This is a genomic window from Micromonospora sp. NPDC047527 (assembly GCF_040643015.1).
Lineage (GTDB): Bacteria > Actinomycetota > Actinomycetes > Mycobacteriales > Micromonosporaceae > Micromonospora.
Genome location: NZ_JBEYTK010000003.1, coordinates 56,658 through 113,339 on the forward strand (window position 1 = coordinate 56,658; position 56,682 = coordinate 113,339).

Below are 56,682 nucleotides of genomic sequence, written 5' to 3' on the forward strand. Positions count from 1 at the left end.
CCCCGACCTGATCGCGTACGGCGACTTCAGCGAGGAGAGCGGCGCGATCGGCATGCGCCGGCTGCTGGGTGCCTGCCCCGACCTGGACGCGGTCTTCGTCGCGTCCGACCTGATGGCGTTCGGCGCGCTGCGTACCCTGCGGGAGTTCGGCCGGCGGGTCCCCGAGGACGTCGCGGTGATCGGCTTCGACGACGCGCCGATCGCGCGGCAGGCTGACCCGCCGCTGTCCACGGTCTTCCAGCCGGTGGAGGAGATGGGTCGGCAGATGGCCCGCCTGCTGGTCGCCCGCATCCGCGGCGAGGACATCCCCGCCCCGCACATCCTCCTGGACACCCAGTTGATCCACCGCTCCTCCGCCTAACCCCCCCACCCAGGCCCCCACCCCAGGGCGCCTCCGTTGATCATGAAGTTATTGCCACCCGCATCGGCGAGCCGCAGCAATAACTTCATGATCAACGGGCGGGGCGGGGCGGGGGTTTAGGCGGGGGCGGGGGTGGGGGTCCAGCGGCGGAGTTCGCGTTTGGCCAGGGAGTTGCGGTGGACCTCGTCGGGGCCGTCGGCCAGGCGTAGCGTGCGGGACTGCGCCCAGAGGGCGGCCAGTGGGGTGTCCTGGCTGACGCCGGCGCCGCCGTACCCCTGGATGGCCTTGTCGATCACCCACTCCGCCATCGCTGGCGTGCCGATCTTGATGGCCTGGATCTCGGTGTGTGCGCCCTTGTTGCCGACGGTGTCCATCAGCCAGGCCGTCTTGAGCACCAGCAGGCGGGCCTGCTCGATGCGGACCCGCGACTCGGCGATCCACTCCCGGACGACGCCCTGCTCGGCGAGGGGCCGGCCGAACGCGATCCGCTCGTTGGCGCGGCGGCAGAGCAGCTCCAGAGCCCGTTCGGCCATGCCGATCAGCCGCATGCAGTGGTGGATGCGGCCCGGGCCGAGCCTGGCCTGGGCGATGGCGAAGCCGGTGCCCTCGGCGCCGATGAGGTTCTCCGCCGGCACCCGTACGTTCGTGAAGTCGATCTCGGCGTGCCCGCCGTGTGAACCGTCGGTGTAGCCGAAGACGGTCATGCCCCGGCGCACCGTCACGCCGGGGGTGTCCCGGGGGACGAGCACCATGCTCTGCTGGCGGTGCCGGTCGGCTGCGGGGTCGGTCTTGCCCATCACGATGAAGATCTCGCAGCGCGGGTCCATCGCGCCGGACGACCACCACTTGCGCCCGTTGATCACGTACTCGTCGCCGTCCCGGGTGATCCGGGTGGCGATGTTGGTGGCGTCGGAGGACGCGACGTCCGGTTCGGTCATGCAGAACGCGGAGCGGATCTCACCCTCCAACAGCGGCATGAGCCAGCGCTCCCGCTGCGCGTCCGAGCCGAACTCGGTGAGCAACTCCATGTTGCCGGTGTCCGGTGCGGCGCAGTTGACCGCCTCCGGTGCCAGGTGCGGGCTGCGCCCGGTCAGCTCGGCGAGCGGCGCGTACTGGAGGTTGGTCAGGCCGGCGCCGTAGCGCGGGTCGGGCAGGAACAGGTTCCACAGGCCGCGCTTACGGGCCTCCGCCTTCAGTTCGGCCAGCACCGGGGTACGCGACCACGGGTCACCGGCGGCCGCCTGCTCGGCGTGCACGGACTCGGCCGGGTAGACGTGCTCGGTCAGGAACCGGGTCAGCTCGTCGCGCAGCTCCTCGGTCCGGGTGTCGTAGGCGAAGTCCATCACCGCTCCCTGGCGGCGGTCAGCCCGTGCGCGACCAGCGGTGCCACCATGTCGCCGATCCGGTCGAAGCCCTCGCCGAGCGTCTGCCCGAGCGTGTGGCGGTAGTGGATGCCCTCGCAGATGACCGCGAGCTTGAAACAGCCCAGCGCCACGTGCCAGTGCAGCGGCCCGACGTCGACGTCGCTGCGCCCGGCGTACCTGTCGATCAGCTCGGCGCCGGTGGGGAAGCCGGCGTGCGGGCCGAGCCCGTCGGCGACCGGGTTGCCCTCGGTCTCGTCGCTGCCGCCCAGCACATCCCAGTACGTCAGCAGCAGCCCCAGGTCGGCGAGGGGGTCGCCGAGGGTGGCCATCTCCCAGTCGAGCACCGCGCGCACGGCCACCGGGTCGGCCGTGGCGAGGAGGTTGTCCAGCCGGTAGTCGCCGTGCACGATCCGACCGGCGTTCGCGCCCTCCGGCGCGGTCGCCGCGAGCAGGTCACGCAGCTCGTCGATGCCGGGCAGGTCGCGGCTGCGGGAGCGGTCGAGTTGCCCGGCCCAGCGGCGGACCTGCCGGGCCAGGTAACCCTCCGGGCGGCCGAAGTCGCTCAGCCCGACCGCCGCGGGCTCGACGGTGTGCAGGGCGGCGAGGGTGTCCATCATCGCCATGGCCAGTGCCCGGCGTCGCTCGTCGCCCAGCGGGTCGGTCTGCGCGCGGGTGCGGAACACCTCGCCGGGCACCCGCTCCATGAGGTAGAAGGGCGCGCCGATCACCTCCGGGTCGGTGCAGAGCAGCAGCGCGCCCGGCACCGGCACCTCGGTCGACGCCAGCGCCGAGATGACCCGGAACTCGCGGCCCATGTCGTGCGCGGTCGCCAGCACGTGGCCCAGCGGCGGGCGGCGCAGGACAACCTCGCGGTCGCCGAGGTGCAGCAGGTAGGTGAGGTTCGACTTGCCGCCCGCGATCAGGTGGGCGCGCAGCGGCCCGACGGCCAACTCGGGTCGGTGCTCGGCCAGATAGCTGGCGAGTCGGTCCAGGGCCAGCCCCGTGGGTGAGGCTGGGACGGCCTCCGGCCGCAACGCATCGACGGCCGGATCACTCATCCGACTAGTTCATGGCAGCCCGCTCACCTTGTCAAGGTCAGATTTTCCCCTCGGGACATGCCTCTGCAACAGGGACGAAATGGTCAACGACCAGGCTGTGACCAGCCTGCCGGCCGTCGCCGGCCCGCCGAGCGGAGGGACAGACATGTTGCTGCGAGTTCGGGTCACCCTGCCGGACCGTCCGGGCACCCTCGGCCAGGTCGCCCGCACGTTGGGCGTCTCCGGGGCGGACATCGTCCAGGTGGTGGTCCTCGAACGGCTCGGCGGGCGCGCGGTGGACGACTTCACGGTGGTCTGGCCGGGCGCGGCTCGCGTCGAGCGGCTGCTGGCCGGCCTCGCGGCGATCCCCGGCGTACGGGTGGACGGTGTGTGGCGGGCGATCGGCGCGCCCACCACCACCGGCCAGGACGCGGAGCTGCTGGCACAGGTCGCGGCCAACCCGGCGGATGGTGTCGCGACCCTGGTCGACGCGGTGCCGGGGCTGCTGGCGGCCGACTGGGCGGTAGCCGCCGTGGTGCCGGTGGACTGGGCCTCGCGGACCGGTGGCGGCGGCGCCACGGTGGGCCACGCGAGCTGGCGTGCACCCGTACCGCCGCGGTTGCCGGAGGTGACCCCGCTGCGCGGCCGGTCGGTGACCACGCCCGACGGCACCCACCACGCGATCACACCGTTCGGCCGGGCCGGCCTGGTGCTGGTGGTGGCCCGGGAGTACAACGACACGCTCTGCGCCGCCAACTTCCACAGCACGGAGGTCGACCGGCTCACCCAGTTGGTCCGGGCCAGCGCGGTGATCCTCGGCGACCGGCTGGATCTGGTCGGCGCGCCACCGGTGGTCGCCGGCCCCTGACCGGCCGGGGTTTTCCGGGCCTGACACCGCCGGGCAATCGGGCGGCAACAGCCGGGGGCGAGGCTCTGAGGTGGGGAAGGGAGCCAACCATGACGTTGTGGCGGATCCGAGCCACCGTGGACGACCGACCGGGTTACCTGTCGGTTCTCACGGCGAGCCTGGCGCTGCGTGGGGTCAACATCCTCACTGTGCAGGTCCAACCCACCGAACACGGTGCGGTGGACGATTTCCTGGTCGATGCCCCGGACACGCTCGACGAGGCAGGGCTGATCGCCGCCGTCGAGCGGGGTCGGGGCCGGGACTGCTGGGTGGCGCGCAGCGAGGCGCGTGGCCTGGCCGACCAGCCCACCCGGGTGCTCGGGCTGGCCACCCGGCTGGTCCGTGACCCGGACGCGACGGGCGAGGCGCTGCGGACCCTGCTCGGGGCCGACTCGGTCAGTTGGCGGCCGGCGTCGGCCGGGATCGACCGGGGGATCACCGGCGCGGGCATGCTGCTGGCCGATCCGGCGGGCGGCTCGTTCGCGCTGCGGCGGGCCGCGCCCGCCTTCACACCGGCGGAGTACGCCCGCGCGCAGGCGCTGGTCGAGTTGGCCGCCACCGTGGCGCGCCGGGCCGCCGAACAGGTCACCCTGGTCCTGCCGGACGGGGCCGAGGTGGCCGTCCGCCCAGCGACCGCGGATGACCTGTCGGGTGTGCTGGAGCTGCACGAGGGCTGTTCCCCGCGGAGCCGGCAGCGGCGCTACCTGGGCGGGGCGTCGCTGCCCCAACCGGCCCGGCTGCGCCGACTGTTGGAGCCGAGTCGGGGGGTGACACTGGTCGCCACGAGCGCGGCCTCCGACGGTGCGGCGGACTCGGTGGTCGCGATGGCCAACCTGCTCGGCGAGGGCGACGAGGCCGAGGTGGCCCTGCTGGTGCGTGACGACTGGCAGCGGCGAGGGCTCGGTTCGGCGCTGCTGCGTCGGCTGGTGCAGCACGCCGACCGGGCCGGGTACGCGGCGCTGGTGCTGCACATCCAGGCCGAGAACACCCCGATGCTGCGGACGCTGCACCGACTGGGCCGGTCCAGCACGGTCGAGCGCGACGGCGCGCTGGTCACCCTCACCGTGCCACTCGCCGTGCCGGTGCAGAGGACGGGCACCTTCCTGACGCCTGGGGCGTAGCAGGAGCCCTGGTCAAGGCCGGGGCGGTTCTCGGCGGCCCGAGACGCAGAACCGGTTGCCCTCCGGGTCGGCGAGCACCACGTACGGCGGCTCCGTCGGCAGTGGGTCCGTCGGGTAGTGCCGCCAGTCGACCGGCTGGGCACCGAGGGCGAGCAGCCGCTCGACCTCCTCGTCGAGGCTGCGCTCACCGGCGTCCAGGTCGAAGTGGACGCGGGGGAACTCCTCGACCGGGCTCTCGCTGAGGTCCATCGCGATGGGCGCGCCGGGTGTCCCGGGCGGCGGCTCCAGCACGATCCACTCGTCGCCGGGGTGGCGGGGCGGGCGGCGGCGGTAGCCGAGGGCGGCGGCCCAGAAAGCTCCGGCCCGCTCCGCATCGGACACTCCCAGCGAGAGCTGCGCGATCATCACCATCACTCGACGGTACGCCGCCGGTACGACGTCGAGAGGGCCCCCTGCCGTGCCAACAGAGGGCCCTTCCCGCACGCCTCGATCAGGTGGCGGGGTAGCTGTTGTAGTCGGGGAAGTTGCCGTAGAGCCGGCTGTCGCCGCCCACGGTGACCGCCTGCACCAGCAGGTCGCCACCGACGAACGCGCCCTTCCACGAGGCGCCCCGCCCGCCGAACGGCTCGTCCCGGTCGCCTCGCGAGCGCGGCTTGTTGATGCCCACCTTGAACGCCTGGAGGTCCACGGCGAGCTTGCCGGCCTCGTCGGTGTCGTCGCAGGCCAGCGACGCGACAAGCGCGCCGTTGGAGGCGTTCATCGCGGCCAGCAGCTCGTCGGTGGTGTCGACCACGACGATCGTGTCGACCGGCCCGAACGGTTCGGCGTGCATCAGCCGGGACCGGCCGGGCGGGGCGAGCAGCACCGACGGCGCGACGTACGCGGAGGTGTCCTGACCGGGTAGGAACGGCGCGCCGGTCAGCTTGCCCCGGTGCAGCGGCACCGCCCCGCCGCGTACCGCCTCCTCGACCTTGCGGTGCAGCTCGTCGGCCTTGGCGGCGCTGATCAGCGGCCCGAAGTCCAGCTCGGGCAGCGGGTCACCAGCGGCCCAGGTCTCCTCGACCGCGAGGGGATGCCCGAAGCGGACCGAGCGCACCACCGGCAGGTACATGTCGAGGAACTCGTCGACCAGGTCGCGCTGGACCACGAAGCGGGGGTACGCGGTGCAGCGCTGCTTGCCGTACTCGAAGCCCTTCTTGAGGTGCGTGGCGAGCAGGTCCCACTGCGAGAAGTTCCAGATGCCCCAGGCGTTGAGGCCCTCCTGCTCGATGAAGTGCCGCTTGTCGCTGTCGAGCAGCGCGGCGGCCACCTTGCCACCGTTGGAGCGCCCGCCGACGAACGCCACCGCGCCGATCTTGGGTGCGCGGACCAGCACTTCGGACAGCTCCTCGCCGCCGCCGGAGACGAGGGTGGCGGGCAGCCCGGCCCGGCGCATCAGCGCGTGCGCGACGGTCAGGCAGACCGCGCCGCCCTGGGACGGGGTCTTGGCGATGACGGCGTTGCCGGCCAGCAGCTGCACCAACTCGGCGTGCACCAGGACGCTCATCGGGTAGTTCCAGGAGGCGATGTTGCTGACCGGGCCGGGCAGCGGCTCGCGGCCGTCGGCGAGCATCCGGTCGATCTCGCCCGCGTACCAGCGGACGCCGTCGAGTGCCCGGTCGACGTCGGCGCAGGCCAGCCGCCACGGCTTGCCGATCTCCCAGACCAGCAGGAGGGCGAGCAGGTCGCGGTGTGCGGTGAGGGCCTCCAGCGCGTCGGCGACGCGTGCCTTGCGGTCGGCCAGGGGGGTCGCGGCCCAGGCGCGGTGGGCGCCCGCGGCGTGCGCGACGGCGGCGCAGGCGCTGTCGGCGTCGAGCCGGGGCAGGTTGATGATGACGGTGTTGTCCACCGGGGTGCGGACGGGGGCGGGTTGGCCGACCGCCCGCCAGTCGCCTTCGATCAGGTTGCGCAGTGTGGTGACGCCGTCCACGTCGGCGCCGAACGCCTCCGGAGTGGCGGCCACCGCCTGGGCGAGGACGTCGGACCAGGCGGTGCCCTCGGCGAGTCGTAGTGCCATCGCGTTCTCCTCAGGGTTTGGCCGGGGAGCGGCGGCGTCGACGGCACCGCTGATGATCGGTACTGTCTCGCGCCGGGTAGCGGGTCAGCAACAGTACGTTTGTCTGGTAGGAGGCCGGCGCGTCCGCCCGCCGGTGTCATCGAGGTGGACGGATGGCTCCGGAGCTGCGGGTATGTTCAACCATCAATCGAGTTGCGTCGATGGTGTGAGATGGCCCAGGGTGACTGCCTCCGATTACTCGTGGGTACGAAATTCGGGCCGGCTTCCCAACCGACGATGCGCGCATTACATTGTCGCTTATCCATGGGAGCGCTTCCACGACCGTCCCGTGGTCACACCGCAACCCCGCTGTCGCCGGTGGCCGTGCCGCCCCCACGCCGTCCCGCGTTGGTGCGACCACCGGCGGCGCCTCCGACAGGAGCTGCCATGCGCCACCTGACCCGGCCGTCCACCGGCCACCCCGGCCGGTCGGCGGTCGCCGACCAGCCCTGGCCCCGGCGGTTGCTGGCCGCCGGTGTCGCCCTGCTCACCGGGCTGTCCCTCGCGGTCGCCGCGCCACCGTCCGGGCCGGCGTCCGCCGCGCCGGCGTTCAACTACGCCGAGGCGTTGCAGAAGTCCCTGCTGTTCTACGAGGCACAGCAGTCGGGTCGGCTGCCGGACTGGAACCGGGTCTCCTGGCGCGGCGACAGCGCGCTCACCGACGGCGCCGACGCTGGGCTGGACCTCACCGGCGGCTGGTACGACGCCGGCGACCACGTCAAGTTCGGCTTCCCGATGGCGTTCAGCGCCACGATGCTCGCCTGGGGCGCGGTGGAGTACCGCAGCGGCTACACCGCCTCCGGGCAACTGCCGCACCTGCTCAACAACCTGCGCTTCGTCAACGACTACTTCATCAAGGCACATCCGTCGGCCAACGTCCTCTACGGGCAGGTCGGCAAGGGCGACGACGACCACAAGTGGTGGGGCCCGGCCGAGGTGATGCAGATGGCGCGGCCCGCGTACAAAATCGATGCGAGCTGTGGCGGCGCGGACCTGGCGGGGGAGACGGCGGCCGCGATGGCCGCCTCCTCGATGGTGTTCCGGCCCACCGACGCGACCTACGCCGACCGGCTGCTCACGCACGCCCGGCAGCTCTACACCTTCGCCGACACGGTGCGGAAGTCCTACCACGAGTGCATCACCGACGCGACAAGCTTCTACCGCTCGTGGAGCGGCTGGCAGGACGAGCTGGTCTGGGCCGCGATCTGGCTGCACCGGGCCACCGGCGAGGCCAGCTACCTGGCCAAGGCCGAGAGTGAGTACGACAAGCTCGGCACCGAGAACCAGACCACCACCCGCTCCTACAAGTGGACAATCGCCTGGGACAACAAGCAGTTCGGCGCGTACGTGCTGCTGGCCAACCTGACCGGCAAGCAGAAGTACGTCGACGACGCCAACCGCTGGCTGGACTACTGGACCGTCGGGGTGAACGGCCAGCGCGTGCCGTACTCGCCGGGCGGGATGGCCGTGCTCGACTCCTGGGGCGCGCTGCGCTACGCCGCCAACACGTCCTTCGCCGCGCTCGTCTACAGCGACAAGACCACCGACACCACCCGCAAGGCGCGCTACCACGACTTCGCCGTCCGGCAGATCAACTACGCGCTCGGCGACAACCCGCGCAGCTCCAGTTACGTCATCGGGTTCGGCGCCAACTCACCGCGCAACCCGCACCACCGCACCGCGCACGGCTCCTGGTGGGACAGCCAGACCGTGCCCGTCGAGACCCGGCACACCCTCTACGGCGCGCTGGTCGGCGGCCCGTCCTCGCCCAACGACGCGTACAGCGACAGCCGGTCGGACTACGTGATGAACGAGGTGGCCACCGACTACAACGCCGGCTTCACGTCCGCGCTGGTCCGGCTGACCTCCGAGTACGGCGGCACACCCCTGGCCAACTTCCCGGTCGCCGAGACGCCGGACATCGACCAGCTGACCGTGGAGACCACTGTCATGCAGGCCGAGCCCCGCGCCACCGGCCTCAAGGTGATGGTCTACAACAAGTCGGCGTTCCCGGCCCGCGCGCTCACCGACGGGAAGTTCCGGTACTACTTCCGGCCCGACGGCACCGGTCCGGTGCAGGTCACCGCCGGCTACACGCAGGGCTGCCCGTCGCCGACCACCGCAAAGCAGTTCAGCGGCGACATCTGGTACGTCGAGGTGGACTGCACCGGGCACACCATCGCACCGGCCGGGCAGTCCCAGCACCGGATGGAGGTCCAGTTCAAGATCGGCGTGCCCGAGGGCGGCACCTGGGACCCGACCAACGACCCGTCGTACCAGACCACCGCCGGGCCGAACCGGAAGGTGCCGCTCTACTCCGGCACCACCCGGGTGTGGGGCGACGAGCCGGGACCTGTCGTACCGGACACGACCGCGCCGAGCGTGCCCGGCACGCCCGTCGCGTCCGCCGTCACGTCGAGCGGGCTCACGCTGACCTGGGCCGCGTCCACCGACACGGGCGGCAGCGGCCTGGCCGGCTACGAGATCACCCAGTCGCAGACGGGCAGCGACGCGCTGGTGCTGCGTACCGCCACCACGAACACGCTCGCGGTGACCGGGCTGCTGCCGGAGCGGACGTACCAGTTCACCGTGCGGGCCCTCGACGGCGCCGGCAACCGGTCCGCGTCGTCGGCCGCCGTCAGCGTCGCCACGCCGGCCGGACCGGCACCGGACACCACCGCGCCCACCGCGCCCGGCACCCCGGTCGCCTCGGCGGTCACCGCCACCGGGCTCACCCTGACGTGGGCGGCGTCGACCGACAACGTGGGCGTCACCGGGTACCGGGTCTACCGCGAGGCCGGCGCCACCGACACGCTGGTCGGCTCACCGACCGGCACCACGGCGGCGGTGACCGGCCTGACCGCCTCGACGGCGTACCAGTTCTACGTGGTGGCCGTCGATGCGGCCGGCAACACCTCCGCGGCGTCCGCGCCGGTCGCGGTGACCACCGCGCCCCCGCCGGTCGGCGGCACCTGCACCGTGGGGTACGCCACCAACGACTGGAACACCGGCTTCACCGCCACGGTGTCGATCACGAACACCGGCACCACCGCGATCAACGGCTGGACGCTGCGGTTCAGCTTCCCCGGTGGGCAGACCGTCAGCCAGGGCTGGTCGGCGACGGTCAGCCAGAGCGGAGCGGCGGTCACCGCGACGAACCTCTCTTACAACGGCACGCTCGCCCCCGGAGCGTCGGTGAGCTTCGGCTTCAACGGCAACCACAACGGCAGCAACCCGAAACCGACGGCCTTCACCCTCAACAACACCCCCTGCACGATCGCCTGAGCTGAAGATCTTGGACAGTTACCGTTCGCGCGCGGAACGGTAACTGTCCAAGATCTCGCCGCGCCGACCAGGGATAACCCGCCGGGATTTCGGGCATCTCAGCGTTGTGGGGGAGTTGCTGACCGTCGGGCACGGCACAGCCGACCGGGTGCGGCTGGGGGAGTTGCTGACCGGGTCCGGGGTGGCCCTGCTCGTGGACGTACGGCGCTACCCCGCCAGCCGCACCAACCCGGACGTCCGGCGCGAGGAGTTGGAGCGGTGGCTGCCCGAGTACGGGATCGAGTACCGCTGGGAGCCGCGTCTGGGCGGACGCCGGCACGTCCCGGCCGGAGAGCCCGAGCCGGACACCTGGTGGAAGGTCGCGGCGTTCCGGGCGTACGCCGCGTACACCCGCACACCGGAGTTCGACGTGGCACTGACCGAGGTGCTGGCCGACGCGACCCGGCGGACCACCGCGGTGATGTGCAGCGAGAGCCTCTGGTGGCGCTGCCACCGCCGGCTGATCGCCGACGTCGCGGCGCTCGGCCACGGGACGCCGGTGGCACACCTGCTGCCGGACGGGCGGCTCAGCACCCACCAACCCGCCGAGGGTGCCCGCCGGCTCCCGGACGGGCACCTGTGCTGGGACGGCTGACCCGCCGGCTCACTCCACGAGGTCGTCGGCGAGCAGGTCCATCAGCAGGCCGTCGTGCCAGCGACCGTCCTCGCCCCGCTCGTGCCGGCGCAACACCCCCACCGGGCGGAAACCGGCCTTGGCGTACGCCCGGATCGCCGCGCTGTTCGCCGCCGCCGGGTCGATGGTGAACCGGTGGTGGCCGTACTCGTCGATCAGGTGCCGGGCCAGGGTGCGGATGGCGTCCACGCCGAGCCCCGCGCCGCGCACCGCCGGGTCGAGGAAGATGTCCATGCTGGCGTGCCGGTAGTCCGGGTCGGATTCGGCGTACCACTGGATCGCGCCGATCACCCGGCCGTCGTGCTCGATGGCGTACAGCGTCAGCTCGTCGTCGGCCAGGTCGGCGCGGACGGAGTCGGCCAGGTCGTCACCGCCGCGCCACCACCGGCGTACCTCCGGATCGGCCCGGATCGCCGCGAGGGCCGACACGTCGTCGTCGGTCACCGGCCGCAACGTCACCGCCCGCCCCCGCAGCACGCGTCAGCCCCGGATCTCGCCGTGCTCGACGCAGACCGCCGACCAACCGACCGGCAGCACCTGCACCTTCATCCGGCGGCGGCAGTGCGCGCAGTAGCGCGGCGGCTCCAGCGCCCGGGCCGCCGCGCACGGCTCGTGCCCACCAGCCGCCGCGTCCTCGCCACACCTGTCGCACCAGCGCTGCGCCGGTACGGTCTCGACAAGCTGGGTCACGTCGTCCTCACGGATCGTCTCTACAGGGTCGCCGACAGCGCCTTCACCGGCATCTTCAGCTCGTCGAGCAGCTCCAGGTCGGCGTTCGCCGGCCGACCCAGCGTGGTCAGGTAGTTGCCGACGATCACCGCGTTGATGCCGCCGAGCAGCCCGGCACGCGTGCCAAGGTCACCGAGGGTGATCTCTCGGCCGCCCGCGTACCGCAGGATGGTGCGGGGCATGGCCAGCCGGAACGCGGCGATGGCCCGCAGCGCGTCCTTGCCCTCGACCACCGCGCGGTCACCGAGCGGAGTGCCGGGGCGGGGGTTGAGGAAGTTCAGCGGCACCTCGTGCGGGTCGAGCTCGGCGAGCTGCGCGGCGAACTCCGCCCGCTGCTCGACCGTCTCGCCGAGGCCGAGGATGCCGCCGCAGCACACCTCCATGCCGGATTCCCGGACCATCCGCAGCGTCTCCCAGCGCTCCTCCCACGAGTGCGTGGTGACCACGTTCGGGAAGTAGGACCGGCAGGTCTCCAGGTTGTGGTTGTAGCGGTGCACGCCCATGTCGACCAGGTCGTCGACCTGCTCCTGGGAGAGCATGCCCAGCGACGCGGCGACCTGGATGTCGACCTCGGCCTTGATGGCGGCGACGCCCTCGCGCATCTGCTTCATCAGCCGGGCGTCCGGGCCACGCACCGCGGCCACGATGCAAAACTCCGTCGCACCGGTCTTCGCGGTCTGCTTCGCGGCCTCGACCAGCGACGGGATGTCCAGCAGGACCGAGCGCACCGGGGAGGTGAACAGGCCGGACTGGGAGCAGAAGTGGCAGTCTTCCGGGCAGCCGCCGGTCTTCAGCGAGACGATGCCCTCGACCTCGACCTCCGGGCCGCACCAGCGCATCCGCACCTCGTGGGCGAGCTGGAGGGCGGCGGGCAGGTGCTCGTCGGGCAGGTTCAGCACGGCGAGGACGCCGGCCTCGTCAAGACCGACGCCGTCACCCAGGACCTGGGTACGGGCCTGGTCGAGGATCTCTGGCATGGCTCGTACCCTACAAGGCGCCCCGGTCAGCCGGAATGGCCCGCCGGCCGGTTGATCGTTCGGCGGCAGTGTCCGCTCGGCGGGTGGCCGCGCCGGGCGGAGCCGTCGGTTTGGCGGTGGCGGGTGGTAATTTCGCCCGGCGGGTCTCGGCGCGGACGGCAGTGAAGGGGTGACGGTGGCGGACTGGCTGGCGGCGCTCGACCGCCGCGCGGAGTTGCGGGCCAAGGCCGGCCTGACCCGGCGACTGCATCCGCGCCCCGCCGACGACGGGATGACCGACCTCGCCGGCAACGACTACCTCGGCCTGGCCACCCACCCGGAGGTCACCGCCGCCGCCACGGCGGCTTTGTCGGCGTACGGGCTGGGGGCGACCGGGTCGCGTCTGGTCCGCGGGTCCACCGATGCGCACGAGGCGTTGGAGGACGAGCTGGCGCGGTGGTTGGGCACCGACCGGGCTCTCGTCTTCTCCTCCGGATACCTGGCCAACCTCGGTGCGCTGCGGGCCCTCGTCCAACCTCGCACGCTGCTCGTGTCCGACGCGCACAACCACGCGTCGCTGATCGACGGCTGCCGGATCTCCGGCGCGGAGACGGTGGTCACCGCGCACGCCGACGTGACGGCGGTCGCCGCCGCCCTCGCCGTGGCGCCGGGCCGCCCGGCGGTGGTGGTCACCGAGTCGGTCTTCTCGGTCGACGGTGACCTCGCCCCGCTGGCCGACCTGCACGCGGTGGCCCGTCGCTACGGCGCGTTGCTGCTGGTCGACGACGCGCACGCGCTCGGCGTGACCGGGCCGTCCGGGGCCGGTGCGGTCGCCGCCGCCGGGTTGACCGGGGAGCCGGACGTGGTGGTCACCGCCACCCTGTCCAAGGCGCTCGGCGGCGCGGGCGGGGTGGTCGCCGGGCCGGCCGAGTTCGTCCGGCACCTGGTCGAGACCGGCCGTACCTTCATCTTCGACACCGCGCTGCCGCCGGCGGTCGCCGCCGGTGTGCACGCGGCGCTGCGGCTGGCCCGCGACGGCGACGACCTGCGGGCCGAGTTGGCCGACCGGGTGGCGCTGGCGGTCGGCCGGTTGCGCGCCGCCGGGCTGACCGTCTCCACGCCGGACGCGGCGGTGATCTCGGTGACCGCCCCCGGCCCGGAGGCGGCGACCGCCTGGGCCGCCGACTGCCGCGACCGGGGTGTCGCGGTGGGCTGTTTCCGGCCGCCGTCCACCCCGGACAGCCGCTCCCGGCTACGGCTGACCGTCGGCGCCGGGGTGCCCCGGGCGGATTTCGAGCGGGCGCTGGGTGTCATCGTGGACTGCGCACCGTGAGCGCGAGGAGTGAGCCGGGTTTGCGAGCCCCGCAGTCGCGAACCGAGGTGACACCGTGAGCGCGAGGAGTGAGCCGGGTTTGCGAGCCCCGCAGTCGCGAGCAAGGGCCGCGCGGTGAGCGCGTGGGAGGGGCCGGTCCTGGTTACCGGCACCGACACCGAGGTGGGCAAGACCGTGGTGACCGCGGCGATCGCTGCGGCCGCGCAGGCCGCCGGGCTGCGGGTGGCGGTGGTCAAGCCGGGTCAGACGGGTACGGCCGGCGGGGAGCCGGGTGACGTGGACGTGGTCAACCGGTTGGCGGCCCCGCTGACCGGCCGCACCCTGGCGAGTTTTCCGGATCCGCTCGCCCCGTTGGCTGCCGCCCGGGTGGCGGACCTGCCGCCGCTGGAGTTGTACGCGGCGGTGGATGCCGTCCGGGACGAGGCGGACAAGCACGACCTGGTGCTGGTCGAGGGGGCTGGTGGCCTGCTGGTGCCGATGGGTCTGCGCCCGTCGGGGGAGCCGTGGACGATGGCTGACCTGGCGGTGTCGCTCGGTGCCCCGGCGGTGGTGGTGGCCCGTGCCGGTTTGGGCACTCTCAACCACACCGCCCTGACGATGGAGGCGTTGGACCGGCGGGCGGTGCCGGCTGGTGTGGTGATCGGCGCCTGGCCGTCGTCGCCGGAGCTGGTGCACTGGACGAACCTCACCGACCTGGTTCCGAATCTGTTGGGCGCGGTGCCCGACGGTGCCGGCGCGATGGATCCGGGCGTGTTCCGGCGGTCGGCTCCGGGCTGGCTCACTCCGGCCCTGCACGGGGTGCTCGACGACTGGCGGGTGTGGGCCGAGGAGAGCAGCTGAACACCTGACTTTAGTCGGTGTCCGCGCTGGTCGGGCGTGGGTAGCCTGGCCGCCGTGGGGATCCTGGGCCGGTTGGTGGCCGGTGCGCCGTCGTGGGCGTACCGGTGGCGGCGTCCGCTGGTGGACGTGCTGCTCTGGATGGTGGTGGCCGCTCCGATCGTGGTTGCCAGGCTGACTCCACCGGACCCGCGTTTCGGCGCGGTGCTGCTGCTCGGCTCGTTGGCGGTGCTGGCGGTGGCGGTGGCGTCGGCGCGGCGTTGGCCGCTGGTGGGGCTGCTGCTGGTGGTGCTCGGTTCGCTGGTCGACGGCAATTTCGTGTTCGCGATCCCGGTGTTCAGTTATCTGACCGGGCGGCGGAGCGGGGGCGCGGCACCGGCGGCGGTGCTGTTCAGCGTGATCGCGGTGGGTGGCACCGTGCTCAACCTGGGGTTGCTCGACACCGGTGCGGCGACCTGGTTCCTGCTGGCCTCGGTGTTGCTGTTCGCCGGGGTGTTTCCGTGGCTGGTGGGCCGGTACCGCCGGCAGCAGCAGGAGTTGGCCGATGCCGGTCGCCGGCACGTCGAGGCGCTGGCGCGCGAGCGGCGGGGCGCGGCCGAGCGGATCCGGCTGCGCGAGCGGGCACGCATCGCCGAGGAGATGCACGACTCGCTCGGCCACGATCTGAGCCTGATCGCCCTGCGGTCGGCCGCGTTGGAGCTGGCCAGCGATCTGGCCCCCGGGCACCGGGCGGCGGTGGGCGAGCTGCGGGCCAGCGTCGCGGCGGCGACCGAACGCCTGCACGACATCATCGGGGTGCTGCGGGAAGAGGACGGCTTCGCCGGTGTGCGGCCGGTGGGGGAGACCGTCGCGGACCTGGTGGCCGGTGCCCGGGAGGCGGGGATGGCGGTCGAGCTGGACGCCCCGCCGGGCGTCGTCGAGTTGCCCGGGATGACCGGGCCCGCCGCCCACCGGGTGGTCCGGGAGGCGCTGACGAACGCGGCGCGGTACGCCCCGGGCGCCCCGGTCGCCGTCACCATCGCCCTCGATGGGGACGGGATCGAGGTGCGGGTGCGCAACGGGCCGCCGCCGGCCGGTCCACTGCCCCGACTGGCGTCCTCGGGTAGCGGCCTCCTCGCCCTCGCCGAGCGGGTACGGCTGGCCGGCGGTGTCCTGGCCGCGGCGCCGTGTCCGGACGGCGGCTTCGCGGTGCGGGCGCGGCTGCCCGTCGACCCGGTTGCCGGTGTTCCCGTCAGCGGGTGGCCGGCCGGTCCCGTCGAGCCGGGCGCGGTGACCGACGGTCCGCTCATCGACGGGGCGTTCGGCGATGACGGCTCCGCCGGCGGTGGGTTCGAGCGGCCGGCCGATGCCGAGCGGCGGCTGCGCGAGGCCCGGCGTCGGGTCCGGCGGAGCCTGTTGACCGCGCTCGCCGCGCCGGCCGGTCTCGCGCTGGTCCTGTCGCTGGTCTACTACCCGTTCGCCACGGCCGGGACGGTGCTGGACGAGCCGACGTACGACCGGATGCGGCCCGGAACGGTACGCGCCGACCTGCCCGGGTTGCCCCGCCGGCAGCTCACCCCGCCGCTCGGTGCCTCGGAGCCGGGCTGCGAGTACTACACCGACGGCAACTTTCCCCTCGCCGAGCCGACGTGGCGGCTGTGTTTCGCCGACGGCCGACTGGCCAGCAAGGAGCGGATCGCGCAGTGAACACCGACACGGTCGGGGCGACGCCAGTGCGGGTGGTCCTCGCCGACGACGAGGCGATGATCCGGGCCGGTGTGCGGGCCATTCTCGCCGCCGACCCGGGCATCGAGGTGGTCGCCGAGGCCGGCGACGGGCGGGCGGCGGTGGAGTTGGTCCGGGCGCACCGACCCCGGGTGGCGTTGCTGGACATCCGGATGCCCCGGCTGGACGGGTTGGCCGCCGCCGCCGAGATCCACCGGCTGGCACCGGCCACGGCGACGATCATGCTGACCACCTTCGGTGAGGACGACCATGTGGCCCGTGCGCTGGGGCACGGCGCGAGCGGGTTCCTGCTCAAGGCCGGCGACCCGCGTGAGCTGCTCGCCGGGGTGCACGCGGTCGCTGACGGCGGTGCGTACCTGTCGCCTCGGGTGGCCCGACGGGTGATCGAGCTGGGTGCCGGGCGGTTGGCCCGCCGGCCCGCCGCGCGGGACCGGACCGCCGGGCTGACCGAGCGGGAGCGTGAGGTGCTGGCCCTGGTCGGGGCGGGGCTGTCCAACGCGGAGATCGCCCGCCGGCTGCATCTGGTGGAGGGGACCGTGAAGAGCTACCTGACCAGCATCTTCACCCGGCTGGACGTGCGCAACCGGGTGCAGGCGGCGATCATCGCCTACGAGGCGGGGCTGGTCGACGGGTGAGCGGGGGCCGGGTCGGCCCCCGCTCACCGGTCAGGCGTCGCGGCGGCGCAGCGCGGCCCGGCCCAGCAGCAGTGCTGCGCCGGCCCACCCGGCGAGCAGCAGCAGCCCGACCGCGCCCGGGTAGGGCTCGGTGTCGCCGGCCAGGAAGTGCCCGCCGGCCACGCCGGGGAAGACGTCGGCGACCCGGTTCAGCGCGGCGATGTCCGGCTCCTGGAGCGACAGCGGCACGATCATCAGGGTGGCGAACAGCACGGTGATCGTGAGCACCGCGCTGCGCAGTGCCGCGCCGAGGCCCAGCGCGAGCACGCCGACCAGCGCCAGGTAGGTCGCCACCGCCACGATGTCGCCGATCGTCTCGGCGACCGGGGCGCTGCCCCACTCGCCCAGCGTCGGCCGCGCGACAAGTGCGCCGACGCCGCCGAGCAACAGCCCGAGGGCGAAGGTGACCGTCCCGGCCACCACGGCCTTGGCCAGCAGTACGCGACCCCGTGCCGGGGTGCACTGCAGGGTGCTCCGGATGGTGCCGCTGGTGAACTCCGTGGTGATCGCCAGCAGGCCCAGCGCCAGCACCGCGTACTGGGTCAGCTCGACGGAACCGATCACCACGCTGCCGGCGGTGACGATTCCCCGGTCGTCGAGCGGGTCGTCGTTGGTGTTGTCGTTGGCCGCGTAGATGGCCAGTTGGAGGGCGCTCGCGGCCATCAGCAGCAGCCCGGCCAGCATCGTCCACCAGGTGCTGCGGACCGAGAACAACTTGGTCCACTCGGCGGCCACCGCACCGCCGAACGCGGCCGGAGCAGCCTGTGACGCGGCGGGGCGGGCACCCGCGACGGTGTTCGTGCTCATCGTGCTCCACCTCCGGTCCGGCCGCCGGCGTACTCGACGCTGTCGGCGGTCAACTCCATGAACGCCTGCTCCAGCGACGCGCCGTGCGAGCTCAGCTCGTGCAACCGCACCCCCAGCTCGTACGCCAGGTCACCGACGCGGTCCACGGTGGCCCCGGTGACGGTCAGCTCGTCGGTGCCGGCCGGCTCGACGGTGGCGCCGGTCGCGGTGAGACGCGCGGAGAGGGTGGCCAGCCCGTCGGGATGCGGGCTGCGGACCCGGACGGCGACCGCGCTGCCGGCGATCACGTCACCGATCGGGGCGTCGGCGAGCAGCCGTCCCCGGCCGATCACCACGAGCTGGTCGGCGGTGAGCTGCATCTCGCTCATCAGGTGGCTGGAGACGAAGACCGTACGTCCCTCGTCGGCCAGCGAACGCATGAGCTGCCGGACCCAGCGCACCCCGTCCGGGTCGAGGCCGTTGACCGGCTCGTCGAACATCAGCACCGGCGGGTCGCCGAGCAGCGCGCCAGCGATGCCGAGCCGCTGACCCATACCGAGGGAGAGGGTCCGGCCCGGTTTGCCGGCGGAGCGCCCGTCCAGCCCGACGGTGTCCAGCACCTCGTCCACCCGGTGGGCCGGGATGCCGTTGCTGCGGGCCATGGCGAGCAGGTGCGCCCGACCGGACCGGGCGGGGTGGATGGCTCGAGCGTCGAGCAGCGCGCCCACCTCGTGCAGCGGTCGGCGCAGCTCCCGGTACGACCGGCCGGCGACCAGCGCCTGCCCGGCGGTGGGCCGGTCCAGGCCGAGGACCATCCGCATGGTGGTGGACTTGCCGGCGCCGTTGGGGCCGAGGAAGCCGGTGACCCGGCCGGGCGCGATGTCGACGGTCAGGGCGTCGACCGCGGTGGTCTCCCCGAACCGTTTCGTCAACCCACGTAATGTGATCATGCGCTGACGCTAGGCGGCCGGCCGGCTGCCGCACCGCGCCCGAACGGCACCACCCGACCCTGACTTTGGTCATGCCGGCGGCGGCTCGGTCACCGTACGTACTGCGTCAACAGTGCCGGTGTGAGCCCGGCCCGGTGGATCGCCTTCAGCGCCGCGAGGAGGTCGTCCATGAGCGCCGGCCGGAAGTGCATGAGCAGCACATCGCCGGGTTGGACCACCTTCTCCGGGGTCTGGTAGCGCACCTTCCCCTCGTGGACGGTCTCGGTCCAGTGGAAGACCGCCTTCGCGCCACAGTCGTGCGCGGCCTTCAGGGTGCTGCTGTCGTGCTCGCCGAACGGGGGGCGGAACAGGGTCGGTCGCTTGCCGAACAGCGCCTCCAGATTGTCCGCCGCACCGCAGATCTCCTGCTTCTGGTAGGCGTACGACCGGCCGGCCAGCGAGGTATGCGTGATGGTGTGGTTCTCGATCATCCCGCCCACCGCCTCGATCTGCCGGAAGTAGTCGGTGTGCTCCTGCGCCGCCGGTGAGTTCAGGAACATCGTGACCGGGATCCGCGCCTCCCAGATGAAGTCGATCACCTCGGGCGGGCGGGCCAACCCGCCGTCGTCGATGGTGATGAAGGCGACCTTCTGCTCGGTCGGCACGCGGTGCCAGAACGGTGCCGTGTCGGTCGCGGGAAGCTGCACCGGTTGCGGCAGCGGCGCCTCGGGAAAGGTCGGCACCTGGGACACGTACCAGGCCAGGCTTCCGGGGGTGGGCTTCGCGGACGGCGAGGCCGACGGCGTGGGGAGCGGGGCGGACGGGGTCGGCTGATCCGTGGTGGTCCGTCGGGCGGCGTGCGACGCCGGGCTGCCTGTGCAGGCACTCAGCACCAGCAGGGCCAGAAGCGGTACGACGGCGAGGATCCGACGAGCAGGGGTCGCTGACACGCCCGGAAACCTACCGAGTTGATCAGGAGGCGGTCCGCCCGGTGGTCCCCGAAGAGCGCTGGACGACGAAGGCGTCCGGCATCCGGAAGGTCAGATTGTCCGGGCACCAGGGTGGGCGGACCACGGTCACCCCGTCCAGCAGTGGCGCGGCCTCGGCCACCACGACGGCCGCCTCCATCCGGGCCAGCACGTCGCCGACGCAGCGGTGCGCTCCCGCCCCGAACGCCAGGTGCCGGCGCGACCCGCGTTGGCCCGGGCGGAACTCGTCGGGCGTCTCGACGACCGCCGGGTCCCGGCCGGCGCGGGCCAGCCACAGCACGAGGCTGGTGCCCGCCGGCACGTGGTGCCCGCCCAGCGTGCTGTCCGTCGACGCCACGCGGCGCCAGGTCACGATCGGTGGCTCCAGCCGCAGGCCCTCCTCCACCACGTCGGCCACGGCGACCTCGCCGGTGCGCAGGCCGGCCCGCACGGCGGGCTCACCGGCCAGCCGGTGCAGCAGCAGGGTGAGGAACTGCGAGGTGGTCTCCTGGCCGGCGACCAGCAGGAAGAAGAGCGCGCCGACGACCACGTCGGGTGGGTGCCCGGCCGCGCGCAGTTCGGCGGCCAGGCCGCCGCCGGTGGTGGCGAAGTCCCGCAGCACGCCGTGGAACCGGCCCACCTCGGCGGTGAGCGCCAACTGCCGCTCGCCGTCCAGCGGCGCCCAGAACAGCTCCAGCGCCGCGCGGGCGAACTCCTTGACCGCGCCGACCGGCGCGTCCGGCAGCTCGACCAGCCGGGCCAGGACCAGCAGCGGCAGGTCGGCGGCGAGGTCCGCGTACAGGTCGACCGGCTGCCCGGCGTCCAGCGTGGCGGTCAGCCGGGCGACCCGGTCGCGGACCAGCGCGGTGAGCCACGGGCGTTGCGCGGCGACCCGGGCGGGGTGCAGCGCGTCGGCGACGATCGCCCGGATCTGCGGATGGCTGGCGCCGGAGTTGTTCGCCAGGGTCGGCGGCAGCCGGAACCGGTGCCCGGCGAGCACCCGCAGCGCGGTCACCGGCATCGGGGTCACCGCGTCAAGCGCGTTGTCCGGCCGGTAGGTCGCCGGGTCGGCGAGGACCTGACGGACCAGCGCGTGCCGGGTCACGACCAGATGGGGTACGCCGACGTGGTCGGTCACCGTGGCCACGTCCGGCCAGGGTGCCTCGACCTCGGACGCCCAGCTCCGGAACAGCACGCCGACACGCTAGCCGGCAGCCCCCGGCAGGCCGGCCCGCAACTGCCACACGGTGGTGCGCTTCACCCGGACGCTCTCCAGGGCCTCCGGCACCGGCACGTCGTAGCTCGCCAGCTCGTCGAAACGATCCCGGGGCAGGAACGCCCGCCCGGGGTCGCCGACCAGCGCCGGGGCGCCGGCACGGGCCGCGCGCAGCAGGAACCGCAGCACCCGACGGGCCATCGCCTCGCTGTAGAAGACGTCGCCGGCGAGCACAACCTCGGCGTCCCCGGCATCGCCGTCGAGGACGTCGCCGAACTCGGCGTCGACGCGTACCCCGTTGGCCTCGGCATTGAGCGCGACCGCCGCGACGGCCAACTCGTCGACCTCGACGGCCCGCACGGACGCCGCGCCGGCCCGGGCGGCGGCGATGGCCACCAGGCCGGAGCCGGAGGCGAGGTCGAGCACCCGGCGGCCGGCGACCAGCTCCGGGTGGTCGGTCACGTAGCGGGCGAGCGCCTGGCCGCCGGCCCAGGCGAAGGCCCAGAACGGCGGCGGCCGGTCGGTGCTGAACTCGCCCTCGGTCAGCTCCCAGAGGCCGATCGGCTCGTCCGCCTGGTGCAGCCGTACCTCGGGCACGAACGCCACCGGGGCGAGCCGGGCGTGCAGCCGGACGAAGGTGGTGGAGAGTTCGGACACGCTGGCGATTGTCCCAGCGACCAACCGCCGGGCGTGTCGCGGGGGCCGGTCACCGGTTCACCACACTCGGTGATAACAGGCCCTGTCCTTGCCGCCCGGTGCGAACACACCCGTCTGGCCCGGTCGACGGCGCGCTCCTAGCGTTGCGTGGTGGAGACAACCGAACGGAGGGCGGCGGTGGTGACGGTGTGGCGGAAGGCGCTACGGATCGGGGTGGTGCTGGCCTGCCTGAGCGGGGTGGAGCTGGCGATGGCCGCTCCGGCGCAGGCGGCGTTCGCCACCGAGTTGAGTGGGCTGCCGGCCCGGTTCACCGCCGGCGACCAGGTGCGGACGCTCTCTGCGGTGGTCTCGCGGACCGACCGGCGCGGCGGCTGCGTCAAGGTGCGCTGGTCGATGGTGCTGAGCGTGCAGGGCATCCGGCTCGATCAGGTGAAGATGGACCGGGTGGAGGAGACCGGAGTCTTTCCGCTGGAGATCCGGACCGACGGCGACGTGGCCCGGCTGACCGACCGGCAGCTCGACCCGGGCACGCTCTGCCCGGGCCGAACGGTCACCGCCCGCTACCGGGTGGCTTTCGCCGAGGACGTCACCCAGGGCCGCGTCACCCTCGCCGCCGAGGCGTACGACGCGAACCTGCGCCTGCTGGCCCGGCAGACCGCGACCCGTTCGGTGGTGGGGGCGGGCGGCACCCCGACCAGTACGCCGAAGCCCACCGCGACGCCGCCGGAGCCCAGCGAACCGGCGAGTGAGCCGGCCGAGGAGGAGAGCACCGAACCGGTCGCCGACCAGCCGATCGACGCCGCGCCACCGGCGGCCGGCGCGGGTCGCCCGGTCGCGCAGTCCGGCGGGTTCGGTGTGGTGCAGGCCGCCTTCCTGCTCGGTGCCCTGCTGCTCTCACTCGGGATGGGCCTGCTGCTGCGGCTGCGCCACCTCACCCGGGCCGCGCCGGCCGGGACCGAGGACCCGTCCGAGGACCGGCGCTGGGAGCGGCCCCCGCCGACCGGCCGCTGGCGACCGGCCCGCCGCTGACCCGGGGGCGTCGGGGCCGGCGGAGATCCGCCGGCCCCGACGGTGTCACTTCGAGAAGGCCTGGAACTCGGCGATCCTGACCTGGCCGCGGGCCGGGCTGGCGGTCGCGCAGTCCGTCGTCGTGGCCGGGTCGTCGTCCTGTTCACCCGCGTAGTGCGGGCCGCCGGTGCACTGGCTCGCCAGCACCTCCAGGCGCAGGTGCGTGGCGTGGGTGGTGGGTACCGCGAACGTCCGGAGGTTGATGTCCCGGGTGTACGCCCGGTACGTCCCGCCGGGGAACGCGTCGTCGGCACTGGTGTAGATGCGCTTCCAGCGCGTCGGGTCCGTGCAGTCGGTGGTCTTCGCGTTGCACGCCGACACCGCGAACGAGCGCAGCGCGCTGAGCGCGTTCTGGGCGCCGGTGTCGGCGTCTCCGGTGATCGCCGGGCGCAGCATGGCGCTGACGTTCACCCGCTTGATCAGCTGGGGTGCGGTGCCGGGCAGCGCCACGGTGACCTGCTTGCCGGCCACCCCGTCGAGGGACGCCCAGTTCGTGGCCTCGGTGTCGTCGCCGATCCGGTCCAGGTTGACCCCGTCGCCGGTGATCGTGGCCCCGGAGGCGGTGGACGCGAGATTGCGGCTCATCCGAAGGTCGATGTGCCCCTTCTTGCCGGCCTTGGCGACCACGCTGAGCTGCTGGTGCCCGAAGCCGGGCGCGACGGCGAGCAGGTCGTACGTGCCGGCCACCAGCTCGATCGTGTCCGGGATCGGCGTGGCCGGGTCGGTGTCGGCGATGGGCGTGGCCCGCGCCTCGTACGCGCCGACGTACACCCGGATGGGCGCGTCGGCGCTGTCCCCGCGCGGGCGCAGGGTGAGCGTCGCATTGCCGCCGCGCGGGGAGGCGAAGCTCGGCGTCGGGTCGGTGTCCGCGGCGCCGTTGGTGGCGGCGTCCCGGCCCATCCCGGAGCGGGCGAACTCGGCCCAGATCAGGTCCTGGTTCGCCCCGCCGAAGCGGAGCAGGTCGGCGGTGAGCATGTTGTCCCGCATGTCGAGCATGCTGACCTGGCTGACGGCCTGGAGCAGGAACGAGTCGAAGACGAGCTGCGACCAGCGCCGGTTGCCCGGGCACTTGTCGGCGGCGACCTTCCCCTGCGCGCATTCCAACTGCTGCTTCGGGGTGCCGAGGCCGTACCGCTTGACGAGTGCGGACCGGACCCGGAAGTTGGTGGCGCCCCAGATCTCGCCGTCGGCGTGCACGGCGGGACCACCGGTGTTGTAGCCGATGTCGGAGTAGTTGAGCGGGCTGCGGCTCAGGTCGTAGTTGCGGATGCCGCTCACCAGGTTGCCGGTGACGTAGCCGCCGGTGACGAAGGGCGTCTCGCCGGGGGCGCGCAGCCCGTGCTGGAACAGGTACTCGGCGGCGAGCAGGTCGCCCCACGACTCGCCCATGGCGCCGCCCTGGTGGCCGCTGATCCCGCTGTTCGGGCCGGCGATCATCCGGTTGGTGATGGCGTGGGCGTACTCGTGGCCGATCACCGTCATGTCGTAGTCGCCGTCCACGCACGGCGGGTACGGGCCGCCGGCCTGCGGCTGCCACAGGTACATGTTGGTGGTTGGCGGCAGCCCGTCGCGCGGGGTGCTCTGGTTGGCGTTGTTGCGGTTGCCGGTCAGCGCGCCCTGCTGCGCGCGGCCCTGCTCGGCGTCACCGCCCAGCCCGTCCGGGGTGAGGTTGACCGCCTGGAGGTTCCACGCCGACTCGGTGAAGCCCAACTGGTAGGACCAGTCGTGCATCCGGTTGTGCATGGCGAAGAGGTTGGCGATGGACGCGTCCGCGTCGTTGCGCTGGGCGGAGGTGAACACCTCCGGGTTGCACTTCGCCTGGTGCCACTGGTCGGTGAACGGGTACTCGTAGCGGCGGTCGGGGCTGGTGGGAGCCGGGACGGCCGGGGTGCCCGCACCCCAGGAGAGCACCGTGTTGGCGGAGTTGCCGCGCGAGGTGAAGGTGGGCGTGCCGGTGGCCGCGTCGACGTCCCACGGCTGACCGGTGGCCGGGTCGCGCCACGCCGCCTTGCAGCCGGGCGTCGGGTCGCCGCACCAGCGCACCCGGGGGTCCTTCCCCGGGCCGAGGTTGCGGGGCGGGGTGGCCGGGAAGACCGCCCAGCTCGGGTTGTCCGAGTCGTAGTCGACGAGATCCTCACGGACCAGCACCTGCCCGGTGATGCCGTCCACATAGGTGGTGAACGCGGCAGGGTGGTCGGTGTTCGCGCCGATGAGTGTCACCTCGTAGGCGGCACGGGGCCCGTCCAGCGGGGTGGGCACGGCCACCTCGTGCACGGTGTGGCTGGCCACCGCGTCGGGGGTCAGTTTGGCGTCGGCGAGCGCGTCGGCGTACGCCTGCTCGGCGGTGCGGGTGGCCGGCGCGGGCGGGCTCGTGTCGCGGGCCAGCGACGAGCTGACCGAGAGCACCGACCCGTCTCTGACCGCGAGGGTGACCAGGCCGTCCGGCCCGGCCGGCAGGTCGCCGAAGCGCTGCCGGAGGGTCACCACGGCGCCGGTGCCGATGGGCCGGACCAGCACCCGGTCCAGGTCGGCGACGGTGGCGGCGTCCATTCCGAACAGTTCGCGGTTGGCGGCCAGGTACGCGCGGGCGGTGGCCTCCGGGTCGGCGGGCAGCCCGGTGGCGAGTGGGGCGCTGCCGGGGCCGAGGGCGTGCGGCGTGCCGAGGCGGTTCCATCGCACGTCGGGGTCTGCGGCGCGGGCCAGGCCGCGTTGGCGGGCGTCGGGTGCCGCCGTACCGGGGCGGTTGTCGACGTCGGCGGGCTCGTGGTGGCCCTCGGCGAACGGCCCGGAGGAGCGCTCGGCGGCCGGTGCCCCGCCGGTGGGAGCGGCGGTGCTCGCGCCGGTGGGCAGCAGCGCGGCGGCGGTCGCCGTCGCCGCCAGGACGGCGACGAGCCGGCGTCGCCGCCGGCTCGTCGGGAGTGACCACTCGGATCGGGGCACGGGACCTCCTCGTGGGAGCGGATGGCCGGCCGCCGGCCGGCACAGCATGTGGTGAGGCATGCGCATCTGTAGATATCAGTCGGCAGGAGGTGCGGCAAGGCCCTGCGCTCGACTTTCCGCGAGGTCAGCACGGTGGAAGAGGTGGTGTCCGGTAAGGGTGCAATAGCCGCCGCGGTCGATACCGCGGCGGCTGCTGTCGGCTGAGGTGTGGCGGCGGCCCGCTGGCTGCGACCGGATCAGGGGCCGGCGTGGGGCGTGTTCAGTCGGCCGGGGCCCAGTCGGGGTCACGGCCGAAGGCGGCCAGCAGGCGGTCCTGCTCGTCGGCGTCGGCGGAGAGCCGCACCGCGTCGTGGACCAGGTTGTTGCTCCGATAGGTGTCGACCTGGCCGGCGAACCACCGGGCGCACACCCGCACCGCGTCCGGCTCCAGCCGTGGCTCAGCCCCGATCGCCACCGCCAGGTCCCAGCCGTGCACCAGGTGCTCGGCGAGGAGCTGCTGGATGTACTCGGTGGCCGGGGTCGCACCGCTGGAGAGGTGCACGGTGCGGTCGATCGTGCCGGGATGGGTGGCGGCGATCTCGGCCTGCGCGGTCGCCTCCCGCGCCGACGTGGCCGGGTCGGCGCCGAGCTGGTCGCCGTCGAAGCGGTCGCCGACCTCGTCGATGGTGCGGCCGGCGAGCAGGGGGACGCTCCACCGGTCCTCGCTCACCACGTGGTTGACAAGCGTGCGGACGTCCCAGTCCGCGCAGGGGGTCGGGTCGGACCACTGGCTGGGCCCGACCTGGTCCACCCGGTCGACGAACTCGGCCAGGCTCCGGCGGTACGCCTCCAGCAGATCCATGCTGCCGATTGTTCCGGTCGGCGGGGGTGCTTCGAGCCGTTTTGCCCGGCCCGGAGGTGGGGATCGTGCCGGCTCAGTCCAGGACGGCCGGCTCCAGACCCAGCTCCCGGGCGGTGACCAGCCGCACCCACTCCCCGAACTGGCGGCGGGAGATCACCCGCTCGTGCACGGCGAGCTGGACGGCGAGGCCGTCCATGACGGCGCTGATCCGCCAGGCGGCCCCGTCCGGGTCGGCGCACTGGAAGGTGCCGTCGGCGACACCGGCGGAGATCACCGCGGCGAGGTCCTCCCGCCAGCGCAGGTCCAACCGGCGGGAGGCCTTCTCCACCTCGGGGGTACGGAGCGACTCGGACCAACCGTCGATCCACATCGACCAGGAGGTCGGCCGTCCGGCCGGGGTGTAGAGCTTGAGGATCCGGCGGAGCTTGGTCAGCGGCGGGGCCGAGGAGCGGGTGACCGCGTCCAGTCGGGCCAGGTCCTGCTCGACCGCGTACGCGAATGCTTGCGCGAGCAGCCGCTCCTTCGTGGCGAAGTGGTAGAAAACCAGTGCTTGGCTGACCCCGGCGGCCTGTGCCACGTCCGCCGTTCGGGTGTTGGCCAGCCCGCGCTCCACGATCACGTCACAGGCCGTGCGCAGAAGGGCATCCAGGCGAATTTCGGCCGCACGTCTCGTCACGACCGTTACCGTAGCCCATCCAACCGAACACGAACAGTTACCATCGCCGCTTGATCCGCAGTGTGGCAGTCGGAAGCCGGACACTTTCGAATGTCGTTCCGGGTCGTTCTTTTGAGGGTGTTCGTCGAGGTCTGGCGACACCGGCCGGCCGGGCCGACCGTCCGCCGGCGGCCGATCGGCCCGACGGGAGCGGGCGACGCCGGAAGGTGACAGTCGGTGGCGGTGGCGGCACCAGGGCAGCCCCCTAGGAAGCCTGCCGGCCGTGGTTCCGGTCCCCCCGGGGCCGTCAGCCGACTGCCGTTCGGCACGAAAGGGGACGCGCCGACTTGACCCCCGATTTGGCAGTCGTTCACCGGCTCGGCTAAAGTTCTGATCCGTCACCCGGGAACGCCGGGGGGCGTGCGGACGTAGCGCAGCTGGTAGCGCATCACCTTGCCAAGGTGAGGGTCGCGGGTTCGAATCCCGTCGTCCGCTCGGAGCTGCCGCCACGCATGACGGGGGCAACCTCGGTGGGGTGGCCGAGAGGCGAGGCAACGGCCTGCAAAGCCGTGTACGCGGGTTCAAATCCCGTCCCCACCTCGGCAACAAGCTAGGGCGATTGGCGCAGTGGGAGCGCGCTTCCTTGACACGGAAGAGGTCACTGGTTCAAACCCAGTATCGCCCACACGATGCAGAAGGGCTCGCTACCGAAATCGGTAGCGAGCCCTTCTGCATGTGCGGCTCAGAACGTCAGCAACCGGAAGGTGCCGGCGGTGCGGAAGCCGAGGCGGTGGTAGACGGGCTCCGCGACAGGCGTCGACGTGAGAGCGACCGTGCGGATGCCCCGGTCGCCAGCCAGGTCGAGGGCGGCCCTGGTCATCGCGGCGCCTATGCCCCGCCGACGCTGCTCCGGCTGGGTGCCGACGAAGTAGAGCGTGAGCAGGTCGTGGCTCAGCCAGGCGACAGCCGTCCCGACGATCCGGCCGTCGAGGTGACCGGCCAACCTGAGCACGGTGCCGTTGCCGGCGAACGCCTTCTCCCGGTCGATCGCCGCCGCCACGCCGTCGGGCGGGATGCCGGACACGCGGGCGTAGGCCGGGACGAACGCGTCCAGGTCGGTGCTCAGACTGATCTGTAGCCCGGCCGGCGTCGGAGCATCGGCCGCGTCACCGATCTCCACCGTCATGATCGGCATTTGGGCCACCTCGACGGCACCGAGGGCCACCAGGCCGTCGGTGAGGCCGCCGTCGCTGTCCGGGCCGGCCCACCACATCCGGGGTACGCCGTCGAGACGGCGCCGCGCCTCGACGAGGGCTTCCCGCGGCGTACGTCCGGTCGCGCGCAGCACGCCGTTGAGGGGGGCGTGCGGCACGTCGCTGCGGTAGGTCACCAGGTCAGGGCCGCTGGGCTCGCCGACGTTCCAGCCCAGCAGGTAGGCACGGTGTGCGGCCAGCACGGTGTCGAGAGAGGCCATGATCCGGATCCTAACGCGGGCTCTGGCAGCGCCAGGCCGTGCCGCTGATGCGGGGGACGCGACGGGCCGGTCACCTCGTTCGAGGCGGCCGGCCCGGGGCGTGTGCTCCTGCGGGTGCACCGGCCACGGCCGGTGGCGGTGTCACAGCGGCGGGGCGATGTCCCGACGCTCCTCGACCCGGCGGTACTCCACCGGTTCCTCGACCCGCCGGTACTCGACCGGCTGTTCGGTGGCGGGGACCGCCGAGCGGCGACGACCCCAGATCAGCGTGGTCATGATCAGGCCGAGCACCCCGGCCGCCATCAGGATCCAGCCGACCACGTCGAGGTCGAGGCCGCCAATGTTCGCGTCCAGCGCGAAGGTGAGGATCGCGCCGAGCGCGATCAGGAAGATGCTGGTGCCGATACCCACGACAGCCTCCTTAGGGGGTGTGGTGCGCTGTCGAGGTTCATCAGTACCCCGACGCCCAGCAGTGCAATCGCCCATGCCCGAGGGGGCCGCGCTCGGCGATCTTGGCATCGGGTAGAGTTCACCCGTCGCCGGCGCTTGCCGGGGACGTGCGGACGTAGCGCAGCTGGTAGCGCATCACCTTGCCAAGGTGAGGGTCGCGGGTTCGAATCCCGTCGTCCGCTCGCGATCCGCCCCACGATCCTGGTTGTCGGATCGGGGGGACCACGGGCGATTGGCGCAGTGGGAGCGCGCTTCCTTGACACGGAAGAGGTCACTGGTTCAAACCCAGTATCGCCCACCATCAGTTGTCGTGATCAAGGGCTGGGCCTTCGAGGCCCGGCCCTTGATCGTTCTGCCAGGAGCAGATCCGCTGTCGGTGAACAGGGGTGTCGTCTGCCGCCCCGGGCGACCAGGGTGGGGCGCATGAGACTGCTGGTGCTGGGCGGGACGGGTTTCGTGGGCGGGGCGACCGTCACCGAGGCCGTGCGCCGTGGCTGGTCGGTGACGGTGTTCAACCGAGGGTTGCACGGCACGGTGCCGCCCGGCGTACACCGGTTGCGGGGTGATCGCACCGCGCCGGACGGCCTGGCGGCTCTGGCCGCCGGCGAGTGGGACCTGGCGGTGGACACCTGGGACGGCGCGCCACGCGCTGCCCGCGACGCCGCCCGCGCCCTGGTCGACGCGGTCGGTCACTTCGTGTACGTGTCCAGCGGGTCGGTCTACACCGACCCGGCCGCACTCGGGCTGAACGAGGACTCCCCGGTGGTGGACGCCGACCCGGACTCCGTCGACGGCGACTACCCGCAGCTCAAGTCCGGTGCCGAGCGTGCCGTGCGGGAGGTCTTCGGCCCGCGTGCGCTGGTCGCCCGGGCTGGCCTGATCCTCGGCCCGGGCGAGGACATCGGCCGGCTGCCGTGGTGGCTGCGGCGCATCGAACGGGGCGGTGACGTGCTCGCCCCCGGGCCGGCCGACCTGCCGGTGCAGTACATCGACGTCCGCGACCTGGCGGGGTGGATGCTGGACGCGGGCGCCCGGCGGGTGGGCGGCACGTTCAACGCGATCGGTCGCCCCGCCCAGACCACGATGGGCGAGCTGCTCGACGCGTGCGTGGCTGCCACCGGCGGCGACGCCCGACTGCGCTGGACCGATCCCGCGTCGATCCTCGCCGCCGGTGTGGAGCCCTGGAGCGACCTGCCGATCTGGCTGCCGGTCGGCCACCCGTACCGGGGGTTGCTGGAGCGGGACGTGACCCGCGCCCTCGCTGCCGGGCTGACCTGCCGACCGGTGGTCGAAACCGTCGACGACACCTGGCGGTGGCTACGCGACGTCGGTTCGGTTCCGCCGCGCGCCGGACGACCGCTCCGCAGCTCGATCGGCCTGGACCCGATCCGGGAGGCCGCCCTGCTCGCCGCCTGAGGGTGTCCGCCGTCGACGAGTTCAGGCCCGCACCACCGGCAGGTCCAGCACCTCGTCGATCCCACGGCGCGGGGTGGGCCGGCCCGGCTGGCCGTACCCGATGCGCAGCACCATCTGCGGCGCGCCGAACCGCCCCAGCGACAGCCGCAACTGCTCCCGCGCGGTGGGCACCTCGATCGGTTGGGACAGCATCGACACGCTCAGCCCGGAGTCGGTGGCGGTGAGCAGCACCCGTTGCAGGGCCTGGCCGGCGACCACCTGGTCGACGGCCGTGTTACCCACCGAGCCGAGCACCCCCACCAGGGGCTCCGGTTCGAAGTCCCGGCCCGGCGCACGGTCGCGTCCGCCGAAGCCCCGGGTCGGCAGCACGTCCTGTGGCTCGCTCTGCGGGCCGCCGGCCGAGGCGGGCACGCCGTCCGGTGCGGGTTCCCGGCGCAGCCACGCCTCGCGTTCCGTCCGGTAGGCGGGGTCGCGTTCCAGCACCCGGTGTGCGCTGCGCGCGACCTCACCGAAGGCGGTCACCGCGCTCACCCCGACCAGCAGTTCCAGCCAGCACTGCTCGGCGCGGGCCGCCTCGATGAGCCGCCAGCGGGCGTCGGACGGCACCGGGTCCGGCCAGAACGGCATCCGGTTGCTGAACCGGCGCGGGATGGCCGTGTGCAGGCTCTGCTCGGCGGGGGTGGGGCGGCGCGGCAGGTCCGGCACCAGCCGGGCCAGCAGGTCGGGCTCGGCCGGGTCGGGGCGCAGCCGCACCGTCGCCGGCCTGCCGGCGACGGCCAGCGAGATCCGCAGGTTGAACAGCGCCGCGCCGCAGGCGACCCGGGCGCCCCAGCCGCTCGGGTCGGTCGCCGGCAGCCGCCGGGCCGGGTCGACCAGCACCTCGATGCCCCCGTCGCGCAGCCGTAGCCGCCACGGCTGGGTGTTGTGCAGCGAGGGTGCCCGGACCGCGTCGACGGCGGCGGCCCGCAGGTGGTCAGCGGTGTAGCCGATGTCCATGGCGGTGCTCCCTTTCCCTGGGCCGATCGCGGGAGACGCCGCGACGGCTGCAACCCCTACGGTCCGCCCGCCGGGTGGGTGCCGAGCAGGGCCGTACGTCCCGAACCGGTGGGCCCGACCGCCCCTGCCCAGGCCCCGGTCGCACCGGCCGGGCGCGGTCGCGGGACCGGGGTTTCGGCGCGGCGGGACCTTCGGCCCGTGCGGTTGACGTGCGGGGCGGGTAGAAACGAGGAATGATCCGCGTCTTCCTGCTCGACGACCACGAGGTCGTCCGTCGTGGCCTGGCCGACCTGCTGCAGAGCAGCGGCGACATCGAGGTGGTCGGCGAGTCCGGTTCGGCGCAGGAGGCGGCCCGCCGCATTCCGGCGTTGCGGCCCGACGTGGCGATCCTCGACGCCCGCCTGCCCGACGGCAACGGCATCGACGTGTGCCGGGACGTGCGCGCCGTCGACTCGTCCATCAAGGGTCTGATCCTCACCTCGTACGAGGACGACGAGGCGCTGTTCGCGGCGATCATGGCGGGGGCCGCCGGGTACGTGCTCAAGCAGATCCGCGGCACCGACCTGGTCGACGCGGTGCGCCGGGTGGCGGCCGGGCAGTCGCTGCTCGACCCGGCGATCACCACCCGGGTGCTGGAGCGCATCCGCAACGGCGTCGAGCAACCCCGAGAGTTGAAGGCGCTCACCGAGCAGGAGCGGCGGATCCTGGAGTACGTGGCGCAGGGGCTGACCAACCGGGAGATCGCCGGGAAGATGTTCCTGGCGGAGAAGACGGTGAAGAACTACGTCTCCAGCGTGCTGGCCAAGCTCGGCCTGGAGCGCCGCACCCAGGCCGCCGTGCTGGCCACCCGACTGCTGGGCAAGATGCCCTGACCCGACCCGTGCCGGTCAGTCGCGCAGCGGCACCGACCAGCACAGCTCGGTGCCGTGCGGGTCGACCCGCCGGATCGTGAAGGTGCCGCCGAGGCGGTCGGCCCGCTCCCGCAGGTTGACCAGCCCACCCCGGGCGGCGGCCGGGTCGCAGCCCACCCCGTTGTCGGTGACCGTGAGGGTGACCTGGCCGTCGGCGACGCGTACGGCCACGGCGACCTGGGTGGCCTGCGCGTGGCGGACCGCGTTGGACAACGCCTCGCGCAGCACGGCGGTGAGGTCGGGGCGGATCGCGTCCGGGACGGCGCTGTCCACCGGCCCGCTCAGCTCCAGGTGCGGCCGGTGGCCCAGCGACTCGGCGGCCACCTCGACCGCCTCCCGGATCTCGGTGCGCAGCGCGGCGGACATCGGCGTACGCAGTTCGAAGATGGTCCGGCGGATGTCGCGGATGGTCGCGTCGAGATCGTCGACGGCCGCGTTGATCCGCTTGGCCAGCTCCGGGCGGGCCATCGGGGCGGTGCTCTGCAACTGCAGGCCGGTGGCGAAGAGCCGCTGGATCACCACGTCGTGCAGGTCACGGGCGATCCGCTCGCGGTCCTCCAGGACCACCAGCAGCTCCCGTTCCTCCTGACCGCGGGCTCGCTCCATGGCCAGCGCGGCCTGGCCGGCGAAACTGCCCAGCAGGGCGACGTCCTCGGCGCTGGTGCCGCCGCCGCGCTCCGGCCCGTGGGCCACGATCAGCACACCGTGCAGCGTCTCGGCGGTGGCCAGCGGTGAGATCGTCGCTGGCCCGGTGTGCAGCAGCGCCGGCCACGGCGCGGCGTGCGCCAGGTCGTCCACCTGGTCGTGCCGGCCCTCGGCCACGGCCGTGCCGAAGCTGGTCTCGGCGGCCGGCAGGACGGTGCCGACCAGCGCCCGTGCCTGCTCGTCGACGCCGTCGACCACCTCGACGGTGAACTGGTCGGTGTCGGTGTCGTGCAGCAGCACCAGCGCCAGCTCCGCCTCGGCGACCTCCCGGGCGCGGCGGGCGACAAGCGTCAGCGCGTCGGTGCGGCGGACCTCACCGAGCAGCACCGTGGTGATCTCGGCGGTGGCGGCCAGCCAGCGTTCCCGCCGGTGCGCCAGGGCGTAGAGGCGGGCGTTCTCGATGGCCACGCCAGCGGCTGCGGCGAGCGCGACGACGATCTCCTCGTCGTCGTCGGTGAACTGCACGCCGCCCTTCTTCTCGGCCAGGTAGAGGTTGCCGAACACCTGCTCCCGGATGAGCACCGGCACGCCCAGGAAGGTGTGCATGGGCGGGTGGTTGGCCGGGAAGCCGTAGGAGAGCGGGTGCTGGGTGATGTCCGGCATCCGCAACGGCCGGGGGTCGTCGATGAGCAGGCCGAGCACACCCCGCCCGTGCGGCAGGTCACCGATCTGCTCGTGCTGTTCGGCGGTGATGCCGTGCACGATGAAGTCGTGCAGCAGCCGGTCCGGGCCGACCACGCCCAGCGCGCCGTACCGGGCGCCGACCAGCTCGCAGGCCGCCTGCACGATGCGTTGCAGGGTGGTGCGCAGATCCAGGTTGGTGCCGATGCCGACCACCGCGTCGAGCAGGGCTCGCAGCCGCTCCCGGCTGGTCATCACCTCGCCGACCCGGTCGAGCATCTCCTGGAGCAACTCGTCGAGACGAACCCGGGACAGCGGGCTCAGCCCGAGCGACGGCGTCACCGGGAACTCCGGGCGGTGCTGCGGGTCGGTGCTGGTCATCGAGCGATCGTACTGCCGACGTCGGGCGCCCTGTCTCGTGCCTCAGCTCCGCTCGCCGCGCACGGCGGAGGTGTCGACCACCTGTTCGGTGGGCAACCGCGGGGTGTGGGGCGGGCCGGCGACCGCCGGGTCCGCGATCCCCAACCGCAGCACGATGTACGGGTAGCCGATCCCGGCGAGCATCTGACGCAGGGTCTGCCGGGTGGCCGGAACCTCCACCACGGCGCTGAGCGGCACCACCGACACGCCGTCGCGGGTGGCCGTCAGCCAGGCGGCGGAGAGCGCCTCACCGGCGCGTAGCCAGCTGTCCGGCTCGTCCTCGTCGCCGTACAGCAGCGCGTACGCCGCCGCCCGGTCGTGGCCGGGGCCGACCGGCAGGCTGCCGGGGCGGCCGAAGTCGCGGGCCGGCACGGTGGTCTGCGGCTGCTGCTCGGGCAGCACCTCCGCCGGCAGGCCGGTGCCGGTGCCGGCCTGGCTGGTCCAGTACGCCAGCTCGGCGCGCAGCTCCTGGTCCTCGGCCTCGACCGTGTCGGCGCGTCCGGCCGTGGCCGCCAGCTCCAGCACCTGGTCGCGGCTGAGGATCTGCAACCGGCAGCCCTCGGCGGTGACCGCGTGCGTGATGTCCTCGATCGCGGCCGCCGGCACCGGCTCGTCGCTGACCGGACGCCGGTCGGTGTGCCGCACCGACATGCACTGCACGATCCGCATGGCGTCCGGATCGGCCGGGATGTGGCTCAGGTCGGTCAGCCGCGCCAGCAGTTCGGTGTCGCCCGGGTCGGGCATCCGCCGCACCACCGCGCGCCAACCCTCCGCGGCCAGCGCCACCCGGGCGTGGTGCAGGGCGGCGCCGCAGCTGAACGCGAGCAGCCGGCCCTCCGGGTCGGTGGCCGTCAGCCGCCGGTCCGCCACCGAACGCAGCTCCAGCGCGTCGGGCAGCACCCGCCAACGCCACGGCTGGGTGTTGTGCACCGAGGGCGCGTGGCCGGCGGTCGCGGCGGCCTCCGCCAGCGCGGTGGTCAGCTGACTTTCCTGACTCATTCTCACGACCTTTCGTCTCTGCTCATCGTGCCTCACGACGCGGTGCCCGCGTGGCTCGCCGCTCCATCCTGTGGCATCCGGGGGCGTCCCGCACGGGCCGCAGGTCCCGATCCCGCCAGGTCGTCACGCCCACCGCCCCGGCCCGGCCGTCGCTGTCTCCCGTCCGCTGCCCGCCGGTCGCGCGCCTGGCAACGTGGGTGCCGCCGGGCCGGGCGAAAAGCCTGGTGCCCGGCCCGTGGCGGTCTTGGCCTGCGACGATGCGAAGGTGAGCGCGGACTCGACCGAGTGTGTGCCGGAACAGCCGGCCCGACGCCGCATCCGCCGCTGGTGGACGTGGACGCCGCTGGTCGGGCTCACCGCCGCCGTGCTGGCGGGTGCGGTGCTGCGGATCGTCGGTCGGGTCGGCGCGGCCGACCTGATCTGGGCGGCCGTCACGGTTGCCGCGCTGCTGCCCGCGCTCTGGTCGATGCTGCGGGCGCTGTGGCACCGGCACTTCGGCGTGGACGTGATCGCCGTGCTGGCCCTGGCCGGCGCGCTCGGGGTCGGGGAGTACCTGGCCGGGGCGGTGATCGCGGTGATGGTGGCGACCGGGCGGTCGTTGGAGGCGTACGCGCAGCGCCGAGCCACCCGCGACCTGCGGGCCCTGCTGGAGCGTGCTCCGCGTACCGCGCGTCGGCGTGGGCCTGGCGGCGCGATCGAGGTGGTGCCGCTGGACCGGGTGGCGGTGGGGGACCGGTTGCTGGTCGGCCCGGGGGACGTGGTGCCGGTCGACGGCACGATCGACGAGCCGGCCACCCTGGACGAGTCGGTGGTGACCGGTGAGTCGCGGCTGGTCCAGCGTACGGCCGGTGAGGCGGTGGCCAGTGGTGTGGTCAACGCCGGCGCCGGGTTCGGCATGCGGGCGACGAAGAGCGCGGCGCAGAGCACCTACGCCGGGATCGTCCGGCTGGCGCAGGAGGCGACCGCCCACCAGGCGCCGATGGTCCGGCTGGCGGATCGGTACGCCGCCGCGTTCGTGCCGTTCACGCTGGTGCTGGCGGGGTTGGCGTGGCTGCTCTCCGGCGATCTGGTCCGGGCGGTGTCGGTGCTGGTGGTGGCCACGCCCTGCCCGCTGCTGCTGGCCACCCCGATCGCGATCGTGTCCGGGCTGTCCCGGGTGGCCCGGCGCGGGGTGCTGGTCCGCGACGGCGGCGCGCTGGAACTGCTCGGGCGGGCACAGACCCTGCTGGTGGACAAGACCGGCACGCTGACGGCGGGGCGTCCGCGCGCCGCGGAGACGGTGGTCGCACCCGGCGGGGACCGGGACGAGGTGCTGCGGTTGGCCGCCTCGGTCGAGCAGCTCTCCCCGCACGTGCTGGCCACCGCGCTGGTGCGGCAGGCCGGCGAGCGGGGGCTGACGCTGACCGAGCCGACCGAGGTGACCGAGGAGCCGGGCGTGGGGGTCAGCGGCCGGGTCGACGGGCGGCTGATCCGGGTGGGCCAGTTCACCGGCGAGCTGCCCGACTGGGCGGACCGGACGCGGGCCCGTACCGAGCTGACCGGCTGGTCCACGGTGTGGGTCAGCGACGACGACGGCCCGCTCGGCGCGATCCTGTTGGAGGATCCGGTGCGCCCCGACGCCCGCCGGACCGTACGGCGGCTGCGCGCGGCGGGCCTGCGGCGCATCGTGATGGTCACCGGCGACCGGCCGGCCACCGCCGCCCAGGTCGCCGAGGTGGTGGGTGTGGACGACGTGCTCGCCCGCTGCACGCCGCAGGAGAAGGTGAACCGGGTCCGGGCCGAGGCCGACCGGGCGGTCACCGTGATGGTCGGCGACGGGGTGAACGACGCGCCGGCGTTGGCTCAGGCGCACGTGGGTGTGGCGATGGGCGCGACCGGCGCGAGCGCCTCGGCGGACGTGGCCGACGCGGTGCTCACCGTGGACCGGCTGGACCGGCTCGCCGACGCGGTGGAGATCGCCCGGTACGCCCGCCGGATCGCCGTGCAGAGCGCCACCGTCGGGATGGGGCTCGCGGTGCTGGCGATGGTCGCGGCGGCGGCCGGCCGGCTGCCCCCGGTCGCTGGCGCGTTCCTCCAGGAGGGCATCGACGTGCTGGTCATCCTCAACGCGCTGCGCGCCCTCGGCGGCGGGTTGCGGCACCGGGCCGTCCCGCCGCGCACCCGGGAGCTGCTCGCCCGCTTCGCCGGGGAGCACCAGGGGGTACGCGACGTGCTGGCCGGGCTGCGTGACACCGCCGACCTGGTCGCCACCGACCCGGCCTCGTCGCGGTGCCTGCCGGCGGTACGGGAGACGTACCGCCGGCTGACCGACCAGGTGCTGCCGCACGAGGCTGCCGAGCAACGGCAGCTCTATCCGGCGCTGGCCGACCCGCTGGGCAGCGAATCGGCGACCGCGACGATGAGTCGGGCGCACGTGGAGATCCGCCGCCAGGTCAACCTGCTCGGGGCCCAGCTCAACCAGGCCGCCGACGGCCGGCTGCGGCCGGACCAGGTGCCCGACCTGCTGGCCACCCTCTACGGGTTGGACGCCCTGCTCCGACTGCACCTGGCCCAGGAAGAGGAGGAGTTTTTCACGCTCAACCCGTCCGACCCGCAGCCCGAGCACCGCTGACCGGCGCGCCCGGTTCGCTCAGCGTTCCCGGACCACCGCGACCGGGCAGTGGGCGTGCTGGATCACCTGTTGGCTGACCGAGCCGAGCAGCATCCCCGCCAGCCCGCCCCGGCCCCGGCTGCCGACCACGACCACCCGCGCGTCGCGGCTCGCCTCGATCAGCATCGCCGCGGGGCTGCCCGGGACCAGGTCGACGGTCACGTCCAGCTCGGGGAACGTCCGTCGCCACGGCTCCAGCGCCTGCTCCACCGCGGCCCGCTCGGCGGGCACCCCGGCCTCGGCGTTCGGGCCCGGTGTCCAGGCGTGCAGCACCCGCAGCGGCACCCGCCGCTGGGCCGCCCGTTCGGCGGCGAAGCCGAGCGCCACCAGTGACGGCTCCGAACCGTCCACACCGACCGCCACCAGGCCGTCCGGCTCGCTGCCGGTCCCGTCGCGGACCACCACGACCGGGCAGTGCGCGTGCGCGGCGACCGACACCGCCGTCGACCCGGCCAGCAACCCACCGAAGCCGCCGTGGCCTCGGCTGCCGAGCACCAGCATCCCGGCGTCGGCCGAGCGTTCCTGCAACACCAGAGCAGGCGGCCCGTCGTACACCTGGCCGGTGATGGTCAGCCCGGGATGCGTGGCGGCGGCGTCCGTCGCGGCCTTGTGCACCAGGTCGTCCACCTGCCGCCGGGCGGTGTCGTCCGGCCAGACGCCGGGCGCCACGCCCGGGCCGACCCAACTGGCCACGGTCAGCCATTCGAAGACGTACGCCAGCCGCACCGGTTGGCCGCTGTGCTCGGCCTCCTCCAGCGCCCAGTCCAGGGCCACCGACGCGTCGGTGGAGCCGTCGTAGCCGACCAGGATCTCCGCGTCACGCACGTCGTCCTCCTCAACGGTTGGTTGGGTCGGTTTCACGGACCCAGCGCCACTGGCCGACCCGCGGGTCGTCCTCGCCGTACTCCCGGGTGTAGTCGCGGGCCTCCTGCCGGGCGTCGACCATCTGCTGGCGCAGGTGCGCCGCGCGGGCGGCCAGGCCGGGCACCCGGTCGATGACGTCGATGACCAGGTGGAAGCGGTCCAGGTCGTTGAGCATCACCATGTCGAACGGGGTGGTGGTGGTGCCCTCCTCCTTGTAGCCGCGTACGTGCAGGTTGTCGTGGTTGGTACGCCGGTAGGTGAGCCGGTGGATCAGCCACGGGTAGCCGTGGTAGGCGAAGATGATCGGCCGGTCGGCGGTGAAGATGGTGTCGAACTCGTTGTCCGGCAGGCCGTGCGGGTGCTCGGTGTCCGGCTGGAGCCGCATCAGGTCGACCACGTTGACCAGCCGCACCTTCAGCTCCGGCAGGTGCTGGCGGAGCAGGTCGGCGGCGGCCAGCGTCTCCAGCGTGGGCACGTCGCCGCAGCAGGCCAGCACGACGTCCGGCACACTGCCGCCGTCGCTGCTGGCCCACTCCCAGATGCCCAGGCCGCGGCGGGTGTGCTGGATCGCCTCCTCCATCGTGAGCCAGTTCGGGGCCGGCTGCTTACCGGCCACCACCACGTTGATGTAGTGCCGGCTGCGCAGGCAGTGGTCCATCGTGGCGAGCAGGGTGTTGGCGTCCGGCGGGAGGTACACCCGCACCACCTCGGCCTTCTTGTTGACCACGTGGTCGATGAAGCCCGGGTCCTGGTGGGAGAAGCCGTTGTGGTCCTGCCGCCACACGTGGCTGGAGAGCAGGTAGTTCAGCGACGCGAGCGGCTGCCGCCAGGGGATCGCCCGGGTCACCTTCAGCCACTTGGCGTGCTGGTTGAGCATCGAGTCGACGATGTGGATGAACGCCTCGTAGCTGGTGAACACCCCGTGCCGGCCGGTCAGCAGGTAACCCTCCAGCCAGCCCTGGCACAGGTGCTCGGAGAGCACCTCCATCACCCGGCCGTCGGGGGACAGGTGGTCGTCGCCGGGCAGCGTGCCGGCCATCCAGGCCCGGTCGGTCACCTCGAAGGCGGCGTCCAACCGGTTGGAGGCGACCTCGTCCGGGCCGAACAGCCGGAACGTCTGCGGGTTGGCGGCGATGACGTCGCGGATCCACGGGCCGAGCACGCCTGTCGCGCCGGCCATCGGCGTGCCGGGTTCGGGTACGTCGACGCCGTAGTCGCGGAAGTCGGGCAGGGCCAGGTCGCGCAGCACGACGCCGCCGTTGGTGACCGGGTTGGCGCTCATCCGTCGGTCGCCGCGCGGCGGCAGCGCCCGCAGCTCGTCCACCGGCGCGCCGGTGGCGTCGAACAGTTCCTCGGGCCGGTAGCTGCGTAGCCACCGCTCCAGCTCGGCGAGGTGCGCCGGGTTGTCGCGTACCTGCGACAGCGGCACCTGGTGGGCGCGGTAGGTGCCCTCCACCTGGATGCCGTCGACCTCGCTCGGCCCGGTCCAGCCCTTCGGCGTCCGCAGAACGATCATCGGCCAGCGGGGGCGTTCGACGGCGCCGCCGGAGCGGGCCTGGCGCTGGATGGCGGCGATCTCGTCCAGCGCCCGGTCCAGGGTGGCGGCGAGCGTGTGGTGCACCAGGGCCGGATCGTCGCCGGCCACCACGTACGGCTGGTAGCCCGAGCCACGCAGGAGGCCGAGCAGGTCCTCCTCGGGGATCCGGGACAGCACGGTCGGGTTGGCGATCTTGTAGCCGTTGAGGTGCAGGATCGGCAGCACCGCGCCGTCGCGCGCCGGGTTGAGGAACACGTTGGACAGCCAGCTGCCGGCCAGCGGCCCGGTCTCCGCCTCGCCGTCACCGACCACGCAGGCCACCACGAGGTCCGGGTGGTCGAACGCGGCGCCGTAGGCGTGGCTCAGGGCGTACCCCAGCTCACCGCCCTCGTGGATCGAACCCGGCACGTCCGCCGCGACATGGCTCGGGATGCCGCCGGGGAAGGAGAACTGCCGGAACAGCCGGGCCATCCCCTCCTCGTCACACGCCACGTCGTGGTAGCGCTCGGACCAGGTGCCCTCCAGCCACGTGTTGGCCACGATGGCCGGGCCGCCGTGCCCGGGGCCGGTGATCAGCATGGCGTCCAGGTCACGCGCGACGATCACCCGGTTGAGGTGCGCGTAGATCAGGTTGAGCCCGGGGCTGGTGCCCCAGTGACCGAGCAGCCGCGGCTTGATGTCCTCGGGGGTCAGCGGCTCGCGCAGCAGCGGGTTGCCCAGCAGGTAGATCTGCCCGACGGTGAGGTAGTTCGCGGCGCGCCAGTAGGCGTCCAGCCGGCGCAGTTCGTCCTCGGCGAGGGGGCGGTGCGCGTCGAGAGCGGTGTCCATGATGCTGCCTCTCGCGGGTAGGGGTGGCGTCCGGCCTTCAGCCTCGTCGTCGTCGATGCCCCGGGGTCAGGGCCGTTGGTCCCGGGCCGGGTGGGCGTCGGGCCCCTTGAGCGGCATGTCGGCCAGGCCGCGGACGACGACCACGGGGGCGGGGGAGTGGTAGAGCAGGGACTGGGCGACGGCGCCCAGCATGGCCCGGCCGGGTTCGTCGCCCCGGGCGGCGACCAGGGCCACCTGCGCCGACCGGGACGTGTCGATCAGAACCTGGCCGGGGTCACCGCGGACGGCGCGACACTCGGTGGGCACCCGGGCGTGGCGGCCGGCGTGGCGGTCCATGGCGTCTCTGAGCTGCTCGGCGACCGCGTCGGTGTCCTCGTCGCTCTCCACCACCCGCAGCGCCAGCAGGCGGGCATCGCGCCGGGACGCGCACTCCAGCGCCCACCGCAGGGCGAGGTGGGAGCTGGGCGAGCCGTCCACGCCGACCAGCACCGGCCCTTCCGGCGGGGGCTCGCGGCGGACCACCAGCAGCGGGCAGCCGGCCCGCGCGGCCAACTGCACGGCGGACGTCTCGGCCGGGATGTTCTGGCCGCTGCCGGCCATCCCGCTGTCGCCGACCGCCAGCAGGAAGGCCGTCTCGGAGCGGCGGATGAGGGTGGGCAGCAGGGCGCTCTCGACGATCTCGGCGCGCACGGTCAGGCCCGGCTCGACCTGATGGGCGAGCTGGGCGGCCTGGGTGATGAGCTTTTCGGCCTGCTGTCGGGGAGTGGCGACGGTGTTCGCCGAGAAGGCCGCGTGCCAGTCGAAGATGTGCAGCAGGTGCAGTGGCCGGCCGTGCCCGGCGGCCTCCTGTGCGGCCTGCTCGACGACCGGGAGGTCGTGGTCCGAGCCGAGGCCGACGAGCACCTCCGCGTCGGCGGATGCCGCCATCCGATATCACCTCCCGGGCGTCGCGCCCGGCACGACCATCGGTGTCCTTCACCGAGGGTAGTCGGGCGGTCGCGGTGGCGGGCCCGGATCGCCGTCGTTGCCGAGCGCGTCGTCAACCAAGGTTGACAGAGGTGGTGTTGTCAACGTATGTTGACGATATGAGTCAGGCGACAGAACTCGCGGCAGCGGCCGGCAGCACCGACCCACGGGTCGGGCTCCGCGCCGTCCGCGCGCTGCGCCGGCTGCTCGAGCGGCTTGAGGTGGTCCAGGTGGACAACGCCCGTCGACAGGGCTGGTCCTGGCAGGAGATCGCCGACGCGCTCGAGGTCAGCCGGCAGGCGGTGCACAAGAAGCACGCCGGACGACCGGCGGTCAACTCATCCTGGGAGGCGTGATGTTCGAACGATTCACCGACCGGGCGCGGAGCGTGGTGCGGCGGGCACTGGAGGAGGCGCGGGACGAGGGCCAACGACCGGTCGGCACCGAGCACCTGCTGCTCGCCCTGCTCGCCGACGACGCCGGTCTCGCCAGCCGGGTGCTCGCCGACGCGGGGGTGCGCGCCGACGACCTCCGCGATCGGATCCGGCGGCACACCGCCACCGGTGGCGCCGGCCTCGCCGACGCGGACGCCGCCGCCCTGCGGGAGATCGGCATCGACCTGGCCGCGATCGTCGCCCGGATCGAGCAGTCCTTCGGCCCGGACGCGCTGCGCGAGGCCGTGCCGGCGCCACGCCGCCGCTGGGGGCGCAAGCGGTACCTCGGCGGGCCGTTCTCGCCCCGATCCAAGAAGGCGCTGGAGCTGTCGCTGCGCGAGGCGCTGCGGCTGCGCCACCGACACATCGGCACCGAGCACATCCTGCTCGGGGTGCTCCGGGAGGGCCATGGGCTGGGTGCCCTGGTGCTCACCGAGTCCGGCGTGGACCTCGACGACCTGCGCCGACGCGTGGAGACCGCGCTGCGGGCGGCGGCCTGACCGGGCTCCGCCGGCGTTTGAAACCTGTCTGTGGCACTCCCGACGCCACCGCGTCGCCGGGTCGCTGACACCGCCCCGGTGCTGCACACTGACGCCGTGGATGCTGGACAGGACAGGCGCCCCTCAGGCGGCGACGGCGGGCTGCGCTCGGCCGTGGTCGTCAACCCGGTGAAGGTCGACGATCTCGACGAGCTGCGCCGCACCGTCAACGACGCCCTGGCCGCCGCCGGCTGGCCCGAGCCCCAGTGGTTCGAGACGACCGTCGACGACCCGGGCCGGGGCCAGACCGAGCAGGCCGTCAAGGCCGGCGTCGACCTCGTCTTCGCCTGCGGCGGCGACGGCACCGTGATGTCCTGCGTCAGCGGGCTGGTCGGCACGGACGTGGCCCTCGCCGTGTTGCCGCAGGGCACCGGCAACCTCCTCGCCGCCAACCTCGGCCTCTCCACCGACCTCGCCGCCGGGCTCGAGGTCGCCATCGAGCGGGGTCGGCGGCTGCTCGACGTCGGCGCGGTCGAGGACAGCTACTTCACCGTGATGGCCGGCATGGGCTTCGACGCCCAGATGCTCGCCGCCACCTCCGAGACCACCAAGGCCCGCATCGGCTGGCCCGCGTACGTGATGGGCGCCGCCCGGCACCTGCGGGACCGGCCGATGCGGGTGCAGATCCGCATCGACGACCGGCCCCCGGTGCGCCGCCGTGCCCGGTCGGTCCTGATCGCCAACGTGGGCCGCCTACAGGGCGGCGTACATCTGCTCACCGAGGCCGAGCCGGACGACGGCTGGCTCGACGTCGCCGTCCTCACCCCGCGCAACCTGCGGCACTGGCTCGCGCTCGGCTGGGCGGTGATCCGCCGCAGCGGCCAGGTGCCGCGGATGGAGGTGTTCCGCGCCCGGCGGGTGGTGGTCACCAGTAATCGGGACCAGCCCCGGGAGCTGGACGGCGACCTCATCTCGCCGGGCCGGCAGCTGCGGGCCGAGGTCCGACCCCAGGCCCTGTGGCTCTGCGTTCCGCAACCCGAGGACACCCCCGACCTGGCCGTCGACGCACAAGGCGCCGGGGAGCGGGGCGAGCAGCTGATCGAAGAGGCACGCCGTGAGTAGCACGCGGATCGTGCCGGAGACCCGGCTGATGGCCGACGCGGAACTGTCCGCCGACGACGCCTGGCACACGCTGCGCCGCGAGGGCGGGTGGCACCTGCTGCGCGACGCCTTCATCCGGTTCCGCTACGGCGACGGGTTCAGCCATGCGCGGGCCTTCGCGTTGCAGCTCTGCCTCGCCGTGGTGCCGTTCCTGATCGCCCTCACCGGCCTGATCAGCGAGCTGGGCATCGAGGAGGGCGGCCGGGTGGTGGCCGACACGGTGCTGGCGGTCACCCCCGGTCAGAGCGAGCAGATGGTCGCCGAACTGCTCGGCGAGGGCGAACGCGTCGAGGACGCCGGCGAGTTGGCCCTCACCCTCGGTCTGCTCACCGGGCTGGTCACGCTGACCACCACGATGGCCCAGATCGAACGCGGCGCCAACCGCATCTACGGCGTGGAACGGGATCGCCCCGCGCTGCGCAAGTACGTCCGCGCCGCCATCCTGGCCGTCGCCGCCGGCCTGCCCGCGCTGGCCGGCTTCCTGATCCTGGTCGGCGGCGGCGCGATGGGCGACTCGGTGCGGGCGCACTACGAGTGGGGTGCGGTCGCCAACGTCGTCTGGAACGTGGTCCGCTTCCCGCTGAGCCTCGGACTGACCGTGCTCGCCGTGGCCGTGCTGTTCCGGCATGCGCCGCGCCGCCGGCAGCCCGGCCTCTCCTGGCTGTTCTTCGGCGCCGGCATCGCCACCGCCCTCTGGTGGCTGGCCAGTCTGCTGCTCGCCGCGTACGTGCGGTTCAGTGGCGACTTCGGGCAGACCTACGGTGCGCTGACCGGCATGATGGCGCTGCTGCTCTGGGCCAACCTGACCGGAATGGCGCTCTTCGGCGGGCTGTCCTTCGCCGCCCAACTGGAGGCGCTGCGCATCGGCGTGCAGGAGCCCGCCCAACCCGACCTGTGGGAGCCCGAGGCGGACCGCGCCGAACTCCTCGACACCGGCGACATGACCGCCCTCTAGCCCGCGCCCGATCCGGTGCCACGTGTACGCCCGGCGCGGATCGGGTAAAGCGCCTCGCCAGGGACGACAAGGGAGGTGCGGGGTGACCGCGGTCAAAGAGGTGGCGCGGCGTCCGATCGGTCATTTCGCCGAACGGAGCATCGCTGGCCTGGTGGCGGTCACCGGCGCCGGGGTGGCCTTCGGGCTGCTGCTGTTGCTCGTCCGGGTGCGCTGGAGCCCGTTGCAGGACGCCGACCATGCCGTCGCCGAGTGGTTCAACTCGCTGGTGGCCCCGCACCACCCGCTGGTCACCGTGCTCCAGGCGGTGACCGACCTGGGCGGTCGACCGATCCTCATCTGGCTCGTCACCATCGCCGTGGTCGGGCTGCTGATCCGGCGACAGCCCCGGCTGGCCGTCTATCTGATCATCACCGGCGTCGGTGGCCTGATCCTCGACCCGTCGCTCAAGGCGCTTGTCGGCCGGCTCCGCCCCGTGGTGGACGTGCCGATCGCCAGCGCCCCCGGCAACAGCTTCCCGAGCGGGCACGCGCTCGGCTCGTTCGTCGCGTACGGCGCGCTGCTGCTGGTGTTCCTGCCGGCGATGGCGCCCCGCTGGCGCAAGCCGGCGATCGTCGGCGTCGGCGTGCTGGTGGCGCTGATCGGGCTGACCCGGATCGCGCTGGGCGTGCACTTCGTCTCCGACGTGCTGGCCGGCTGGCTGCTCGGCGCCGCCTGGCTCGGCGTGACCGCGTACGCCTTCCGGCTGTGGCGCCGCGAGCGTGGCCGGCCGGTGCCGCCGCTGACCGAGGGGCTGGAGCCGGAGGCCGGGCGCGACATCGCCCCCGCCCCGGCCGAGGAGCACGTGCTGGCCCACCCCCGCTCGGCGGTGGCCGAGCTGCTGGTCGGCTGGGTGCTGGTGTTCGGCGCGCTCTACGCCTTCGGCATGTACGTCAGCTACCACGCCAAGGGCACCTTCTTCGACACCCTCGACACCGAGGTGCCGCGCTGGTTCGCCGACCACCACACCGAGATGCTGACCGAGGTGAGCTGGTGGTGGAGCAAGTTCGGTGACACCCACGCGATCCTGCTCATCTCGCTGGTGTTCTGTCCGCTGGTGCTGGCGGTGTGGCGGCGCTGGCGTCCCGTGCTGTTCGTGGCGCTGGCGATGATCGGCGAGCTGACCCTCTTCCTCGCCTCGGCCCGCGCGGTCGACCGGCCGCGCCCGGCCGTGGAGAACCTGGACGGGCCGATGCCCACGTCGTCGTTCCCGTCCGGCCACATCGCGGCGACGATCTGCGTGTGGCTGGCGATCACCGTCATCGTGTTTCCGCGTACCGACCGCTGGTGGCGTTGGATTTTCGTGGCGCTGGCCGTGATCATGCCGGTGGGAGTGGCCACCTCCCGGATGTACCGGGGCATGCACCACCCGACCGACTTCATGGGCGCGATCCTGCTCTCCGCGCTCTGGATCGGGCTGCTCTACCTCGTCATCCGCCCGAACGCCGACCTCAAGGAAGGCAACCAGCCGGCCGTCGAGTCGGAGGACGTCGACACCCTCGACGACGAGCTGGCCCGAGCCGGCAAATCCGACTGAGCGTCGCCGTGCTGCGCTTGATGACCTGGAACATCCGCACCGGCGGTCGGGATCGTGGTGACCCCGGCCGGCTGGATCGGGTGATCGAGGTCGTCGACGAGCAGGCGCCGGACGTGCTGGCGCTCCAGGAGTTGCGCGGCTTCGACCGGGGTGGGCTCATGGCCCAGGTCGCCGATCGGCTGGGCATGACACCCCACCTGGCCCGCTCCTTTATCGGTCAGCCCGTGGCGGTGCTGGTCCGGCCACCGCTGCGGGTCGTCACCGCGACACCGCTGCGCCGGCCGTTCCACCACGCCGCCGTCCGCGTCGTGATGTCCACCTCGGCCGGCCCGCTGACCGTGCTGGGCACCCACCTCTACCCGTACTCCGGGGGACGCCGACGGATGGAGGTCGACTGGCTGGTGGCGGCGGCACGACGCGCACCGGGGCCGCTGACGCTGGTCACCGGTGACCTCAACTCGCTCGACCCGGGCGTCGACCACACCGCCCGCCTGGCCGGGATGCCCGACCTCTACCGGCGGCGGCACCTGCGGCGAAGCGGCGGCGCCGTGGACACCCGCGCCATCGCCCGGTTGCTGGCCGCCGGGCTGGTCGACCTCTGGCCCGCCTCCGCCAACGGAGCACCGGAGGCCGACGGTCTGACCGTGCCCACCCGGTTCGGCGGGGTCGAGTTCGCCGGGATGCGACTGGATTACCTGTTCGGCACCCCGGCGCTGGCCGGGCGGGTCCGGAGCTGCCGGGTGATCCGGGGCGGTACGGCCGACACCGCCTCCGACCACTATCCGCTGCTGACCGAGCTGGCATTGGACCCGGCACCTCACTGATCGGCGGCGCGACCCGGATGTCCGCTGTGGCATCGACCGGTTACCGTGCCCACCGTGATCGACCGCCACGACGATCCGTCATTCGGCCACAGGAGAGACTCCTATGTGACCGGCCCGGCCGCACGCCCGCCCGATCCTGTCGGGGCGGAGCCGGCCGCCGTCGCGCTCCCGCTCGTCGCGGCCGTCGCGCGCGGTGTGGCGCTGGTCGTGGTGCTTCCGGTACGCCTGCTCTGGGAGCTGATCGCGGCCTCCGGCCGGCTGCTGCAACGCCACGTTCTCGACCCGACCGGTCGGTTCCTGCACCGCTGGCTGCTGGTGCCGCTGGTCTGGGCGGGGCGCACCCTGGTCTGGCTGCCGCTGGTCTGGGCGGGGCGCACCCTGGTCTGGCTGCCGCTGGTCTGGCTGGGGCGGGGCCTCGCGTGGAGTGCCCGCGTGCTGGTCTGGGTGCCGCTCGTCGCGCTCGGCGGCCTGCTGGTGGCGGTGGCGTTTGCGGCAGCGCGGGGGGTGCGCTGGCTGGTGTGGGAGCCGCTGGTGTGGCTGGGGCGCGTGGTGATCCGCCCGCCGTTGGTCTGGTTGGGCAGCGCGGTGCGCTGGTTCGTCGACCGGGGCGTGGTCCGGCCGCTGCGGTGGCTGGGCGCGGTGCTCGCGCCCCTGGGCCGGCAGCTGTGGCAGGGGCTCGGAATGCTCGCCGGTGCGGTGGTCGCCGCGCTGGTCTGGCTGGGCCGGTGGTGTTGGTGGGCCATACGGGGCGTCGGTCTGCTGATCGTCGCCGCAGTGCTCGGTGCCTGGCGGACAGCCGGATGGCTGCTACGGCAGCTCTACCGGCTGCTGCTGCGTCCGCTCGGGCGCGCGCTGCGCTGGGTGTGGCGGCACACAGTCGTCCCGCTGCTGCGAGGTGTGCGGTGGGTCTGGTCGGTGACTGTCATTCCGGTGGCGCGTGGCGTGCGGGCGCTCTGGCGGGCCACTGTGACACCGGCGGCCCGGTGGATGCGCCGGTCGGTCCTCGACCCGGCCCGGCTTGCCACCCGTGAGGTGTTCAGCGCCCTGGGCCTGCGCCGCTGACCAACCGCTTAGAGCACCACGTTGAGCAGCACGGTGAGCACCACCGAGGCGAGGATCGAGAAGAGGATCATCAGCAGGCAGCCGAGGCCGCCGCCGAGCGGACGGATCTCCGTGTTGCCGAAGCGCATGGGTTCACCTTTTCGTCAGAGTGCGGGTGAGGAGGTGGCGGATCGCGTCGGCGACCGCCGTCGGGGCGGTGGTGGCCACGTTGTGTGCGGCGCCGGGGACGACCACCAGGTCACCGTCCACCAGCCGGGCCGCCTGATCCCGCCAGCCTGCCGGCGCCACCGGGTCCCGACCGCCGGCGAGGACCATGGTCGGCGCGGTGATCCGGACCAGATCGGCCTCGATGGCGTTGCGGGCCGAGTGCGACAGCGTCGCGAGGACCCGCCAGGGCCGCGCGTTCCAGACGTCCCGCACCAGCAGCGGCGTCTGCAACGGCGCCTCGCGCAGGGTGTCCACCAGCCACCGGCCGAACAACGATCGGCGGGACCGGGCGGCCGGGTCGCTGGTCGGCCCGGCCAACACCAGCGCACGTACGGCCTCCGGGTGGCTGGCTGCGAGCGCGGCGGCCACCTCTGCGCCGAACGAGTGCCCGAGCAGGCAGACCGGCGGCAGCCGGTACGCGGCCAGCCAGGCGGCCAGGTGCTCGGCGTGCCGGCGCACGTCGTACGCGCCCCGGGGGTGCTCGGTCAGGCCGAAGCCGGGCAGGTCCGGCACGTACACCGGATGGGTGGCGGCGAGCGCGACGGCCAGCGGGGTGAGGTAGCGGTGCGAGACCGCCAGGCCGTGCACCAGGACGACGGGAGGCGCGTCGGTGCCCGGGTCCCCGCCGAGGCGGGTGTGTGTCCGTAATCCGTTGACGAGCCGCCACTCGCTGGTCAGGCCGGCGGTCGGCCGGGGTGCGGCAAGCGCCAGCCGGAGTTCCGCCCGGCCGAACCGACAGGTGGGGGTCGTCCTCACAGCGCTCGCAGGCGAGGCAGCAACTGGTCCTGCGCCCAGTCCAGGAACATCGGCTGGGTCTCGCCGCCGACCTGGATGATCGCCACGTGGGTGAAGCCGGCGTCGACGAACTTGCGGAACGCCTCGACGTGCGCGTCGACGTCCGGGCCGCAGGAAACGCCCTCGGCGACGTCCTCCTCCCGGACGAACTGGGTGGCGGCGGCGAAGGATTCCGGCCCCGGCAGGTCGGCGTTGACCTTCCAGCCCAGCCCGAACCAGCGGAACTGGTCGTGCACGATCTTGCGGCACTCCGCCTCGTCCGGGCCGTAGCAGATCGCCACCTGCCCGTAGCGGGGCTGGCCCGCGCCTCCGGCGTCGTCGTACATCTCGATGAGGTGCCGGTCGGGCTCGGTGGAGACCATGCCGTTGCCGTACTCGGCGGCCAGGGTGGCGGACTGCCGACCGGAGGCGGCGATGGCCATCGGCACGGGCCGCTCCGGGCGGTCCCAGACGTAGGCGTCGGGCACGTCGAAATGGTTGCCGGAGAAGGTCAGCGTCTCGCCGTTGAGCAGCGGCAGGATGATCTGCAACGCCTCCTCGAACATCTCGTGCCGCTGTTGCACGTGCGGCCAGCCGCCGACGACGTGCTCGTTGAGGTTCTCCCCAGCACCCAGGCCGAGGGTGAACCGGCCGTCGGAGAGCGCCCCGATGGTGCTGGCCTTCTGCGCGACCACGGCCGGGTGGTAGCGGCGGATCGGGCAGGTCACGAACGACATCAGCTCCGCGCGGGAGGTGGCGTGGGCGACCGCGCCGAGCACCGACCAGGCGTACGGGGAGTGGCCCTGGGCGTCCAGCCACGGGTAGTAGTGGTCGGAGATCACCAGTTGGTCGAAGCCGGCGGCCTCGGCCCGTACCGCATGGTCGATTAGTTGCTTCGGACCGGCCTGCTCGCACATCAGGGTGTAGCCGACGCTGACCATCCTGGTATCTCCTTCCCAACGCCTGGATCGTCCGGGGATACCCAGGTCAGCAAGGCTCAACCCTCCCGTCCGGTTCGCGCGGGTAATGCTTGACGGATGGCGGAGACCTGCCTAGCGTTCTCTTAACCGGTTAAGACATCCGGCCTGGCGCACATCCTGTGGTGGGGATGACCGCCCCGTGACGGCCCGCGCCCGCGTGGGCCGTCACGGCTGTCCGCCCTCCCGGCCGGCCCACTGAACCGGTTGCGGCGATCGATCCATCGCCCTACGCTGATGCGAGCGTCGACGCGAGCCGGGCGGCGGCTGCCGGGCTGCAGCTGCCATCCCCTGTCACGTCCCACCCCTGCTGGGCATCGGGGGTCCTCCCTGAGGAAGGCCATGAAAACTCGATTCTCCGCCGCCGGTGCGGCCCTGCTCGCGCTGCTCGTCGCCGTGCTGGCGTTCGGCCAGCCGGCGCACGCCGCGGCCGGTTTCTCCGTCGCGGGCGGCAAGTTGTACGACGCCAACGGCACCGAATTCATCATGCGCGGGGTCAACCACGCGCACACCTGGTATCCACAGCAGACCCGAGCGTTCGCCGACGTCAAGGCGCTCGGCGCGAACACCGTGCGGGTGGTGCTCTCCAGCGGTGACCGGTGGACCCGCAACACCAACGCCGATGTCGCGAACGTCATCTCGCTGTGCAAGGCCAACCGTCTGATCTGCGTGCTGGAGGTGCACGACACCACCGGGTACGGCGAGCAGAGCGGGGCGATCACCCTCGACCGCGCCGTCGACTACTGGCTCAGCCTCGCCGACGTCCTCACCGGCCAGGAGAAGTACGTCATCGTCAACATCGGCAACGAGCCGTATGGCAACCAGAACTACGCGTCCTGGGCCACCGACAACGCCAACGCGATCAAGCGGCTGCGCGCCGCCGGGCTGACCCACACCATCATGGTGGACGCGCCGAACTGGGGGCAGGACTGGTCGTTCACCATGCGCGACAACGCCGCGTCGGTCTTCGCCGCCGACCCGGCCCGCAACACGGTCTTCTCCATCCACATGTACGGCGTCTTCGACACCGCCGCGGAGATCACCGACTACCTGGGCCGTTTCCGCGCTGCCGGGCTGCCGATCGTGGTCGGTGAGTTCGGCTTCAACCACTCCGACGGCGACCCCGACGAGGACACCATCCTCGCCTACAGCCAGGCCAACGGGATCGGCTGGCTGGGCTGGTCGTGGAGCGGTAACGGCGGCGGCGTGGAATATCTCGACATGGCCACCGCCTTCAACCCGGCCAGCCTGACCAGTTGGGGCCAGCGGCTCTTCAACGGCGCCAACGGCATCCGGCAGACCTCCCGGCAGGCGAGCATCTTCGACAGCATCCCCCCGACCACTCCGCCGCCGACCACGCCTCCGCCCACCACCCCGCCTCCGACGACTCCGCCGCCCACGACTCCGCCGCCCACGACTCCGCCGCCCACGACGCCCCCGCCCACCACGCCGCCGCCGGCCGGTGGCTGCACGGCGACCTACACGGTCACCAACCAGTGGCAGGGCGGCTTCCAGGGTGAGGTACGCGTGACCGCCGGCGCGACGGCGATCACGGGCTGGACCACCCGGTGGACGTTCGCCAACGGGCAGAGCGTCTCCCAGTCCTGGAACACGACGCTGACGAGCAGCGGAGCCACGGTGACCGCGCGCAACGTGGACTACAACGGCCGGCTCGCCGCCGGTGCCAGCACCAGCTTCGGCTTCATCGGCGGCTGGACCGGCACCAACGCCACACCGCAGGTGACCTGCACCGCGAACTGACCGACGGCAGTGGCCGGGCCCAGCGACAGGCCCGGCCACCCCGCCGGCTCCCGGTCAGTGCTCTCCGGCCAGGTTCACGATGACCACCCCCGCGATGATCAGCCCGATGCCGGCGAGCTTGGCCAACCCGACCGGCTCGTCCAGGAACACCGCCCCGATCGCCACGATGGTGGCGGTGCCCAGACCCGACCACAGGGCGTAGGCAACGCCGACCGGTATCTCCTTGACGGCCTGGGCCAGCAGGAGAAACGCCAGCAGGTAGCCAACGACGCAGGCCAGCGTCGGCCAGAGCCGACTGAACCCCGCGGTGGACTTGAGCAGGCTGGTCGCCACCACCTCGGCGGCGATGGCGATCCCCAGCAGCACGTACGCCATGCGGCCCTCAGTCCTGATGCTCGGCGGAAAGTCCTCGATGGTCAGGCTAGCGTCGTAGCCGTCCCGGGTCCGTCGTCCCGTGCCGCCCCGCACCCGCTCCGCGCCGCCCCTTGCCGCGCCGCCCCGCCCCGCCCCGTGCCGTGCCGCGATATCCGCCCACGTGCGGTGTGGCTCGGGCGCCGGTGTGCCGCCCGCGCTCACCGGGGCATATGCCACGCGGCCCCTTTGGAGCTGATGTCGTAAACGATTCAGATCCGCGCCGGGCACCTTGACGACGCACAGTTACGCAAGGAGTTCGGGGACAAGGTGTTCCATTTCGGCGGCCTGGACGTGCGACCCTACTGCCCGTTGATCCGGAGAGACGCGTCGGTGATTCGTTTACGACATCAACTCCAAAGGCAGTCTCGGGCACACTCCCCGGGTACCGAGTGAAGCTGCCCATCCGGCCCGGGTGAACTCGCCCTGGGCCCATGGGACACCACCGCGCGTCCCGCAGGCACGGGACCACGCATCGGCGCCGCCGCGACGATCAGCACTGAATCAGTCGACGGCGGTGACCTCCAGCACGAGGCTCTGCTCCGGGTGCAGCGCGGGCAGTTGCACACCCACCCGGGCCAGTGCGGCCCCGCTGAGCGTCACACCCGCGCCCAGCCAGGCCGGCGCGCGGCGGTCGCTGGTCGCCGGGGCCGGCACGTCCGGCACCGGCCGCACCAGGTAGCGCCGGCCCGGGTCCAGGCCGGGCAGTCGTACCGCGCCCGGGGTCTGCGCCACCGAGGTGGTCAGCCGGGCCACCGCGTACACCGCCCGGGTTGTGTCGTGATCGACCACGCCGTGCGCCCAGACGGCCGGGTCCGGGTGGTCGACCCGGACCACCCGGCCGGCGTGCAGCAGCGGACGCAGCCGCTTGTGCAGCGCCACCCAGGCGGCCAGCTCGGTCTGCTCGGCACTGCTGATCGACGCGATGTCCCACTCGATGCCGTGGTGGCCGAAGAGCGCGGTGGCGGCCCGGAACCCGAGGTCGTGCACCCGCTTGGTGGTGTGTGAGCGTGCCGGGCCGATGTGCGTGCCGACCAGCTCAGGTGGCAGCAACAACCCGGTCCAGCGCTGGATGCTGAGCCGTTCCAGGGCGTCGTTGCAGTCGCTGGCCCAGACCCGGTCGGTGTGGGCCAGGATGGCCAGGTCCACCCGGGCGCCCCCGGACGAACAGCTCTCGATCTCCACGCGGGGGTGGCGGCGGCGCAGCTCGTCCAGGAGCCGGTAGACCGCCACGGTCTGCCCGTGCACCCCGGGGCGGCCATCGCGCCCGGCCTCGGTGAGATCCCGGTTGTGATCCCACTTGAGGTAACCGATGCCGGGATGCGCGGTGAGCAGCGCGTCGAGGCGTTCCAGCAGATAGTCGTACGCCTCCGGGCGGCCCAGGTCGAGCACCTGCTGGTTGCGCCAGGCCGGCGGCAGCCGCCCCGGCACGGCCAGCAGCCAGTCGGCGTGCGCGCGGAACAGGTCCGAGTCCGGGTTGACCATCTCCGGTTCGACCCAGAGGCCGAACTCCAGACCCCGGCCGGTCACGTGGTCGATCAGCGGTTGCAGGCCGTCCGGCCAGACGCCCTCGTCGACGTACCAGTCGCCGAGGCCGGCGGTGTCGTCGCGCCGACCCCGGAACCAGCCGTCGTCGAGCACGAACCGTTCCACCCCGATCTGCGCGGCCCGGTCGGCGAGCGCGGCCAACCGGGCCAGGTCGTGGTCGAAGTAGACGGCCTCCCAGACGTTCAGGGTGACCGGGCGGGGGGAGCGGGGGTGCCCGGGTCGGGCCCGCAGGTGGGTGTGCAGCACGTCGCTGAGGCCATCCAGCCCGGCGGCGGACCACACCGCGTAGAGCAGGGGAGTGTCGTACGAGTCGCCGGGGCCGAGCCGGATCTCGCCTGGAGCCAGCAACTCGCCGCCGCCGAGGGTCGACTCGCCGGTGGGCTGGCGCTCGGCGAAGGTGACGTGGTCACCGCTCCACGCGGTGTGCACCGCCCAGACCTCGCCGTGGCCGAAACCGAACCCGGCGGTGCCGGCCACCAACAGCAGGGTGGCGTCGTGCCCGGTGCGTCCGTGCCGGCCCTCGCGGACCCAGGCGCCGTGCTGCCACGGGTGCCGCTGCGGGGACCGTTCCCGGCACCACCGGCCGGTCAGGTCGAGCAGTTCGGTGGCGACCGCCGGCACCGGCAGCACCGGCGCCAGCTCCCGCAACTCGTACGTGCCGTCGCCGTCGTTGCGCAGCCGGTGGCGGATGGTCAGCAGGCCATGCGGGTCCAGTGCGATCTCGATGGTCAGGGACAGAGCGGCGGCCGGGTCCGACGCCCGCACGCTCACCCGCGCCGCATCGGGCCCACTGTCCTGCACGTCCAACCCGTCGAGGCGGAACGCGGTGGACCAGTCCCGTCCGTCGCGGTGCCCGGCCAGCCCTGGCCGGCCGCTCCAGCCGGCGCTCGGCTCCGGCAGCAGCGACAGCACGGTGGGCTCGTCGAAGCTGCTCGGCACCACCGGCGGTACGGTCGCGTCCACGAGTTGCCGCAGGCCGTCGTCGTCGAGGTCGCCGACGTCGCCGCCCCAGTGCACGATCCGGGGCAGCCCCGGGCCGCGCGCGTCGAGCACCAGGCTGGCCCGCGCGCGGCGCAGGTGCAGGATCGTCATCCTTTGGAAGCTCCCAGGGTCAGGCCCCGGACGAAGTGTCGCTGGAGCATAAAGAAGATCACCAGGGTGGGGATCGCGACGAGCACGCTGCCCGCCGAGACCAGGTTGTTGTCGGTGAAGAACTGGCCCCGCAGGTTGTTCAGCGAGCTGGTGACCGGGAACTTGTCACCGGTACGCATCAGCACGGTGGCCCAGAAGAACTCGTTGTAGATCCAGGTCACCTCCAGCGTCGCCAGCGCGGCCAGGGCCGGTCGGCACAGCGGCATGGTGACCTGCCAGTACTGCCGCCAGACGCTCGCTCCGTCGACCATCGCCGCCTCGTACAGGTCGCGGGGCAGCGCCTTCATGTAGTTGCTGAGTACGAAGACGCAGAACCCACACTGGAAGGCCACATTGATCAGGATCAGCCCCCAGTAGCTGTCGTAGAGCAGCTCCGAGTCGCTCATGAACTCCGGCAGCGGCACCTCGGTGAACAGCCGGAACAGCGGGATGAGCAGCGCCTGCTGGGGCAGCAGGTTGGCGGCGGTGAACACCCCGAGCAGGACGAGGTTGAGCTTCCAACTGAACCGGGCGATGACGAACGCCACGCAGGAGGCGAGGAAGAGGGTCAGCAACACCGCCGGCACGGTGATGTACACCGAGTTGAGGAAGTGCTGGCCGAACTCCGCCGTCCGCCACGCGGTGACGTAGTTGTCGAAGGTCCAGCCGCCGAACGAGACGTAGCCGTTGGTGGCGGTGTACTCGTAGGAACGCAGCGACGTCAGCACCGCCCAGGCGATCGGGAAGAGCCAGATCAGCGCGACGACGATGAGGAAGCCGTGCAGCAGCATCCGCAGCGGGGTCATCCTGGGGCGGCGGGCCGGGGCGTCGGTACGCCGGGTCACGGTCGTGGTGCTCATTCCCGGTTCTCCCTCATCACGGTCGCCAGGTAGATGGTGATGAAGACCAGCGAGACGACCAGCATGATGGTGGCCAGCGCGGAGCCGAAGCCGATCCGGCTCGCCTCACCCACCACGTTCTGGGTGACCAGCGCGGAGATCAGCTCCAACCCGTTGCGTCCCTTGTTGACCACCCAGACCAGGTCGAACGCGCGCAGCGACTCGATCACCGTCACCACCAGCACGATGACGTTGATCGGCCGCAGCACCGGGAACACCACCCGGAAGAAGGTGCGGCTCTCCGATGCGCCGTCGACCGCGGCGGCCTCCCGCAGCGACGGGTCGACGCCCTTCAGGCCGGCCAGGTACAGCAGCATGATGTAGCCGACGTGCCGCCATCCGGAGGCGACCATGACGGCCCAGATGTTGACGTTCGAGTCGCCGTACCAGTCGATGCTGCTGCCGAAGACCGCGTTGATCAGCCCCTGGTCGCGGGAGTAGATGAGCTGCCAGACGAAGCCGATCAGCGCCAGCGAGAGCACCACCGGCAGG

Annotated in this window: 50 protein-coding genes, 5 tRNA genes and 1 pseudogene (2 of these 56 running past the window's edge); 27 read left to right on the plus strand and 29 right to left on the minus strand. The window is 72.9% G+C overall.

Annotated elements, in window-relative coordinates; all coding sequences use genetic code 11:
• A protein-coding gene (locus ABZ808_RS13365; protein ID WP_357005027.1) for a LacI family DNA-binding transcriptional regulator crosses the window boundary here: on the plus strand, window positions 1-361 show its 3' portion. It extends 686 nt beyond the left edge of the window; 361 of the gene's 1,047 nt are visible here — the last part of the coding sequence; its start codon lies beyond the left edge, outside the window; the stop codon is at window positions 359-361.
• A gap of 116 nt (window positions 362-477) precedes the next feature.
• On the opposite strand, the gene ABZ808_RS13370 is transcribed toward ABZ808_RS13365, so the two are convergent.
• A complete protein-coding gene (locus ABZ808_RS13370) occupies window positions 478-1,704 on the minus strand; it encodes an acyl-CoA dehydrogenase family protein (protein WP_357005030.1) in 1,227 nt (408 codons plus the stop codon).
• Window positions 1,704-2,783 (minus strand): phosphotransferase family protein, encoded by a 1,080-nt coding sequence (locus ABZ808_RS13375; protein ID WP_357005033.1) that lies wholly within the window; start codon window positions 2,781-2,783, stop codon window positions 1,704-1,706. The genes ABZ808_RS13370 and ABZ808_RS13375 overlap by 1 nt, the downstream gene beginning before the upstream one ends.
• A 145-nt stretch (window positions 2,784-2,928) precedes the next feature.
• Here ABZ808_RS13375 and ABZ808_RS13380 point away from each other — a divergent pair, with 145 nt between their 5' ends.
• The gene (locus tag ABZ808_RS13380) at window positions 2,929-3,630 is read left to right on the plus strand and encodes an amino acid-binding protein (RefSeq protein WP_357005036.1); all 702 of its coding nucleotides are present in this window, start codon (window positions 2,929-2,931) and stop codon (window positions 3,628-3,630) included.
• An 89-nt stretch (window positions 3,631-3,719) separates the two neighbouring features.
• On the plus strand, window positions 3,720-4,790 hold the full coding sequence (locus ABZ808_RS13385; RefSeq protein ID WP_357005039.1) for a GNAT family N-acetyltransferase: 1,071 nt from the start codon (window positions 3,720-3,722) through the stop codon (window positions 4,788-4,790).
• 12 nt (window positions 4,791-4,802) lie between these two features.
• Here the strand turns inward: ABZ808_RS13385 and ABZ808_RS13390 are convergent, their stop codons facing one another.
• Entirely contained in the window at window positions 4,803-5,201 is a 399-nt protein-coding gene (locus tag ABZ808_RS13390) for a VOC family protein (protein ID WP_357005042.1), read from the minus strand.
• A 79-nt stretch (window positions 5,202-5,280) separates the two neighbouring features.
• Window positions 5,281-6,846 carry an aldehyde dehydrogenase family protein gene (locus ABZ808_RS13395; protein WP_357005045.1) on the minus strand — a complete coding sequence of 522 codons (1,566 nt, stop codon included), beginning with the start codon at window positions 6,844-6,846 and terminating at the stop codon, window positions 5,281-5,283.
• 426 nt (window positions 6,847-7,272) lie between these two features.
• Here ABZ808_RS13395 and ABZ808_RS13400 point away from each other — a divergent pair, with 426 nt between their 5' ends.
• Window positions 7,273-10,170 carry a glycoside hydrolase family 9 protein gene (locus tag ABZ808_RS13400; protein WP_357005048.1) on the plus strand — a complete coding sequence of 966 codons (2,898 nt, stop codon included), beginning with the start codon at window positions 7,273-7,275 and terminating at the stop codon, window positions 10,168-10,170.
• A gap of 106 nt (window positions 10,171-10,276) precedes the next feature.
• Window positions 10,277-10,804: a DUF488 domain-containing protein gene (locus ABZ808_RS13405; protein WP_357005051.1), complete on the plus strand. Its 528-nt coding sequence runs from the start codon at window positions 10,277-10,279 to the stop codon at window positions 10,802-10,804.
• A 9-nt stretch (window positions 10,805-10,813) separates the two neighbouring features.
• Here the strand turns inward: ABZ808_RS13405 and ABZ808_RS13410 are convergent, their stop codons facing one another.
• Genes ABZ808_RS13410 through bioB form a run of 3 tightly spaced genes read right to left on the minus strand, consistent with a single transcriptional unit; the run spans window position 10,814 to window position 12,549 of the window.
• Window positions 10,814-11,320 carry a GNAT family protein gene (locus ABZ808_RS13410; RefSeq protein WP_357005055.1) on the minus strand — a complete coding sequence of 169 codons (507 nt, stop codon included), beginning with the start codon at window positions 11,318-11,320 and terminating at the stop codon, window positions 10,814-10,816.
• 3 nt (window positions 11,321-11,323) lie between these two features.
• On the minus strand, window positions 11,324-11,533 hold the full coding sequence (locus ABZ808_RS13415) for a hypothetical protein (RefSeq protein ID WP_357005059.1): 210 nt from the start codon (window positions 11,531-11,533) through the stop codon (window positions 11,324-11,326).
• A gap of 20 nt (window positions 11,534-11,553) precedes the next feature.
• Window positions 11,554-12,549, minus strand: coding sequence for a biotin synthase BioB (gene bioB / locus ABZ808_RS13420; RefSeq protein WP_357005062.1), 996 nt, complete (start codon window positions 12,547-12,549; stop codon window positions 11,554-11,556).
• A gap of 175 nt (window positions 12,550-12,724) precedes the next feature.
• On the opposite strand from bioB, the gene ABZ808_RS13425 reads away from it, so the two are divergent.
• The 4 genes from ABZ808_RS13425 (at window position 12,725) to ABZ808_RS13440 (ending at window position 17,058) form a co-directional block, all read left to right on the plus strand.
• Window positions 12,725-13,861: an 8-amino-7-oxononanoate synthase gene (locus ABZ808_RS13425; RefSeq protein ID WP_357005066.1), complete on the plus strand. Its 1,137-nt coding sequence runs from the start codon at window positions 12,725-12,727 to the stop codon at window positions 13,859-13,861.
• Between the two features lie 114 nt (window positions 13,862-13,975).
• Entirely contained in the window at window positions 13,976-14,701 is a 726-nt protein-coding gene (gene bioD, locus ABZ808_RS13430) for a dethiobiotin synthase (protein WP_357005069.1), read from the plus strand.
• A 54-nt stretch (window positions 14,702-14,755) separates the two neighbouring features.
• Window positions 14,756-16,384, plus strand: coding sequence for a histidine kinase (locus tag ABZ808_RS13435; RefSeq protein WP_357005072.1), 1,629 nt, complete (start codon window positions 14,756-14,758; stop codon window positions 16,382-16,384).
• Window positions 16,381-17,058 carry a response regulator transcription factor gene (locus ABZ808_RS13440; RefSeq protein ID WP_357005076.1) on the plus strand — a complete coding sequence of 226 codons (678 nt, stop codon included), beginning with the start codon at window positions 16,381-16,383 and terminating at the stop codon, window positions 17,056-17,058. Before ABZ808_RS13435 ends, ABZ808_RS13440 begins: the two co-directional genes overlap by 4 nt.
• A 30-nt stretch (window positions 17,059-17,088) precedes the next feature.
• On the opposite strand, the gene ABZ808_RS13445 is transcribed toward ABZ808_RS13440, so the two are convergent.
• The 5 genes from ABZ808_RS13445 to ABZ808_RS13465 form a co-directional block, all read right to left on the minus strand.
• Complete coding sequence (locus ABZ808_RS13445; RefSeq protein WP_357005079.1) at window positions 17,089-17,904, minus strand: ABC transporter permease; 816 nt, start codon at window positions 17,902-17,904, stop codon at window positions 17,089-17,091.
• Window positions 17,901-18,833 (minus strand): ATP-binding cassette domain-containing protein, encoded by a 933-nt coding sequence (locus ABZ808_RS13450; RefSeq protein WP_357005082.1) that lies wholly within the window; start codon window positions 18,831-18,833, stop codon window positions 17,901-17,903. The genes ABZ808_RS13445 and ABZ808_RS13450 overlap by 4 nt, the downstream gene beginning before the upstream one ends.
• A gap of 89 nt (window positions 18,834-18,922) precedes the next feature.
• Window positions 18,923-19,762, minus strand: a complete 840-nt coding sequence (locus tag ABZ808_RS13455; protein ID WP_357005085.1) for a polysaccharide deacetylase family protein — start codon at window positions 19,760-19,762, stop codon at window positions 18,923-18,925.
• 22 nt (window positions 19,763-19,784) lie between these two features.
• Window positions 19,785-20,927: a cytochrome P450 gene (locus ABZ808_RS13460; RefSeq protein WP_357006742.1), complete on the minus strand. Its 1,143-nt coding sequence runs from the start codon at window positions 20,925-20,927 to the stop codon at window positions 19,785-19,787.
• Between the two features lie 57 nt (window positions 20,928-20,984).
• Window positions 20,985-21,653, minus strand: coding sequence for a 50S ribosomal protein L11 methyltransferase (locus tag ABZ808_RS13465; protein WP_357005087.1), 669 nt, complete (start codon window positions 21,651-21,653; stop codon window positions 20,985-20,987).
• A 150-nt stretch (window positions 21,654-21,803) separates the two neighbouring features.
• Here ABZ808_RS13465 and ABZ808_RS13470 point away from each other — a divergent pair, with 150 nt between their 5' ends.
• Complete coding sequence (locus ABZ808_RS13470) at window positions 21,804-22,682, plus strand: hypothetical protein (protein ID WP_357005088.1); 879 nt, start codon at window positions 21,804-21,806, stop codon at window positions 22,680-22,682.
• 45 nt (window positions 22,683-22,727) lie between these two features.
• Here the strand turns inward: ABZ808_RS13470 and ABZ808_RS13475 are convergent, their stop codons facing one another.
• The 3 genes from ABZ808_RS13475 to ABZ808_RS13485 all read right to left on the minus strand — a co-directional run bounded on the left by ABZ808_RS13475 (window position 22,728) and on the right by ABZ808_RS13485 (window position 27,178).
• Window positions 22,728-25,661, minus strand: a complete 2,934-nt coding sequence (locus ABZ808_RS13475) for a M36 family metallopeptidase (protein ID WP_357005091.1) — start codon at window positions 25,659-25,661, stop codon at window positions 22,728-22,730.
• Between the two features lie 259 nt (window positions 25,662-25,920).
• Complete coding sequence (locus tag ABZ808_RS13480; RefSeq protein ID WP_357005094.1) at window positions 25,921-26,502, minus strand: TIGR03086 family metal-binding protein; 582 nt, start codon at window positions 26,500-26,502, stop codon at window positions 25,921-25,923.
• Window positions 26,503-26,575: 73 nt separating this feature from the next.
• A complete protein-coding gene (locus tag ABZ808_RS13485; protein ID WP_357005097.1) occupies window positions 26,576-27,178 on the minus strand; it encodes a TetR/AcrR family transcriptional regulator in 603 nt (200 codons plus the stop codon).
• A gap of 401 nt (window positions 27,179-27,579) precedes the next feature.
• On the opposite strand from ABZ808_RS13485, the gene ABZ808_RS13490 reads away from it, so the two are divergent.
• From ABZ808_RS13490 to ABZ808_RS13500, 3 genes are all read left to right on the plus strand, one after another.
• Window positions 27,580-27,652: transfer RNA gene (locus ABZ808_RS13490), tRNA-Gly, on the plus strand.
• 34 nt (window positions 27,653-27,686) lie between these two features.
• A tRNA-Cys gene (locus ABZ808_RS13495) sits at window positions 27,687-27,757 on the plus strand.
• 13 nt (window positions 27,758-27,770) lie between these two features.
• Window positions 27,771-27,842: transfer RNA gene (locus ABZ808_RS13500), tRNA-Val, on the plus strand.
• Window positions 27,843-27,899: 57 nt separating this feature from the next.
• Here the strand turns inward: ABZ808_RS13500 and ABZ808_RS13505 are convergent.
• Window positions 27,900-28,631 carry a GNAT family N-acetyltransferase gene (locus tag ABZ808_RS13505; protein ID WP_357005100.1) on the minus strand — a complete coding sequence of 244 codons (732 nt, stop codon included), beginning with the start codon at window positions 28,629-28,631 and terminating at the stop codon, window positions 27,900-27,902.
• Window positions 28,632-28,772: 141 nt separating this feature from the next.
• On the minus strand, window positions 28,773-29,042 hold the full coding sequence (locus ABZ808_RS13510) for a DUF6458 family protein (protein ID WP_357005104.1): 270 nt from the start codon (window positions 29,040-29,042) through the stop codon (window positions 28,773-28,775).
• 148 nt (window positions 29,043-29,190) lie between these two features.
• Here ABZ808_RS13510 and ABZ808_RS13515 point away from each other — a divergent pair.
• The 3 genes from ABZ808_RS13515 to ABZ808_RS13525 all read left to right on the plus strand — a co-directional run bounded on the left by ABZ808_RS13515 (window position 29,191) and on the right by ABZ808_RS13525 (window position 30,497).
• Window positions 29,191-29,263: transfer RNA gene (locus ABZ808_RS13515), tRNA-Gly, on the plus strand.
• 44 nt (window positions 29,264-29,307) lie between these two features.
• Window positions 29,308-29,382, plus strand: a tRNA-Val gene (locus ABZ808_RS13520).
• A gap of 122 nt (window positions 29,383-29,504) precedes the next feature.
• Complete coding sequence (locus ABZ808_RS13525; protein WP_357005107.1) at window positions 29,505-30,497, plus strand: NAD-dependent epimerase/dehydratase family protein; 993 nt, start codon at window positions 29,505-29,507, stop codon at window positions 30,495-30,497.
• Between the two features lie 21 nt (window positions 30,498-30,518).
• Here the strand turns inward: ABZ808_RS13525 and ABZ808_RS13530 are convergent, their stop codons facing one another.
• Window positions 30,519-31,493, minus strand: coding sequence for a nitroreductase (locus ABZ808_RS13530; RefSeq protein ID WP_357005109.1), 975 nt, complete (start codon window positions 31,491-31,493; stop codon window positions 30,519-30,521).
• A 233-nt stretch (window positions 31,494-31,726) separates the two neighbouring features.
• Between ABZ808_RS13530 and ABZ808_RS13535 the strand changes: the two genes are divergently transcribed.
• A complete protein-coding gene (locus ABZ808_RS13535; protein ID WP_357005112.1) occupies window positions 31,727-32,365 on the plus strand; it encodes a response regulator transcription factor in 639 nt (212 codons plus the stop codon).
• 15 nt (window positions 32,366-32,380) lie between these two features.
• Here the strand turns inward: ABZ808_RS13535 and ABZ808_RS13540 are convergent, their stop codons facing one another.
• Together ABZ808_RS13540 and ABZ808_RS13545 are read right to left on the minus strand one after the other, a co-directional pair.
• Entirely contained in the window at window positions 32,381-34,111 is a 1,731-nt protein-coding gene (locus tag ABZ808_RS13540) for a GAF domain-containing sensor histidine kinase (protein WP_357005115.1), read from the minus strand.
• Window positions 34,112-34,153: 42 nt separating this feature from the next.
• Window positions 34,154-35,260, minus strand: coding sequence for a nitroreductase family protein (locus ABZ808_RS13545; RefSeq protein ID WP_357006745.1), 1,107 nt, complete (start codon window positions 35,258-35,260; stop codon window positions 34,154-34,156).
• Window positions 35,261-35,414: 154 nt separating this feature from the next.
• Here ABZ808_RS13545 and ABZ808_RS13550 point away from each other — a divergent pair.
• Both ABZ808_RS13550 and ABZ808_RS13555 read left to right on the plus strand, forming a co-directional pair.
• Window positions 35,415-37,271: pseudogene (locus ABZ808_RS13550) on the plus strand (heavy metal translocating P-type ATPase); the annotation flags it as partial.
• A gap of 9 nt (window positions 37,272-37,280) precedes the next feature.
• Window positions 37,281-37,760, plus strand: a complete 480-nt coding sequence (locus tag ABZ808_RS13555) for a hemerythrin domain-containing protein (RefSeq protein ID WP_357006750.1) — start codon at window positions 37,281-37,283, stop codon at window positions 37,758-37,760.
• An 18-nt stretch (window positions 37,761-37,778) separates the two neighbouring features.
• Here the strand turns inward: ABZ808_RS13555 and ABZ808_RS13560 are convergent, their stop codons facing one another.
• From ABZ808_RS13560 to ABZ808_RS13570, 3 genes are all read right to left on the minus strand, one after another.
• Entirely contained in the window at window positions 37,779-38,624 is an 846-nt protein-coding gene (locus ABZ808_RS13560) for a universal stress protein (RefSeq protein ID WP_357005118.1), read from the minus strand.
• A 10-nt stretch (window positions 38,625-38,634) separates the two neighbouring features.
• Window positions 38,635-41,028 (minus strand): phosphoketolase family protein, encoded by a 2,394-nt coding sequence (locus ABZ808_RS13565; RefSeq protein WP_357005121.1) that lies wholly within the window; start codon window positions 41,026-41,028, stop codon window positions 38,635-38,637.
• 66 nt (window positions 41,029-41,094) lie between these two features.
• A complete protein-coding gene (locus ABZ808_RS13570; protein WP_357005124.1) occupies window positions 41,095-41,955 on the minus strand; it encodes a universal stress protein in 861 nt (286 codons plus the stop codon).
• A gap of 158 nt (window positions 41,956-42,113) precedes the next feature.
• On the opposite strand from ABZ808_RS13570, the gene ABZ808_RS13575 reads away from it, so the two are divergent.
• From ABZ808_RS13575 to ABZ808_RS13605, 7 genes are all read left to right on the plus strand, one after another.
• Window positions 42,114-42,350 carry an HTH domain-containing protein gene (locus tag ABZ808_RS13575; RefSeq protein WP_007457155.1) on the plus strand — a complete coding sequence of 79 codons (237 nt, stop codon included), beginning with the start codon at window positions 42,114-42,116 and terminating at the stop codon, window positions 42,348-42,350.
• Complete coding sequence (locus ABZ808_RS13580; RefSeq protein ID WP_357006752.1) at window positions 42,350-42,928, plus strand: Clp protease N-terminal domain-containing protein; 579 nt, start codon at window positions 42,350-42,352, stop codon at window positions 42,926-42,928. The genes ABZ808_RS13575 and ABZ808_RS13580 overlap by 1 nt, the downstream gene beginning before the upstream one ends.
• 96 nt (window positions 42,929-43,024) lie before the next feature.
• Window positions 43,025-44,029: a diacylglycerol kinase family protein gene (locus ABZ808_RS13585; RefSeq protein ID WP_357005127.1), complete on the plus strand. Its 1,005-nt coding sequence runs from the start codon at window positions 43,025-43,027 to the stop codon at window positions 44,027-44,029.
• Window positions 44,022-45,023: a YihY/virulence factor BrkB family protein gene (locus tag ABZ808_RS13590; protein WP_357005130.1), complete on the plus strand. Its 1,002-nt coding sequence runs from the start codon at window positions 44,022-44,024 to the stop codon at window positions 45,021-45,023. Before ABZ808_RS13585 ends, ABZ808_RS13590 begins: the two co-directional genes overlap by 8 nt.
• A gap of 82 nt (window positions 45,024-45,105) precedes the next feature.
• Window positions 45,106-46,596, plus strand: a complete 1,491-nt coding sequence (locus ABZ808_RS13595) for a phosphatase PAP2 family protein (RefSeq protein ID WP_357005133.1) — start codon at window positions 45,106-45,108, stop codon at window positions 46,594-46,596.
• 8 nt (window positions 46,597-46,604) lie between these two features.
• Window positions 46,605-47,420 carry an endonuclease/exonuclease/phosphatase family protein gene (locus ABZ808_RS13600; RefSeq protein ID WP_357005136.1) on the plus strand — a complete coding sequence of 272 codons (816 nt, stop codon included), beginning with the start codon at window positions 46,605-46,607 and terminating at the stop codon, window positions 47,418-47,420.
• 54 nt (window positions 47,421-47,474) lie between these two features.
• Window positions 47,475-48,482 carry a hypothetical protein gene (locus tag ABZ808_RS13605; RefSeq protein ID WP_357005139.1) on the plus strand — a complete coding sequence of 336 codons (1,008 nt, stop codon included), beginning with the start codon at window positions 47,475-47,477 and terminating at the stop codon, window positions 48,480-48,482.
• Between the two features lie 132 nt (window positions 48,483-48,614).
• Here ABZ808_RS13605 and ABZ808_RS13610 read toward each other — a convergent pair whose 3' ends face one another.
• Both ABZ808_RS13610 and ABZ808_RS13615 read right to left on the minus strand, forming a co-directional pair.
• On the minus strand, window positions 48,615-49,445 hold the full coding sequence (locus tag ABZ808_RS13610) for an alpha/beta hydrolase (RefSeq protein ID WP_357005142.1): 831 nt from the start codon (window positions 49,443-49,445) through the stop codon (window positions 48,615-48,617).
• Window positions 49,442-50,404, minus strand: a complete 963-nt coding sequence (locus ABZ808_RS13615) for a TIGR03557 family F420-dependent LLM class oxidoreductase (protein ID WP_357005145.1) — start codon at window positions 50,402-50,404, stop codon at window positions 49,442-49,444. Before ABZ808_RS13615 ends, ABZ808_RS13610 begins: the two co-directional genes overlap by 4 nt.
• 378 nt (window positions 50,405-50,782) lie before the next feature.
• Here ABZ808_RS13615 and ABZ808_RS13620 point away from each other — a divergent pair, with 378 nt between their 5' ends.
• Window positions 50,783-52,201: a cellulase family glycosylhydrolase gene (locus tag ABZ808_RS13620; RefSeq protein ID WP_357005147.1), complete on the plus strand. Its 1,419-nt coding sequence runs from the start codon at window positions 50,783-50,785 to the stop codon at window positions 52,199-52,201.
• Between the two features lie 54 nt (window positions 52,202-52,255).
• Here ABZ808_RS13620 and ABZ808_RS13625 read toward each other — a convergent pair whose 3' ends face one another.
• The 4 genes from ABZ808_RS13625 to ABZ808_RS13640 all read right to left on the minus strand — a co-directional run.
• Entirely contained in the window at window positions 52,256-52,576 is a 321-nt protein-coding gene (locus tag ABZ808_RS13625; protein ID WP_357005150.1) for a multidrug efflux SMR transporter, read from the minus strand.
• Window positions 52,577-53,116: 540 nt separating this feature from the next.
• Complete coding sequence (locus ABZ808_RS13630; RefSeq protein ID WP_357005153.1) at window positions 53,117-55,252, minus strand: alpha-galactosidase; 2,136 nt, start codon at window positions 55,250-55,252, stop codon at window positions 53,117-53,119.
• Window positions 55,249-56,151, minus strand: coding sequence for a carbohydrate ABC transporter permease (locus ABZ808_RS13635; RefSeq protein WP_357005156.1), 903 nt, complete (start codon window positions 56,149-56,151; stop codon window positions 55,249-55,251). Before ABZ808_RS13635 ends, ABZ808_RS13630 begins: the two co-directional genes overlap by 4 nt.
• A protein-coding gene (locus tag ABZ808_RS13640) for a sugar ABC transporter permease (protein ID WP_357005159.1) crosses the window boundary here: on the minus strand, window positions 56,148-56,682 show its 3' portion. The gene runs 422 nt beyond the window's last position; 535 of the gene's 957 nt are visible here — the last part of the coding sequence; the start codon falls outside the window, past its right edge — the gene reads right to left on this strand; the stop codon is at window positions 56,148-56,150. The genes ABZ808_RS13635 and ABZ808_RS13640 overlap by 4 nt, the downstream gene beginning before the upstream one ends.

Coding starts and splice junctions, on each gene's coding strand:
- ABZ808_RS13400 (WP_357005048.1), top strand. CDS start 7,273: ATGCGCCACCTGACCCGGCCGTCCACCGGCCACCCCGGCCGGTCGGCG.
- ABZ808_RS13625 (WP_357005150.1), bottom strand. CDS start 52,576: ATGGCGTACGTGCTGCTGGGGATCGCCATCGCCGCCGAGGTGGTGGCG.
- ABZ808_RS13385 (WP_357005039.1), top strand. CDS start 3,720: ATGACGTTGTGGCGGATCCGAGCCACCGTGGACGACCGACCGGGTTAC.
- ABZ808_RS13480 (WP_357005094.1), bottom strand. CDS start 26,502: ATGGATCTGCTGGAGGCGTACCGCCGGAGCCTGGCCGAGTTCGTCGAC.
- ABZ808_RS13575 (WP_007457155.1), top strand. CDS start 42,114: ATGAGTCAGGCGACAGAACTCGCGGCAGCGGCCGGCAGCACCGACCCA.
- ABZ808_RS13530 (WP_357005109.1), bottom strand. CDS start 31,493: ATGGACATCGGCTACACCGCTGACCACCTGCGGGCCGCCGCCGTCGAC.
- ABZ808_RS13450 (WP_357005082.1), bottom strand. CDS start 18,833: ATGATCACATTACGTGGGTTGACGAAACGGTTCGGGGAGACCACCGCG.
- ABZ808_RS13620 (WP_357005147.1), top strand. CDS start 50,783: ATGAAAACTCGATTCTCCGCCGCCGGTGCGGCCCTGCTCGCGCTGCTC.
- ABZ808_RS13370 (WP_357005030.1), bottom strand. CDS start 1,704: ATGGACTTCGCCTACGACACCCGGACCGAGGAGCTGCGCGACGAGCTG.
- ABZ808_RS13395 (WP_357005045.1), bottom strand. CDS start 6,846: ATGGCACTACGACTCGCCGAGGGCACCGCCTGGTCCGACGTCCTCGCC.
- ABZ808_RS13630 (WP_357005153.1), bottom strand. CDS start 55,252: ATGACGATCCTGCACCTGCGCCGCGCGCGGGCCAGCCTGGTGCTCGAC.
- ABZ808_RS13570 (WP_357005124.1), bottom strand. CDS start 41,955: ATGGCGGCATCCGCCGACGCGGAGGTGCTCGTCGGCCTCGGCTCGGAC.
- ABZ808_RS13390 (WP_357005042.1), bottom strand. CDS start 5,201: ATGGTGATGATCGCGCAGCTCTCGCTGGGAGTGTCCGATGCGGAGCGG.
- ABZ808_RS13615 (WP_357005145.1), bottom strand. CDS start 50,404: ATGGTCAGCGTCGGCTACACCCTGATGTGCGAGCAGGCCGGTCCGAAG.
- ABZ808_RS13540 (WP_357005115.1), bottom strand. CDS start 34,111: ATGACCAGCACCGACCCGCAGCACCGCCCGGAGTTCCCGGTGACGCCG.
- ABZ808_RS13635 (WP_357005156.1), bottom strand. CDS start 56,151: ATGAGCACCACGACCGTGACCCGGCGTACCGACGCCCCGGCCCGCCGC.
- ABZ808_RS13505 (WP_357005100.1), bottom strand. CDS start 28,631: ATGGCCTCTCTCGACACCGTGCTGGCCGCACACCGTGCCTACCTGCTG.
- ABZ808_RS13535 (WP_357005112.1), top strand. CDS start 31,727: ATGATCCGCGTCTTCCTGCTCGACGACCACGAGGTCGTCCGTCGTGGC.
- ABZ808_RS13565 (WP_357005121.1), bottom strand. CDS start 41,028: ATGGACACCGCTCTCGACGCGCACCGCCCCCTCGCCGAGGACGAACTG.
- ABZ808_RS13525 (WP_357005107.1), top strand. CDS start 29,505: ATGAGACTGCTGGTGCTGGGCGGGACGGGTTTCGTGGGCGGGGCGACC.
- ABZ808_RS13380 (WP_357005036.1), top strand. CDS start 2,929: ATGTTGCTGCGAGTTCGGGTCACCCTGCCGGACCGTCCGGGCACCCTC.
- bioB (WP_357005062.1), bottom strand. CDS start 12,549: ATGCCAGAGATCCTCGACCAGGCCCGTACCCAGGTCCTGGGTGACGGC.
- ABZ808_RS13445 (WP_357005079.1), bottom strand. CDS start 17,904: ATGAGCACGAACACCGTCGCGGGTGCCCGCCCCGCCGCGTCACAGGCT.
- ABZ808_RS13580 (WP_357006752.1), top strand. CDS start 42,350: ATGTTCGAACGATTCACCGACCGGGCGCGGAGCGTGGTGCGGCGGGCA.
- ABZ808_RS13375 (WP_357005033.1), bottom strand. CDS start 2,783: ATGAGTGATCCGGCCGTCGATGCGTTGCGGCCGGAGGCCGTCCCAGCC.